The sequence below is a fragment of the Bacillus sp. SIMBA_074 genome, assembly GCF_046534555.1.
Lineage (GTDB): Bacteria > Bacillota > Bacilli > Bacillales > Bacillaceae_G > Bacillus_A > Bacillus_A mycoides.
The window spans coordinates 172,144-228,846 of the sequence record NZ_JAWRYM010000003.1; the positions used below are offsets into that span (position 1 = coordinate 172,144).

The following is a 56,703-nucleotide window of genomic DNA, read 5'->3' on the forward strand; positions in this document are numbered from 1 at the left end:
ACGAGCCTAAATATATAAAACAAAAAAAGAATCCAGATTCCCCTTATGTAAAATATTGAATTTCTGCATCGGGAAAATACTCATATATATAACCTCGTATTGTTTCTTCTAATACTTCCACATCATCCTTTTGATATACATATTTCCCAATACCGTATCGTCCCCATTTATATTTCCGCTTCTCTTCATCCATTTCAAGTTTCGTATTCGGATAACGTTCTTGAATGACTTTTTTGGCTGGTTTCGTAAAACGATGTTGAATTAATTCGAACGTTAAATTTGGTATCGTCATGTCTTTTAACGCATTGTACAATCGTTCAAACAATTCACGGTACCCTTCTTCCCACCCTTCATGCATATAGATTGGCGCAACAATAAAGCCAAGAGGATAATTAGCCCCCGCTACTTTACGAGCAGCCTCAATTCGCTCTTCAAATGGCGATGTCCCTGGTTCAAAGTTTTTAATAACATAACGTGAATTAATACTAAATCGAAAACGCGTTTTCCCATTATGCTTTGCATCTAATAAATGATCAACATGCGAATATTTGGTAACGAAGCGTAAACGTCCATGTTCACTTTCTCCGATAAACTCTATCGCCCGCTTTAATGCATGTGTCAAATGATCAATTCCAACGATGTCTGATGTACACGCCGCTTCAAATCTTGTTATTTCAGGGGCCCTTTCATCCATATATTGCTTTGCCTTCTCAAAGATTTCATCTAGATTCACATACACCCTTACGTAAGGTTTACTCCCAAGTGTCGTTTGCAAATAGCAATAATGACAATGTCCCATACACCCTGTTGCAAGCGGAATTGCATATTCAGCTGAAGGTTTTGATGTATCGAACTTTAACGTCTTCCTCACCCCAACGACAAGTGTCGCTTTTGCATTACGATACTTTTGCAATTCATTTTCGCCTGGCAAATTTCTAATTTGATTGTGTGATGTCGTTTCACGAATTTCTAAGCCCATCTTCGTAAACTTCTCATAAAGCTCTTTTCCAAGCGGATATTCGAGTGCCCTCGGTTCAAAGTAAACGAGTTTTGGCATAAATGGTTTCATGTGCTTCCCTCCTCTCATTAGTATGGGAAGCACATGAAAATTAACACAGATTAAAGTTTTCCACTTCAGTAACTTGCGTTGCAAGTTACTGACTGTTATAATTTGGATAACAGCTACCTTGCAAGGCAAGTTACCTGGATAAAAGGTGGTGAAATCATGCACAGCCAAATGTTAAAAGGTGTACTAGAAGGTTGCATTCTATATATCATTTCACAAGAAGAAGTGTACGGATATGAACTAAGTACAAAATTAAATAAACACGGCTTTACATTCGTAAGTGAAGGAAGCATCTATCCTTTATTGTTACGCATGCAAAAAGAGAAACTTATTGAAGGTACATTAAAGGCTTCCTCTCTTGGACCGAAGCGAAAATATTATCACGTAACTGATAAGGGATTAGAACAACTTGAAGAATTTAAAAAAAGTTGGGGAATGGTTTCAACGACGGTAAACAACTTATTACAAGGGGAGCGATAGGGATGAAAGCGAAAGACATGGTTGAATTGAACAATAAAAAACGCGAACTTCTAACACCTGAAAACGAAGCTGCTTACGGTGATATGCTAGTATATCTCCGATTATCTAACGTACCCGAACAAAAATTAGAAGAACTTTTATTAGAAATATTAGATCATCTCATCGAAGCACAAGCAGAAAATAAAAATGCTTATGATATTTTCGGAAATGATTTACGATCTTACTGCGATGAACTTATATCAGCTTTACCAACCCAAACAAAGCTAGAACAAACTTCTTTAATCGGTTTTGTTATTAGCTTACTTCTTGCTATACAGTTTGGAATAGATGCACTTGTTTCGACTTTCATTTTGATCTTCGGGAAGAATATCTAACAATTAAGCCCAGCTTTTAGCATCCCTGGAACCACTTTGTTCGTTTCACTTATTATACTAGGTATACTTTTCATTTTATATTTATTAAAGCGCTATTCCTTTAATCAAAAGATGAATTGGAAAAGAAGGATTCTATTTGGATTTGCACTTGCTACTCCATTTTGTTCAGCTGTATTTTTAAATGTCTATTTTAAAAAACAACCTTATCTCATTTATCATCTAACCTTTTGGCAAAACGCCTTAATCGCTATCCTATTTTTTATTTTATATAAATTACTATACAAAAAACCAAATTTTTAACAGCCCTTCAAACGGCTGTTTTTCTTCTGTATAATTTTACAAATTGAAAAATTTCATAAAGAAAATAAGAAAAATGCAAAATAATTAAAGTTAATTGTTGACGTGATGCTTTTATTATCGGTATCATAAATCTTCGTGAGCAATTATTTTTCGTTATACGATTTTTTTATTATTACTGAATTTTTGAGAGGAGAAATTTGATGTCAGTTAAGAAGAAAACGCAAGTACGCACCGGCAAAATGGTACGTGAACTAATGTTAGCAGACGAAGATGTAAATGCTTCGCTAATTATGGTATATAGTGAAAACGGTGTAAACGCAGAAATTAAAATCGAGGGCTTAACGCCGAAATGTAACGAAGAATTATTTTTGAGCGGAAACGTGGATTGGAACAAGAGTGTTATTTATAAAATTGTTGATTTCACTGGGAACGCTGAGGTTGGTAAAGTTACATTAACAGCGATGAACAAAAACAATGTTTCTCTAGAAGTTGAACGCGTTATGTGGAGCAAAGAAAATAAAGAAGCTGCTGAGCAAGAAGAAACAGTTGTAGAAGCTCCAAAAGCAGTTACACCTGCTCCAAAGCCTATTACGCGAGTAGAAACACCTGCTGCACCTAAACCTACTCCGGTACCAACGCCGAAGTCAGTAAGTGTTGAAGCAGCTATAGAACTATCTACTCCAGCACCTGTGAAAAAAGCAGTACCTACTCCAGTTACAAAGCAAGAGACAGCACCGGTTACTCCTATAAAACCGAAGCAACCTGCTTTGACTGAAACAAATACAAAACTACAAGAAAATTATGTTAAACTTGTGAAAAAGACAATTGAAGTTTGTCAAGATTACGAGCTTGGCATCGACATAGATGATTCTATTGAAGGATTAAAAAAAGAACTACAAAGCCAAGGTATTAGCGTTACATTCGACAAAGAAATTATGGACGTTGTAAATCGCCTTCGTTCTTTACAAGATAAAGGAATCAAAGTAGAAAAAGTACTTAATTTACTATAAAAATAAGGAGATGGCGGTCGCCATCTCCTTATTTTTTATAATTCCATTCATTACTTTCATACTTCTCTTTTGCTAAAGTTTGAACTTCATGAAGCTGTTCTTCTGTTAGTTCATACGGCACAAGCTCTATATCTAAACCTTTTTCAAATCCAGTTTCAAACGCTTTAATTAACTGTTCAATCGTAAATGTGCGGTCTGTTAATTCATTAATCGCTACCGCTTTAGAAGAAAACATGTTTTTCATACGCTCTTTTACTCGCTCATTTGGGAATAAAAATAGGTCGTATAACTCATCTAAATCTATTTCTAACGGAATAGAACCGTGTTGCAAGATAACACCTTTTTGACGTGTTTGGGCACTACCCGCGATTTTTCTTCCTTCAACTACAATCTCATACCAAGATGGTGCATCAAAACATACTCCTGAACGCGGATTTTTTAAATTCTCACGATCCGCTTCTGTTTTCGGAACTGCATAATACGCTTCTAATCCTAATGCCTTAAAACCGTCCAATAAGCCTTGCGAAATAATTCGGTATGCTTCTGTAACTGTTTTTGGCATATTCGGATGATCTTCAGACACAATAACACTGTACGTTAATTCTTTGTCATGTAGTACACCCCTGCCGCCTGTTTGACGACGAACGAATCCATATTTCTTTTCGTTAACTACATCCATATTTATATCTTTTTCAACACGCTGGAAATACCCGACTGTTAATGTTGGTACTTCCCATTCATAAAAACGAATTGTTGGTGACATTTTCTTTGCACTTTGCCAATTTAATAAACATTCATCTAACGCCATATTAAATGCTGGTGAACATTGACCAGAGTTAATATAACACCATTTTTCTTTTCCCATCCTGCACCTCATATAACCAATTATTTTTCACATTCTCTAGTCTACCAAATTCGACAAAATTTGTGAAAGAATACGAAATTTCTTCTTATATACAAATGAATCTGTTGCATAAATACATATGGGCATTATAATATTGAAAGTAGGATAAGAAAAAAGGGAGCGATAGAATCGTGTCAACAAACTTGATTATTATACTAGCCGCAATTGCAGCATTCATCGGCTACACTGTATGGATGTATTTCTATCAGAAAAAATTAATTAAAACACTTTCAGAAGATGAATTTCGCGCTGGCTACCGTAAAGCACAGCTTATCGATATTCGCGAAGCGGATGAATTTAACGCGGGACATATTTTAGGTGCGCGTAACATTCCATTATCACAAATTCGCCTTCGCCACAAAGAACTTCGCCAAGATCAACCGGTTTATTTATATTGCCAAAGCGGATTCCGTACAGGTCGTGCAGCTCAATACTTAAAAAAACAAGGCTACACAGATTTCTACCAATTAAAAGGTGGATTTAAATCTTGGTCAGGAAAAATTAAAAAGAAATAATATACAAAAAACTAGCTGCACGATACAGCTAGTTTTTTCATTCCATATTGTTCGCAATGTACAGCAGATTTTGTTTAATCACATCTTCAGCTTTCTCATCTACATTACGATATAATAGCTGATATTCAATCCCCTTCTCTTTCCATATAAGCGTAGCAAATTCGTCCCCTCTCTCGTAATCATCCTTATTTTTAAAATAAGCAGGTGCTCCATTATTCAATTTCATTTGTTCTTGAAATCGATTCTCTTCTACGAGGTATGGAAAACTGTAAGAAAAGTTGGCCACTGTTAATTCTATATAATCGTGCCTTCCTTTCTCTTGTTGCTTATATTTAATCGTTAAGACAGCATTCTTCTTTCCCATCGTTCTTACCTCCCCCTGCACATCACTCGTAATGTCATAAGGTAAAAACGTTGGAACTTTAAACTTTGCCGGAAAATATTTTGGAAGTTCCTTTAGCGGAATTGGATCAGTAACACGGTCCTTAGCCCCTCCTGTTGTTCCTACAAATGTTTTTTCTTCTTGCATCGTTTGCTGAAATGAACATGAGCTAAGTATTACACTAGAAAACACGAAACAAATGATTCCTTTTTTCAATTTGTTTCCGCCCTTTCATACCGCTCTCTTAACGAGTGAAGCGTTTATACTCTCTACTATTCGCTTCGTTATCAAACGCCTCCTCCGAAAACTTTCCACGTTATTCTCACACATTCTGACAAAAATTCTTTGCAGACATACAAAAAAGACCTCGCTATTCTTACGCCCAAATAAAAAGGTTACGCGAACAACAGAAGTCATGCTTATAACATAGATTGTGAAAAGCTTTTCAGGTCAAGATTTTTTTCATTCTTATTATTTTCCCCTTATAATTAAGTAAAGAGGTGATACATATGGCCAATATAAAACAAATTGCAAAAACTGCTGGTGTATCTATATCAACTGTTTCTCGTGTCCTTAATAATCATCCTTACGTAAAAGAGGAAAAACGTAAGCGTGTTTTAGATGCAGTTGAAGAATTGAACTATGCAAAAAATATAAATGCTATCCATTTAATAAAGGGTAAAACATATACAATTGGCGTTATGCTACCTTTTATTAATCTTCCGTACTTTAGCACGATCATTGAAGGAATCGGAAACGAAGCGTTAGCAGCTGGATATCATATTAATTTATGCCAAACGAATTACGATAGTATTGAAGAAATTCGCGTTCTTGAAATGATGAAAATGAAACAATTTGACGGGATGATTATTTGCTCTCGCACGAGTTCATGGGAACAAATTGAACCGTTCGCAAAATTTGCCCCTATTATTTCATGTGAAAAAATGAACCATCCCCTCATTTCATCTGTCTATGTAGATCATTACGAAGGGTTCCGCCTTGGTACTTCCTATTTACTCAGTAAAGGTCATGAAAAAATCGGCATTTGTTTAGCAAGAAAAACAAGTGTTAATTCAATCGAGCGTGAAAAAGCTTTCACCGATACTCTTCGTCACGAAGGAAAAACAGTATACCCTGATTGGATTTTCCATCAATGTTATACGATGCAGGACGGGGCAAAAATACTTCATCGTATTTTAAACATGAAAAATCGTCCAACCGCTATTTTCACAGCGAACGATCAAGTAGCTGCTGGTTTATTAACAGAGGCAAAAAAACATGGCATTCGCATACCTGAAGACCTCGCTATCCTGGGCTTTGATAACCATGAAATTTCAAAAGCATTAGAAATTACAACTATTGAGCATCCCGGGCTCACAATGGGATCACGTGCTTTTTCTTTATTTCATAAACAGATACAAAACGAACACATTATTGGAAACTCAGAAGAACTTTCATTCCATTTAATTGAGCGAAAAACAGTCTAGAAAAGAGTGCCCACCATAGCACTCTTTTTTCAGTTCTTCACCTATTGACTTTATATTTTTTATCTCATATAATGAACCTAACGAACGGTAGGTAGGGGATGAAAATGACAGCAAACCGCATTAAAGCTGTAGCACTTTCTCATTTCGCACGCTACGGCTACGAAGGAACTTCATTAGCAAATATTGCTCAAGAAGTTGGGATTAAAAAACCATCGATTTACGCACACTTTAAAGGAAAAGAAGAGCTATATTTTACATGCTTGGAATCCGCTCTTCAAAAAGATTTACAAAGCTTCACAGACGATATCGAAAATTTTTCAAAATCGTCTACTGAAGAATTGCTAATAAATCTGTTAAAAGGTTATGCAAAACGATTTGGTGAAAGTGAAGAATCAATGTTTTGGTTACGAACTTCTTATTTTCCGCCGGATGCATTTCGCGAACAAATTATTGATAAAGCGAATGTACACATTGAAAATGTCGGAAAACTTTTATTCCCTGTGTTTAAAAGAGCAAGCGAACAAGATGAACTGCATAACATTGAAGTAAAAGATGCTTTGGAGGCTTTTTTATGCTTACTTGACGGCCTTATGGTTGAACTACTATACGCAGGTTTAAATCGTTTTGAGACACGTTTAGAAGCTTCTTGGAAAGTATTTTGGCGCGGACTTTCAAACTGACGGATTGCTCCTTTGCAATGCGTCGTTTTTAAGCCCTTTACCTAACGACTGGTAGGAAGGAGAAATGACATATGGCATGGATTTATGTAATCATAGCTGGTATTATTGAAATCTTTTGGGTGATTGGACTAAAAAAAGCGGAGGCACCACTTGAGTGGGCTGGTGTTGCTCTATTAATTACAATTAGTTTCGTCTTATTATTTAGAGCTTATAAAGATTTACCTGTTGGTACTGTTTACGCAGTCTTCACTGGAATTGGAGCAGGTGGAATCGTTCTTACCGAGATTTTCATCTTCGGAGAACCTTTCTCTATCGTAAAAGTATTATTAATCGGTTTAATCTTCTTCGGAGTAATTGGTTTAAAACGAGTAACAGAAGAAAAAGAAGCGAAGGAGGCCGCATAAAATGGCTTGGGTATTTTTAATTCTAGCTGGTATTTGTGAAATTGTTGGTGTACTCTTTATGAAAGTAGCCACTGAAAAGAAAGGCTGGGCACCAAAAGTTATTTTAATCGCTAACTTCGGCGTAAGCTTCTTCTTCTTATCTCTTGCAATGAACACATTACCGATGGGAACTGCTTACGCAATTTGGACTGGAATCGGAACTGCCGGAAGTGCACTTCTCGGTATTCTTATTTTCCGCGAGTCAGCGGATTGGCGCCGTCTTGCCTTCTTAAGCTGCATTCTATGCGGTGCTGTTGGCTTAAAACTATTAGGCTAACGTGAGGTGAATGTCATGTGGAAAGAAAAAGGAAAACAAATCTTAACATGGATCACACTTGGGATTATCATTCTATTACAAATAAGTTTTCATATAATAGAATGGTTGTTTCATAAAGTAATATCCATTCTTACATTCCTTCCTAACATGGCACTTGAAATTGCATCTATGGTTTGGTCAATTATTGCCTCCATTACTATCGTAATTATATGGAGCATCGCCAAGCTTTGGAACAAGTTATTTAAAAAGGACAGTTCTTCTGAAAAGAAGTAACTGTCCTTTTTTATCCCGCATTAACGGGCAGTAAGACCCCCACCTCAAAATTCGGCGAATGCGAGGGAGTTAGGTGGGAGATCAACTGCCCGTAAACGCCCGATTGGTTCAACTAATAATCAGTGGGGATGGACAAAACCCCCACTGATTAAAGTTTCACTTTATATTCATTCAGATTTTCTATAGAAATTTGATGCGATAAGACAAAGAAGACCAGCTATGACAATACTTATACCAATCCCTTTATGCAAATTAGGAAATGGCGGTGGTATATCCGAGTAAAAATTTGCTAATATGAGACCGATTGAAAATAAAAGTACCCCAATTCTATATAACCACTTTCTTTTGTTCATCATTCTCCCTCCTAAAATTTTTCATATCCTTCTTTCTTTTGGACATACTACCTAAAAAAGGAGTGGGTTATATGCAAAATTCTATACATAAGCAGATCCTGTTTTTATTTTTCCTCTTTCTCATTCTCGTTATCGTTTTCAGCTTTATATTACATACTCCAAAAGATGTTGTACCAAACAGCCTCTCTGTTTATAAACTCTTACTTTCATATTGTCGTTATTGAATAAGGTGCCTTTTATGAGGCACCTTTTAAAATTCTCTTTTTTCATATACTTTTACTGAAACGAATGCAGATACTATGAACATGCAAATTGAACTAACGAATAACACGCTGTTGTATAGTTGAATTTGTTCCAGGTTGATTTCAAAGAACATAGTACCAATTGCTGTCGGTGCTATTAGTATGAAAAGCGTAATAAAAGAAGCTTTTTTATAGCCAAACCAAAACAATATCGGTAAAACAATGCTTAAATATATAAAAACAAAGCCAGAAATCGTAATTACTGTTGTCGTTATAAATTCAAAAGTTCCATCTTCAAATCGATTGATTACTACAGGACTAGACACTATCATACTTATAATAAAAATAATAAGTGCCATTATGTATTTAGCTAACACAATTTGCTTTCTCGCTAGCGGTAAACTACTTACTATTACTTCACTATTATATTTTTTATCGTCATTAAATGTTTTTAAAATTGCTATTACTGGAATTATAGCTGACATAATCATGTAAAAACTTTTAATATCTATTAATGTCATATACAAGAAAAGAGGATACATTAAGTGCCATATTAAATACTTCCACTGCATGATAAAGTCTTTTATTATAAGCTGCTTCACAATCGCTCCCTCCTTATAAATCACGCTCATTGTACAAATGCATTGAGAAAAACATAGACATAGCATATAAAAGAAGCAGCCCAGCTATAAAACAAACATTTACGACTAGACTCGTGCTCCAGGCATTCTCTATATCTAACCACACTTTACTTACAATCAGTCCACTTAAATACCCCAACGCAAGTCCGGCGAACGGAGCAATTTGTTTTGCACTGCTATATCCTACTGAGAATTCAATCGGAAGTACAATTATGCTACAAACAAGCCCACCTGTTATACCTCCGAGAATTTCTCCCCACAGCATAAATCCAGTTATATGTTCATTTTGTAACTGGATTAAACAAACTACAAGTGAGAAAATCCCACCTAAAGCAACTAAAATACTTACAAATATGTATTTGGCTATGACAATATCTTTACGCTCAAACGGTAAACTATTTACTATTATTTCACTTTTATTTTTTCCCTCATAACTCATTGACAGTACCATACCAAGAAAAGGTATAGATACACTAATCGTCATAAGGAAACTATCACTACGAAAATCAACAATAGCAAGGAAAAACAAACATATAAGATAAACAAACCCTAACTTTCTTTGCAACACTATATCTTTTAAGACTAATTGCTTGATCATGTTTTACCCTCCTAATATGAAAATGTCCCTTCTATAACTCTGCCTCCTGAAACATTTTCATTGAGAGAAACATTGATATGACTATACTTACTAACACTCCGATACCAAGAACACTCATTGCTAGTGTAGCCTCTTGAGAGTGGAGTACTTTTAACATAATTGTTTTATCACCAAAAATATTGCACATAAGACCAATCATACCCATTAAAGGAAATAGCATAATCACATTCAAGACAGTAATAGCTTTATATCCCCCAATGTAATTAGCAGGTATCGTTACTACACAATAAATTAAAGTTGCTACTATTGCTGAAAACACTGCATATCCAGGCATAACTATATCCCCGTCCAACAAAATATTTTTTAATATTACGACTATAAAAGTTGCACTCAAACCAACCATAATAAATACTGTGCTTGAAATATATTTAGCTATAACTATCTCTTGTCTTGTTATAGGCAAGCTCACTAATACTTTTTCTGCTTTACTTTTCTCGTCATAATAAAAAGAAATATATATAATCGTACTACATGTTATAAATAATCCTATTGCAATCCCCATCGGGTCGACGGAATTCTTAAAAACAGATAAAATGGGTATTAAAAAATAGAAAGGAAACATCTTCTTCTGTAAGAAAAACTCCTTCAAAATCAACTGTTGCATCTGAATTCTCCTCTCTATAAATCACGCGCTTCATAAATTTTGATCGTAAGAAACATAGAAGCTATATAAATACTAACTAATGTAATGAATCCAACTATAAATACACCAATATGCATAGGATTCATAATCCACTCAAGGAATGAAGGTGTTGTTTCATTCAGCCCATCACTGATAAATATCCAAAGTATACCCCCAACTATTATTGACGCTGCTGCTATTATACTTATTACCGCCTTCGATTTTGTAACATAATAAATAGGGAAAAAGGTGACCATCCAAAATACGGCGTAAACAATTCCATTTATTACTTCATACCATGAAATCTCAATATAAAGTTTAGGATAGTATGCACCGATATCACCAATAACAGCGATACCTCTTATAAGAAAAACAACTAGCATAGTGGAAACCATGCCCCCTACAATGAATATTGCACAGGAAATATATCTAGCAATTATGATATCCTTTCTGCTTAACGGTAAACTATTCATAATAATGTCACTTGTATTTCGTTCATCTATTACGACTAATATCATAACTGCGGAAAGAGTTATAAATAAACAACTCATAGGAAACAGCATTCCATCACCGGGTTCAAATAAAAAGAATATAAAGGGTATAGTAAGATACACTGGCCATATCCCCCGAAAAAAGAACAAATCTTTATAGATGAGCTGACGCATAGGCACCTCTCCCTTTCGCAGTGTAAACGATAATATCATCTAATGTAGGATTTTCTAATACAACCTCATTTCCAAACCAATCGATAATTGCTTGTTTATCCTCTGCTAAACCTTCGAAACCAAATTTATTTTTTCGTAATCCAACAAATAGTTCTTTTCCTTCTCGATCTAATAAGTCATTACTGCCCTTTACGATTACGTAGTTCTCCATTAATTCGTCTTTCTCACCAGTAAATATAATTTCTCCATCATTGATGAACGTAATATAATCTGCAATACGTTCTAAGTCTGTCGTAATGTGCGTTGAGAATAATACAGATACTTCATCTTCCATTACTATTTCTTGCAATATATCAAGCAATTCACTTCGAACAACTGGGTCCAATCCTGCTGTCGGTTCATCCATAATGATAAACTCCGCGTGATGTGAAAGTGCAATGGCAATCGCAAATTTCATTTTCATCCCTTTTGAGAGTTCTTTAATTTTTTTATACTTCGGAACTTGTAATCTGTGCATATACGATTTGTATTGCTCTTCGTCCCACTTTTTATATAATGGTGCAATAATACGCTTCATTTGTTCACACGTTAAATCTTCGTAATAATGATTTTCATCATATACAAAACCAATATTTTGTTTTATTTCCTTTTCGGCTTTCTTATTGTCCTTGCCAAAAACTTTTATATCGCCGCTATCTTTTCTAATTAAATTCATAATCATTTTGATTGTCGTACTTTTCCCGGCTCCATTTGGTCCAACAAATCCCATAATATATCCTCGTGGTAATGTAAAACTTACATTTTTCACTGCAAAATCTTGATAACTTTTACAAACGTTTTTTAGCTCTAACATCCCTTATTCCCCCTCATATAAACACGCAATCATCTGCTGTAAATCTTCAAGTGAAAGCTGCAACGCTTTACTTTCATTTACAACCTCTTCCACTTTACTTTCCAACAAACGAAGCCTTTGTTCTTTTAGTAGTTCATTATTTTTACGTGAAACATAAGTCCCTTTCCCAGCAACAGTTTCTATATATCCTTCTTTTTCAAGCTCCTCGTACGCACGCTTCGTTGTAATTACACTAATCTGTAATTCCTTCGCTAAGCTACGAATAGACGGTAATTGGTCTCCACCCTTTAAACCACCATTTAAAATAAGCTGGCTTAATTGTTTTCTTATTTGTACATAAATAGGGTCTTGGGAAGAATTCGAAATAATAATATTCATGTTTTCCTCCAGTGTGTATATACTGTACATACCTTATATACACAGTATATACACACCATCCTATTTTTGGCAAGAAAAAAAGACCAACATTTTCCTGTTGGTCTTTCGTATATGTATCACTTTTCAAAGCGATCTAACATTTCGTCTCTCATTCCGAAACTAACAACCGCAATTCCTACATACATAAAAAGAAGGAATGCTGGATGAACTGTATTGTACCAGCTGCTATCAACAATTAAATAAATCGTTAACGCCACAACAAGAACAAACGCTAAAATAAACATATAAAAGTGTCTTGTATTACCCATGATAAACTCCTCTCTTCTCTCTTCACCATTCAACAGTATATTGTATCGAATAATTCGATATGACTCAAGGTTAACTTTCTGTTATGTAATCAAGTTCTACCTTTACAATGTCCTCACACGCTATTGAAATGATTGTTCCTTGTTTATCAATCGCTGTCACTTCTCTATTATCCATTACACGGTGCGCTACTCTTTCTAACACTTTCCCTTGGTCTCGGTAACAAAATTCTTTTACATCTTTAATTGTTTCTCCATTTTCTAAATGGTATACCATTCTATAACATCGATATCCCACGCTTCCACCCCCGTCTTGCTCGTTTTTTCACATATACATAAAAATGAGTAATTTCTACCTCATCACATCTTCTTAATTTCAATAAAATTCTAACAAAAATAAATACTTTTATCAAACCGACTTTTTCAACAAAAACACCTATAAAACCGCATCTTTACAGCAATATAAAACAAAAAATATAAATTTTTAACATTTTTTTCATTCTATCCGCACCAATGTTGCAAAAAAAAAAGAACCCGCATGTAGCGAGTTCTTTTTTTTCCAATCACACTTGTACAGGTGCTAGCTTTTCATAACGTAAAACTGGTTTACGAGCAGCCAATGTTTCATCTAAACGTTTTATTACTGTTGTATGTGGTGCTTCTTGTACAACTTCTGGATTTTCTTCTACCTCTTTAGCAATTTGAATCATCTTATCAATGAAACCATCTAATGTTTCTTTTGATTCTGTTTCTGTTGGCTCAATCATAATACATTCTTCCACATTTAATGGGAAGTAAATTGTTGGTGGATGGTAACCGAAATCAAGCAGACGTTTTGCAATATCTAATGTACGTACACCAAGTTTCTTTTGACGACGACCTGATAATACAAATTCATGCTTGCAATGTCTATCGAACGGAAGATCATAGAATGGTGCTAATCTTCTCATCATATAGTTCGCATTTAATACAGCATACTCAGTTACTGCACGCAAGCCATCTGGGCCCATAGAACGAATATATGTGTATGCACGAACGTTAATTCCGAAGTTACCATAGAATGGTTTCACACGCCCAATTGCTTCTGGACGATCATAGTTAAAGTGATAGCCATTTTCCGTTTTCTCTAAAATCGGTTTTGGTAAGTACGGAATTAAATCAGCTTTCACACCTACTGGACCAGAACCTGGGCCACCGCCGCCATGCGGACCTGTAAATGTTTTATGAAGATTTAAATGCACAACGTCAAATCCCATATCTCCTGGGCGTGCTTGGTTTAATACCGCATTTAAGTTTGCACCATCATAGTATAATTTACCGCCTGCGTTATGGACGATTTCTGCCATTTCTAAAATATTTTCTTCGAATAGGCCTAATGTATTTGGATTTGTTAACATAAGTGCTGCTGTTTCTTCGTTTACAACACGTTTTAAATCATCTAAGTCAACAAGACCATGTTCATTTGATTTCACCGTAATTGTTTCAAAACCAGCTACTGTTGCAGACGCCGGGTTTGTTCCGTGAGCAGAGTCAGGAACAATTACTTTCGTACGGTTAAAGTCACCGTTCGCTTCATGATATGCACGAATCAACATTAATCCTGTCCATTCTCCGTGTGCACCAGCTGCTGGTTGTAACGTAACAGTATCCATACCTGTAATTTCAATTAAATGTTCTTGTAAGTCATACATTAATTCCATTGCACCTTGCACTGTTTTTTCATCTTGAAGTGGATGAATATTTGCAAAGCCTGCGAAACGAGCTACGTTTTCATTAATTTTCGGATTATATTTCATCGTACAAGACCCAAGTGGATAGAATCCAGAATCCACACCGTGGTTACGGTTTGAAAGCGCTGTGTAATGGCGCATAATATCAAGTTCAGATACTTCTGGAAGCTCTGCATCTTCTACTCGAATATAATCACTCTCAAACACATCTTCTAATTTTACTTCTTCTACATCTAATTTGGGTAAGCTATATCCTACGCGTCCTTCTTTAGTCACTTCAAAAATAAGTGCTTGGTCTTGGTTCTTCATTGGATAGCCCCCATTTCGTTTACAAGTGTGTCAATTTCCTCTTTTGTACGAAGCTCTGTTACCGCTACAAGCATATGGTCTTCATGCTCTTTATAATCACGGCCTAGGTCGTAACCACCGATAATATTCTTTTGTATTAATACATCATTTATTTCTTTAACTGGACGTTTACAATCTACAACAAATTCATTAAAGAATGGTCCAGCGAACGTTACTGTGAAACCTTTCGCTTCAAATTGGCGTTTTGCATATTGTGCTTTAGAAATGTTTTGACGTGCCATTTCTTTTACACCTTGTTTGCCAAGTGCCGTCATTGCAACAGAAGCTGCTAATGCATTTAACGCTTGGTTTGAACAAATGTTAGACGTCGCTTTATCACGACGAATATGCTGTTCACGTGCTTGTAACGTTAATACAAATCCACGTTTACCATCTGAATCTACAGTTTGTCCGACAAGACGTCCTGGAATTTTACGCATAAATGCTTTCGTTGTTGCAAAGTAACCACAGTGCGGTCCACCAAACTGCGTTGGGATACCGAATGGTTGTGCATCACCGATTACAACATCAGCACCGAATTTTCCTGGCGGTGTTAATGCGCCTAATGATAATGGATTTGAAGAAACGATAAATAATGATTTTTGTTGATGAACGATTTTTTCGATATCAGCTAACTTTTCCACTTGTCCGAAGAAGTTTGGATATTGAACGATTACACAAGCAACTGTATCATCTACTTCACTTTGTAATACTTCTAAATCTGTTACACCGTTTTTATGATCAATTTCAACAACTTCAAGATTTTGACCTTTTGCATATGTTTCAAGTACCGCTCTTGATTCTGGATGAACTGCCTTAGATACAAGAATTTTCTTTTTGCGAGTATGACCAGCTGCTAGCATTGCCGCTTCAGCTAAAGCTGTACCTCCGTCATACATAGAAGAGTTTGCTACATCCATTCCTGTTAATTCACAAATCATTGTTTGGAATTCAAAAATTGCTTGTAATTCCCCTTGTGAAATTTCTGGTTGGTATGGTGTGTATGCTGTATAAAACTCTGAACGAGAAATAACATGATCAACAATTACTGGAGCGTAATGATCGTATACACCTGCTCCTAAGAAAGAAGCATATTCTTTTAAGTTCGCATTTTTGCTAGCCATTTGAGATAGCTCTTTTAAAAGCTCTGGCTCTGATTTTGCTTCTTTAATTTTTAAATCCCCTTTAAAACGAACACTCTCTGGAATATCAGAGAATAACTCATCAATCGTTTGAACGCCGATTGTTTGTAACATTTCTTTTTTGTCTTCTTCTGTCATTGGAAGATAACGATGCAACATGAAATCTACCCCTCTCCCCGTTACTTTGAACGTTTATAAAATGGTGTTGGAACAACTACTGCTTTGACGCGTTTATTACGAATTTCAATTTCTACTTCTGTATCAACTGCTGCGTATTTTACATCAATTAGTGCTAAACCAATGCTTTTCTTTAACGTTGGAGATTGTGTACCACTCGTTACTTCCCCGATTTTTTCTTCTCCTATAAATACAGGGTAATGCGTACGAGGAATACCGCGTTCGATTACTTCGATGCCGACTAATTTACGAGATGCACCGTTTTCTTTTTGCTCTTTTAACGTTTCTTTTCCAAAGAAATCTGCTTCTTTATTTGGTTTTACCGCAAAGCCAATTCCCGCTTCAATCGGTGTAATATCTTTTGATAACTCTTGTCCGTATAACGGAAGTGTTGCTTCGAAGCGAAGTGTATCACGAGCACCTAAGCCACATGGTTTTAAGCCCTCTTCTGCTCCCACTTCAAGAAGTTTCTCCCAAAGTTTTGCTGCATCTTCACTCTTACAGTAAATTTCGAATCCATCTTCACCTGTGTAACCTGTACGAGATACAAGTGCAGGAATTCCATCTACAAGAATATTATTTTTAAATTTAAAGAACTTAATTTCTTTTAAATCTTCTGACACAACTTTTTGTAAAATGCCTTCTGCTTTTGGTCCTTGAATTGCAAGCTGCGCAACTTCACTAGAAACATTGACTACTTTCGCATCGCCAATTACATGGCTAGCTAACCATTCGTAATCTTTCTCGATATTTGATGCATTGATTACTAATAAATAGTCTTCTTCACCACGTTTGTAGATTAATAAGTCATCTACTGTGCCACCATTTTCATAGCACATAGCTGTATATTGTGCGCCCCCTACCTTTAAGGTAGATACGTCATTTGTAACAACACGTTGTAAAAATGCTAAACTATCTACACCTTTTACCTCTACTTCTCCCATATGAGATACATCGAACAAACCTGCTCCTGTACGTACAGCTTCATGTTCCTCTTTAATGCTTGAAAATTGAACTGGTAATTCCCAACCACCGAAGTCGACTGTTTTCCCACCATACTTCGCGTATACATCAAATAACGGTGTACGTTGTAATGTAATCATGCTCTTTCCCCCTTATGCTCTGACAAATCAATAAAAGTTGCTTCCCATATCTAAACATTTTCATTCTGAAAAGATAAGGTTATACGGAATCTCAGTATATTTTTTTATGAAAGCGTAAATAAAAAGTTACTTTCTTGGATAAAATACGAAAGATTCCACACATTTCACACCATTATCCTAACATTATTCGCTATATTTCATCAATATTCTAGCATAAAAAATAATTTAGAATTTTTCATTCTTAATCTTATTAAATACAAATTTTGAAATTTAGCCCTTTATCATTGCCTATTCTTTAACTTTTAGTAATTGTGATAGCGCCTTATTACGAGGCTTATAATAAAGATTTTTTAAATAATCACTTTAGTTTATAAAAGGTGGGAGAGTCTTAATGAATGTCGATATTTCCGTAGATCGAACGTGGCAAAACAATTTTTTAAAAAGAATTGATGAAGATGGTCCTTGGACAAATTGGGATTTATATCATTTAGCTTATAAAACAGAGAAATCGTTACTCGTCCCTACTTTTGATGGATTGCAAGCACCGAAACATTTATCACATTTCACGCCGCTTCCACATCAATTAGAGGTCGCTCAAAATGTCATTGAACAAATGAATGGTAAAGCGATTCTAGCAGATGAAGTTGGACTTGGAAAAACGATTGAAGCTGGACTTATTTTGAAAGAATATATGGTTCGAGGACTTGTAAAAAAGGTACTCATTCTCGTTCCAGCTTCTCTCGTATCTCAGTGGGCGTATGAACTAAACACAAAATTTTTTATTCCTGCGGTCGCTCAAAAGAAAAGTTATTCTTGGGAACAAGCTGATGTCATCGTTTCATCAATCGATACTGCGAAACGTTCACCGCATCGCGATATCGTTTTAAACCTAGAGTATGACCTTATTATTATCGATGAAGCACATAAACTAAAAAATAATAAAACAAAAAACTATGAATTTGCACAGCGATTAAAAAAGAAGTTTTGTTTATTACTAACTGCAACTCCTGTTCAAAATAAAATCGATGAAATCTTCAACCTCGTTTCTTTATTAAAACCAGGTCATTTAGGCAATCAATCTAATTTTGAAGAATATTACGCTTCCAAAAATCGTTCCACTGAATCCGATGAAGATTTAAAAGCTCTTATCAATAAAGTAATGGTTCGAAATAGACGCAATAACACTGGCATTGATTGGCCGAAGAGGCATGTACGAACAATCTTCGTTGAATTCAATGAAGAAGAACAAGCTTTGTATAATGAAATTGAAAATTGGCGTGGACAAGATGCCGTCACATCTGCTTTCTCATCCTTAACTTTAAAACGGGAAGCATGTAGTAGTCGTGAAGCTGTTTACTATTCATTAAAAAAACATGTAGAAAAAAGACAGAAAGAAAATGAGCACTACATAAAGGACCCACATATTGATGTGCTGATGGACAAAATTAATCATATTCCGTTCAACTCCAAAGCAAATAAAGCACTAGAGCTTATAAAAGAAGTTGACGATAAAGTCATTATCTTCACTGAATATAGAGCTTCACAAATGTATTTACAATGGTTCTTACAACAACATGGCATTTCCTCTGTTCCATTTCGCGGTGGATTTAAGCGCGGGAAGAAAGATTGGATGAAGGAGCTTTTCCAAAATCATGCCCAAGTATTAATTGCGACCGAAGCTGGTGGTGAAGGAATTAACTTACAATTTTGTAGCCATATGATTAATTACGACTTACCGTGGAATCCAATGCGACTCGAGCAAAGGATTGGACGTATTCACCGTCTTGGACAAAAAAATGATGTTCATATTTATAACTTAGCAACAAAGCACACTGTTGAAGAGCACATTTTAAAACTACTATATGAAAAAATTAATTTATTTGAACGTGTAATCGGTGAACTCGATGAAATTTTAACGAGAATCAACATGAAAAATATTGATGCGCATATTCAAGAAATTTTCGCGCAGTCAAAAAGCGAAGGTGAAATTCGAATCAAGATGGAAAATTTAACATCTATTATCGATTTTGCGAAGCGCAATGAAGCAGAGGTGCAGGACTATGCAGCAAAATGAAATTCATAATTACTTATATAACTTTTTTGAGGCGAATAACTGCGAAATTTTAGAACGTTCCCCTCACCTATTAGACGTGCAGTTAACAATTGAAATGGATAAATTATTAATGAACCGCCCTTTCTATTGGCACTATCTTGAAAAAACAGGAGGCGTTCCGAACCCGATGCGCCTTACTCTTATTACAAATCCAGAAAACGAAGAAAACGACGGTGAACTTATTCATTACGGTTCACCCCGTTTGCATCAAATATTTGAAACAACAAAAGAACTAGGTTCATACATACGTTTATATGAGGAAGTGAAACATAGCGGGGCAACTCATACCCCCCTTCATCCTTGGCTTGGTGTAAATATAAAAGTATCTTATCAATGCGACCGAAAAAAAGACATACTTCATTCCATCGGTATTCATCTTATTTCCGGGACAATGATTGCAAACTTTCACGACACTTTAGCAGAGATCAAACTCACACCGAAAATACCTGACTTTTGTTTTACCCTCTCACCTATCATTAAGCCACAAAGTGGCTTACAACGTATAGAGGATGCTTTAAAAAGTATAATCGCTGAAGATGACCACACGTGGGCAAAAGAAGCGAGAGTGCGTTGGAATCACGATTTAGACCTTTTAAATCGATTTTACGAAGATAGCGATGAACTTCCAGAAAGCTATGAAATTGAAAAGCAAGCATTACAAGAACAATACGAACCACGCATTACAATACAAATTATAAACGGTGGTCTCTTTTATGTTACCGCAAATCATTTTCTATCTTAAAGAAAGCTCCTTCAGATTGAAGGAGCTTCTTTTAAGATATGTTCCCAGCCTATTCTCTATCTTCATTACGCTCTTGCTGTTTTTTCTCTGTCATACGTTTCTGATATGCACGATCCTTTGCACTTACATGGTTTGCATCAGTTGGAAGATTCTCTTTTGAACGACCAATTCCATTACTCATCTTTTTCGCCTCCTTTTTGCATGTTTCAAAATGCATCTTTATTTTCAGCTAGAGGCACAATCCTTATACAAAAAAAGTAAGAGCAGCCAGTAGCTGCTCTTACTCATTCACGTATTTTTGAAACATATCATGGATGCCTTGATTTACGAGGTTCGAGATCTGTTCGTCAGATTTATTCGGATAACGATCACGTAATCTGATAGATGCCTTCACCATTAAATTTTCTAATACAGAACGGCCACCTTCTCCATAAATAATTTCAGCATACTTAACCAGTCTTCCATCCTCTAATGTTGCTGGATTATGATTGAAGAAAAATTTACTCATTGTCTCCACCTCTCTTTTGATAACGTTTACATTTATATAGATTATTTATGTTATTTATTTCACAATATTGTATGCATGTATATTTAATTAGTTTCATTATAAAGTAACATATCAATAGTAAATATGTGATTTTCCATCCATTTTGTGAACAAATCAAAAAATGAAAGCGTTTCCTTTATTATATACTAAAAAAACTTACTACGCTAGGGACAATTTTTTTAATCTACTAATCATCTACTTTTCTTTTTTTTATTAAACCTTATACAATTTTCAGAAATTATATTATAAAATATATGTATGACTTAAGGAGGATTTGTATGAATCAAAATAAAAAAGCTATATTAGATCTTGTCTTTTATCTCGTATTCCCATTCCTCATTTGGAAATTTGCAAAACCTTATATCGATCCTTATTACGCAATGTTAATTTCCTCTGTTCCGGGGATTATTTATACACTGTATACCTTTAAAAAAGAAAAACAGTTTAACGTTACAGGGTTCTTTATTTTAATTACACTCATTTCTAATACAACGGTAGACTTAATATCTGGATCAGCGGAACGAATGCTATGGAATGATGCATATTATCATATCGTACTTGGCTGCATCGTTATATGTACAATCTTTATAAAAAAACCACTTATGTTATATTTCGCAGCGGATATTTCAGCACTGCAAGGTCATGATCGTGATAAAAGTCGTGAGCTTTATCGTGATAGTCGTATATATCCAGCACTGCAATATTTAACACTATTTTTCGGCCTTCAATTTATATTAAAAAGCTTCTTGAAAATCTATTTCATCTCTGTTTTCGGTGTAGATGGATATGGTGAAATGAGAGCTATTATGACCGCTGTTGGCTGGGGTATTTCTATTTGCATCGGAATAGGGTTTGTATGGGTAAATAATAAGATACATGCGGTTACTGAAGAAAAAGAATCTGTGCAACAATAAATAAAGATCCCCTAGCAGCTTATTGCACTAAGGGATCTTTATTTTGCCAGACATATTACGAAAAAGTTAGCTTGATTTTTTTCTTTTATTTTTTACATTTCGATAAAACAAAGCAGCGCTCAGTGGCATAACACCAAACCATTTATTTAAGAATGGCTCTTTCTCCGCACGACGTTGTTGTTTCTGTTGTTTTCGATCCTCTTTTGGAGCATCCATATATGACACAAATTGCTGTGTCACAAAGCGTACATAATCATTAGTAGACATATTATCATCACCTCTACTTGATTAGTATGTCCACTTTTTTATTCATTAATCTTTTGCTTTAATTCATTCATAATTTGCTTTACCGACTTATTTGTCGTATCGATATGAATATCAGCCTCTTCATAATAAGCTCGGCGCGATTCAAATTTCGTTATAAATGCATCTATATCTTTCTTCTGAAATAGTGGACGTGTCGTATCTTCACGAAGCCTTTCTGCAATTACATGTGGATCGCAATATAAATACACAACAGTTCCATTTTCCTTCATCCACTTTCGATTTTCCGCTCGTTCAATAATCCCTCCACCCGTTGTAATAATTACATTCTGAACCGGTAGTGAACGTAACATTTCACTTTCATATTCCCGAAAAGCCATTTCGCCTTCTTCGGCAAAAATATCACGAATTGCCTTCTCTTGCTTCTCTTCAATTTTTTGGTCTGTATCTACAACATCCATATGAAGTTCTTTACTTAACACTTTTCCAATTGTTGTTTTCCCGGCTCCCATATAGCCAGTTATGTATATAGATTTCATTTTTGTTCCTCTCAATCATCCGTTATTATTTGTTATTATAACGAAAGATGTTACTTTATTTAATAAAAAAACGTTTTGTTCTTCTTATGCTATGAAGAACAAAACGTAACATACTCACTATTTTCTCGTAATCAAACAAGCTGGCTCACTTTTACTTATAAGTACCTCTTCTCACCCACTGCGTTGCAATCCATTTCTCGCCCTTCGTAACAGGTGCCCCTCCATGTAACGTAAGCTCATTTAGTGATTGATCTTGATAAAAGTACTCAAAGTATACTGCCATTCCCTTTCTAGGGTGTACAGAAAGATTTAATTTCGGAAAGAATGTTTCTCCGCCTTCTTCTACATCATTTAAGTACATCACAAGAGTACTTATACGATTATTAGCAGCTGATCTACTATGTTCCGCAAAATAATCATAGTGCGCTTTATATTCTTGATCTACTTCATAATTTAAAATGTGCAATCCTTCTCCATGCGCTACAGGAACATTCGTGATAGATGAAATTCGTTTTTCAATCTTCGAAGTTAGTTCATTCTCTTCCAAAAATGCACCACTACTCGTTCGAATATCATTTACATCACGTGATGAACCAACTTTAGAACGTTCCATCTTACTTTTAGACAATTCAATTAATTCATCGCACTCTTCATCACTTAATACATTTGCTAATACGACAATAAGAGGTTCTTCGAATTTTGAAATAATTTGTATTTCTCTATCCTCTGTCATAATCGTATTTCCTTTATGATCAAAAATAGTTTGTTCCTTATTTTCACCTATTTGATTGTTATTTGTCATTTCCTTATCTCCCTAGAAAAAAATGATTGGATAGCATGAATATATCATATTCTTTCTACCTTTCTCTTTTTTGAGAAAATTTAAACTTTTGACCATTATTCTTATCCCTTTCCTCAAAGAAATTGACTCCCTCCACAATAGAAACTCATGGTTCTTCTCCATATATTTTACATATTATCCTTCTACCCAATCAAATATTTTATTATCCTTTTCCCTATACCGAAAGCTTACTGTATAGAAAACTCTCTGTTTTGTAACACATTGCAACGAAATGATAATAACATCATTTTCAAAGACGTACTTTCCACTCACTTCTCCTCTTTCATACTGAAATAAAAAAACATCCTCTTTTTCTTTTTGCTGTAACTCTCTTTTTATATCTGAAATAGCGCGATCAACAAGTTCCTCCATGAAAAAACTTTGTTCTATTTCAGAATAAAATTTTTTATCCGAAAGTAACATATCCGTTTCGTACATCAAAAAAGAAATGAATAAAATAAGAAAAATAATTGTTCCTGGCATTGCAAATCCATCTTGTTTTCTCATGTTTCTATCTCAATTTCACTATAGCGCACAGCCACGCCTTCATATATTTCACCACTTATATCTTTCACATATATATATAACAAATGAGGTGTTAATTTATACGAAATCGCTTCAATCCTTTGTAATATAAATTCCCTTCCGCGCATATTTACTTTTCTTATTAAATTACTATTCAACTTTTCATACGTCACCTGATCACCATTACGAAGTTGGAGGCGTAAAATACTCCCACCGTTTTCTAGCTCTATCTTCCTCCCACTTGATACTTCACGAAACTCTAATTGCATTTGTCCTAAAAATACATCCCACTCCCAGTCATTTAATCCTTTTGAATGTGTATTTTCTATCCCCATAATATGAAGACGCGGTAAAAGTAAAAAGAACATTGATAAAATCAACAAACATGCAATCATTTCTATTAATGTAAATCCCGCTTCTTTTTTATTTTTCCTTTGCATAAAGGCATTGCTCCATCGCTTTTCCTCTCCTATCTTTCCACATCGTACAAACTTCATCTCCTCTCCAATATGTGTAATATACAATTCCTTTTACGACTTGCTCTTTTACTCGCTTTTCCTCATTCTCATACTTAAATAAGGCCGCTTCTTTTTTTAATAATATTAATGCTTTATAGCTCATTTTTATATTTTTTCTTTCTTGCATAATTAATAATGTTTGCGGGAGCAATAACGATGCCGCCATCATTATTAAACTTAACGCTACAACCATTTCAACCATTACTGATCCTTTTTGACACTTCACGATACGTAAATCTCCCTCTTCCAAGCTGAAATACAATCTCATATTTATACCCTCGATAGGAAAGTAAAATCGTACCACCCCTATTAATATTCCCGCTCGGATTATATGTCATTGGATTTGGAAAGGTATGCAAATCCATTTGGACATCTTTATCATATTCTCTCTTAACAATTAAAAGGTCTGTCTCCGATTCCGAAATATAATACATCTGTTTCCCTTTAAACCAGCGTAACGTATAATGTTGTTGACGCTTAATCGCCAACTGCTGCATATACAAAATATCATTTGAAAACTGTTTCAAAAACTGCTCAACTTTTTGTTTTTCATGTAATGAAGTAACGTTAAAATGCGTAACAACACTCAGTACAGAAATAGCAAATAAGACAAGTAACATTTCTAAAAGAGTAAAACCTTTTTGCTTCACGATTTCCCAGCTGATACCGTACCATCATCGGAAATATGGATTGGTTCACCTTTCGGGCAAGTTTTTGAAGTAATATACTTTCCTGTTTCAAGTTCCTCTATTGATGGAATCTTATTATGTTGCAAGTGATATGCTTGTATTTGTGCTTCTATAGATTTCACATAGGCTGCACATCCTTTTCCTTGGACGGATGAGCGCTGTGTAACTACATTTGGAATAATTAATAGTAATAATACAGTTATGACAACCATAACTAATAACATTTCTAAAAGAGTAAAGCCCTCCTCATTCTGCATGTAAATGCCCCCTATATAGAATTCATCATTTGAAACATCGGCATAATCATCGCTAAGTACATCACAATGACTATAACCCCAAGACATGTAAATAAAATGGGTTGAATCACAAATAACATACGTTTAATTTTTTGTTCTACCTTTTCAATAATGAGCTCACTGTAATCACCAAGCTCATTTGCTAAATTACCGTTTGCTTGTCCATGCGTAATGATATAAGAAAGTTCTTTCTCGTAATAACCGCTTTTATCAATAATAGATTGTAACGGTTCTCCTGCAATTAATTGCCGCTCAATTCGGTCTGCTTCATACTGAAAGAACGGATGATACTTTTGCTTCATCATTATTGTTAATGCTTCGTGTACCGACAATCCACCGTGTAATAAACCACTTAATTGAGTGGAAAAATAATGCGAATGATTTAAAATAAGAAATGTTTTCATAAGGGGAATACGGATCATAATCTTTACCTTTTGAGTAGGCGGAAGTTTTCGGAAATAAAATATATATAAACTAAATCCCATTATAACGATAAGAACAATCATATAAATGAAGTAGGGTAATAATTTAATTGCAACTAAAATTTGCTCCGTAAGTGGTGGTGCTGTAGAACGTAAAGAACTATACATCATTTCAAACTGAGGCAATAAAATGAGGTTAAAAACAGAAAGCATAATCATTAAAAAAAATGATAAAAACATAGGATATCGCATTACTTTCATCATATCTTTCCTATATTTATCTTTCTTGTAAAGAAGTACGCTCCCTTGTTGCAAAGCAAAAGAAATGTCACCATGTCGCTCTGCATAAAACAAATAACTTAACATCTCAGAGTGAAACATTAATTGGTGAAAAGAAGCGTGCAAACTTTGTCCATTTTTCAATCCCTCGATCATACGCTGTAACTGTAATTTCTTTCCTAATGGTAGTTGCAACTGCAAAAATTCTAACGCCTGCAAAAGTGAGTAACCTTTCTCTAATAAATCACTTAATCTTTTACATAATAATGCTTGATCACTTAAACTCCATTTTCTCTTAAACATATACATCTTCTTCTAAAAAGCCTAAAGCATACCCTTTTCTAACCGACGATTCCAACGTTTTATAGTGATACGTAACATGTTCTCCACTTGCTTCTTTAATCGCTTGTTTTAATTCATATCCATATAACAGTTCATAAATGCTTGCCTGTCTCACTTTCCTCATTGATTTACATAAAGTTGCACACTTCCCTCTGCAAAATGGACATTTTAATTCGACGAGCCGCTGAGCAGCTACTGCTAATAATGATTGTTCAATTTCTTGCCTTGTAATACCATAATCCATAAATCGTAGTATCGCTCCTTTCGCATCATTTGTATGCAAGGTTGTCATTACTAAATGTCCCGTCAAACTGGCCCTTACAGCTACTTTTGCTGTTTCTTCATCACGAATTTCGCCAACTAAAATAATATCTGGATCATGACGCAAAATAGCCTTTAATCCCGTTTTATATGTGATACCAGCTTTTTCATTTATTTGAATTTGTAATAAACCGTCTTTTCTTTGCTCAACTGGATCTTCCAGTGTAATGATGCGACGTGTTTGCCATTTTCTAGCTACTTCTAATAACGCATACATTGTTGTTGTTTTTCCAGAACCAGTTGGCCCAGTAAATACGAGTAACCCATGAGAATGCTTTAAAAAAGAGAGTAATTTTTCCGCTGAACTTGGAAATAACGAAAGATGAGACAGTGGCTGTACAGATGCTTGTAAATGGAGGCGAATAACGAGACTTTCTTGATATACTGTTGGAAGTGTTGAAAGGCGTAAATACACTTCTTTTCCATCAATTTGTAAGTACAACGAACCATTTTGAGGTTTTCTCCTCTCTCCTATATCCATTGATGCTAAAAATTTAAAGTGTGAAACAAGCTTTTCTCCAAATTCTTTCTCAATACACCGTTTCGTAATTAAATCTTTTCCAATACGTAATTGAATCGCCACATCCTTCTGCCTGGGCACAATATGTAAGTCCGATGCTTGCACCCTACAAGCTTCTTTCATAATCATATTTGCAAAAAGCTCGACACTATTCATCAAGTTTCCCTCCTCACTATGTATATATCATAAAAAAATGCACAAGAAAAATTAGAGATTTTGTATTTTCACTAAGAGAAAAAGGAAAAATATGTTTGTGAAATTATGAACAATTTCCGAATTATTGTCTGAAATTACCTATATAGAAGTTTATCTGTATTATAATGTTAATATCTTGGATAAAGTGATAAAGGTGGAGATCCTCATGGAACAAGCTTTAAAAATTACAGGTGTATTATCTGACCCTACTCGTTATTATATTTATAAATATATTTCGCAAAAACATAATTACGTAACTGTACAAGAAATTGCAGATGAGTTTAATATTCATCCAAACGTAGCGCGTTTACATTTATCTAAATTAGAAGATGTTAATATGCTCAAATCAGAAACAAAAAAAACTGGGAAAGGCGGCAGACCAAGCAGACTATACGTCTTGTCTCAAGATGTCATCCAGTTACAATTCCCATTTCGCGATTATCAATTATTAGCGCAGATAGCATTTAATTCACTGCTAAGCTTAGGTAGTGCTGGTGAAAAAGCGCTATATGAAACAGGGAAACAATTCGGCAAAGAATTAATGCAACAACATATGCATCGCTTAAATGTCAGTGCAGAAGCATTGACGATAGAACAAAAAATGCTAATCGCAAAAGAAGCATTCTCAACAGCTGGCTTATCCCCTGCTTTTGAATTAAGTACAGATGGCACAAAAATTTTCTATGATGTACACAATTGCCCATTTAAAGAAGTTGCTGCGCATCATCCGACTGAAATTTGTAATATGCACGGAGATATGATGAAGGGGATTTTTGAAATCCTATTCCCGAACGTGGAATTAACACGAAACGATAGTCTACTAGATGGCTGCAAATCTTGTAACTATAAAGTGAAACTTTAATCAGTGGGGGGGTTCTTCCCCCACTGATTATTAGCTTTCACCAATCGGGCTTTTACGGGAAGTTATCTCCCACCTAACTTCCTCGCATTTGCCGAATTTTGAGGTGGGAGTTTTACTGCCCCGCAAATAGCGGGATAAAGTTCAAATTTAGTTTTTCAACTAAGAAGAAGTCAATATTATAATTGGCTTCTTTTTTATATGAATGAATATTTACAATAGTTAGAAAAATAAACTATAATGAAAAGAGGTTTTACTTTTTTTAGAAAAGGAGGGAGATGGCATGGAGCGCATGTTTCGCGTTCTCGGCTTTTGGACTGGAATTTTCTCGGTTATGTTTTACGTAGGGGATATGCATTCGACCGCACTACTATTTTTAGGACAAACAGGATTCTTCGTACTTTTAAGTTATTTAAAATTAACAGAGCGTATGTATATATACGTATTCGGGGCATATTTAACCGTTTTCTTCATCGGATTTACATGGTACACAACATTTTTACTTGTCCCTGGAGCTGGGCATTAAGAGATGGCAAATTGCCATCTTTTTTTTAATTCCGCAATTCCCTAGTTGACTTATAGGTTTTATTACCTTATATTCTATATAACACATTGGAATTAGGGGGAATTAACATGAATACACTGCTTGTCGGGATTAACATCACAGTCATGCTCATTTTAGTTGGCGTATTGTATTATATGCAACGTAAGCATGTATCTTTTAATAAACGTGTATTTACTGCTTTAGGAGTCGGAATTATCTTTGGTCTTATATTACAATTTATTTATGAACCTACTTCTAAAGTAATTATCGAATCAAATACCTGGTTTAGTTTAATTGGTAACGGTTATGTGAAATTACTTCAAATGATCGTTATGCCACTTATTTTAGTATCTATTATTTCAGCATTTACAAAATTACAATTAACGAAAAACCTTGGTAAAATCAGTGGTCTTATTATCGGAATTTTAATTCTTACTACAGGAATTGCCGCAGCTGTCGGTATAGCTGCAAGCGCAGGATTTGATGTATCAGCAACAGGATTACAACAAGGTGATGCAGAATCTGCTCGTCTGAAATTAGTAGAAGAAAGATTTACTTCTATTGAAAAGACAACAATTCCAGACAAATTGTTAGAACTGTTGCCTACGAATCCTTTTCTTGATTTAACAGGTGCTCGTCCAACATCAACAATTTCTGTTGTAATATTTGCAGCCTTTATCGGGATTGCCTTTATAGGTGTAAAACGAAAATATCCAGAACAAGCAGAGCTATTTAAGAAAATGCTTGATGCTGTATATGCAATCGTAATGCGTATGGTAACATTAATTTTACGTCTTACTCCATACGGCGTATTAGCTCTTATGGCAAAGACAGTTGCTGGTAGCGATATTAACGCTATTTTAAAACTTGGTAACTTCGTTTTAGCATCTTACGTAGCTCTTATCGTAATGTTTATCATTCACTTATTATTAATCGCATTATCTGGTTTAAATCCAATTCAATATTTGAAAAAAGTGTTCCCTGTATTAACATTTGCATTCACATCTCGCTCTAGTGCTGGTGCAATGCCATTAAATATTGAAGCTCAAAAAGAAAAGCTTGGTATTTCTGAAGGAATCGCTAACTTCGCTGCATCCTTTGGGGTATCTATCGGTCAAAACGGTTGCGCAGGTATTTATCCAGCAATGCTTGCTATGATGGTCGCTCCAACTGTAGGAATTGATCCATTACAACCACAATTCATTTTAACTTTAATCGCTGTCGTTGCTATTAGCTCATTCGGTGTTGCCGGTGTTGGTGGCGGTGCAACATTCGCAGCGTTAATCGTACTATCTACAATGAACTTACCAATCGGCATTGTCGCTCTTGTTATCTCAGTTGAACCATTAATCGATATGGGTCGTACAGCTCTTAACGTAAGTGGTTCTATGACAGCTGGTCTTATTTCTAGTAAATGGCTTGGTGAATTAGATCAGGATACGTACAATCAAGATGATGTAAAAACTGGTGAGATTGCTTCATAATAAAAAAGGACGCTAACAATTTATACTGTTAGCGTCTTTTTTATTATGTTCCATCTCTATACATCTTCTCTTGAAAGTTATCACTCCAAGTATTCTTCTAGTTGCTCTTTTAACTCTTCCTCAATCTCATAACAAGATTCATCAACAAGTTCCCCTACTTTCTTACTCCCCCAAACTCTCGACTGAGTTGGCATCCCTAAAAAAGTATTTTCGCATCTCCAAATTGGAATAATGTAAAATTCAATCATCTCTCCTTCTTCATCTAATACCGCTATAGAAACTGATGAATAATATCCTATTTCAAAGGGATTCTCTTTTTCTCTTTCAAATCCCATATCTAATTTCATATTTTTCCCTATGTATAAATGCGAATACGCTTTAAAAAATCCAAGTGATATTCGCTCTATTTCCTTTTCCATACATTTAATGTTCTCTTTCAACTCCAATGTAAACTCTTGTTCTTTATAATTCATTTCCGTCTCCCCACACATAGAAAAAGAGAATATAATAACATATTCTCTTTTCTCAAATATATTTCATTATCTCACAGCCCGTCCCTTTCACAAATAACCATTTTGCTCGCACCATGTATGAAATTGTCCTACATCTACTCCAACTAACACGATATCCTTTAGCTCTACATCAATACTTTGTTCTCCAATTACAATAGCAAAATGGGATTCTAATTGTTTTTCATTTTTCTTTACAGTTCCAATTCGGTTCCGATGCGGCCCATCTTTTATATATGCTTTTTGTCCTACAATATCAAAGTTCAAGATTCTCACCTCTTTTACTGCGCTCAAATTGGAAATACAATCTCCACCTCGGAAAATTTCCTTTCATTGCACTATTTCTCTATATATATGACGAAACAATAAAAGAGTCCTTCCTTCTTTACAATTATTTTTTCTTTGTTTCATTTTTATGATTGAAACGTAAAGTTTATAATAAAATACACTTGGAAGCGCTTTCTACGCAATTTTTTATGTTATAATATAAAAGTAGAACTTCGTAAAGAGGGTTAAAAAATGAATATAAACATGATTAACAAAGTAATTGAAGCATTAAAAGTATATGGCTTTCAGGATGTATCATTCTGTGAAGAAACGAAGCAATTTTTATTTCATAACGAAACCGATATTATGAGCGGCTATGCAGAAATAACATATAGTAGTCAATTCGAAAAATTTAACGTACAAATTCATCCAATTGAAACGCATCACCAAGCAGAGTTACAAGAGGTTGAAAGACATATACAAGCTTGCATACGAAAAGTAGAGTATTTAAATGCACTTCTTACTGGACAAACAAAACTAGATGATAAAATTATTATTATGTAAAAAAAAAGAACGTGAAGCTATCACGTTCTTTTTCATTATACGTTCATTTTCTCCTTCAGCTGTAATCCTGTAACAGATTCTAATACATCCATCGCTTCTTCAAACGTCATATCAAAAATTGTCTTCTCTTCTATATAGGGAAACTGTCTAAAGCGCTTTTCTAACATTTTCACTGCATCCGATGTGAAGTTTGCGCTATCAATGCCAAATTCTGTTTCAAGAAGCACAATCCAATCTAACACATGAAAACCTAATCCATTTACGAATGAAATAAGTTTTTCTTCTGGCTGTGGAGATAAGAATACGTTTCGCTCCAGCTCACTGAAAAGTTCTTCTCCTAAAATTCCTGCTAACTCATCATCATGTTCGCGTTCAATAATCTCTTCATAACCGTAATCATCAACAAGCTCTTCTACTTCTTCACTATCCGCAAAAAGCAATTGACTAAGAATTGCATCTTTCTTAAATTCACTGTTTTGTACAACCTCTAAAAAACTTGTTTCCCATCCATTTTCTAATTTCATATTTATAACTCCTTTATATGCTTTACTTATAATAACTGTGCCCAAAATAGCCTAATGGTAACCTTCACTCTTTTTTTGCAAGAAATATTTCTCGCTGCATTCCCACGTCTAACATTCCACTTTATTCAATATATATGAGACAAGCCCCTCAATTTCTCCTTCGAAAATATCAACTTCTCGTAAATGGTAGAATGTTGTTTGCAACTCATTGCCCTTGTGATATATATAAATTTTCTTTTCCAAAGCAATTGCCATCCCTAATTCTGTATGACTTCCATTCCCACCCTCTAGTATGAGTAAGAAAACATCAGCTTCTCGTATCGCTTCTTGTTCTTCTTCACCAATCTTTTGCAATTGTTCTCTATTGGTTGCTCTTTCATTTTTCGTCCAATCATATGTATGCTGCCATCCCACTTCTTTCAACTGGCTTGATACGAAACGAACAAGATGTTTATTTTGAAATCCTGAAGCAATATAAAATTTCATTTATATTCACTCCTTAAATATGTATGGGGAAACTCCTTTTTTAGCGTTAATGGGATTTTTTCAAAAAAAATCCCCATCCTTAGAACTTATTTGCGTTTCAATGATGGGGTGCCTCATGATCTTCTTTTATTTTTTGTTTTTTATAACTTTCATCAGCTAACATTTCTAGTTCAGCTGTTATTTCTGATTTTTCAAGCTCTCGTTCTTGTGAAAATTTCCGTGAAATATAAACAATAACACTACCAACGTACAACACAAAGCATATAATAAGTGCAGTATTTTCATAGAGACTTAGCTCCAACACAGTCACTCCTAATCCATTCGTATTTTCACGCTTAATCAATTGGAATTTCCCTATTAACCATTTGTTATTGTAACATAAAAATATCAATTCTTGGAATCTTTCATCCTACTAAAAAAGACATGATTGTTTAATCATGCCTCTGAAATATGTTGAATGATAGTTTTAATCGCTTCTTTTCCATTATATTTTTTTAATGCTGTTTTATACGTCTCATTATTATGAGATAGCTCTTCTATATGCTTTATAAGCGCATTCACCGTTACATCCTCTTCATATAATACCGATGCATACCCTTGTCTTTTAAAGGATTCAGCATTTAAAATTTGATCTCCACGGCTTGCAAATTTCGATAACGGAATTAAAACCATAGGCTTTTGCATTGTTAAAAATTCAAAAATCGCGTTGGATCCCGCACGTGAAATAACAAAATCTGTTGCTGCTAATATATCCGGCAACTCTTCATGTACATATTCAAATTGTCTATATCCTTCTTTATTTTGTAAGGATTCATCAAGATTTCCTTTTCCGCAAAGATGCACAATTTGATAATTTTTCAGAAGATCTGGAAGTGCCGATCGAACCGTTTCATTAATTTTCTTTGCGCCTAAACTTCCTCCCATAACAGTAATAACTGATTTCTTCCGGGAAAACCCTAGAAACTTTAAACCTTTTTCAAGATTTCCTCTTAGTACGTCTTCACGTACAGGCGATCCTGTATATATTACTTTTTCTTTCGGTAAATGTTTCGCTGCTTCTTCAAATGTAACAAATATTTTCGAGGCAAAACGGAGCGCAATTTTATTTGCTAGTCCAGGTGTCATATCAGATTCATGTAATAAAACTGGCACCCTATTTAGCCACCCTCCTATTACGACTGGTACGGATACGAAACCACCTTTTGAAAAAATAACATCCGGTTTTAGTTTACGAATTGTTACGTACGCATCCATAACACCCTTCATCACGAGAAAAGGATCTTTTATATTTTTCAAATCAAAATAACGACGTAGCTTCCCGCTTGCAATACTATGGTATGGGATTCCTTCTTTTTCTATAATCGTTTTCTCAATCCCTTGATGCGAACCAATATAAGAGATATCCCAGTTCTGCTTTTGTAAATGTGGAATAATTGCTAAATTAGGTGTTACATGCCCGGCCGAACCGCCACCTGTAAAGACTATTTTTTTCATACGTCTCCCCCTTCTACACTATAGTACACTAAAATACCTTGCCTCAGGGTGAGAAAATACCATAGCCGTTACAGACGCTTCTGGCTCCATCATAAATCCTTCTGTTAATGAAATACCTATTTCTTCTGGATGAATTAAGCGAAATAATTTTTCTTGATCAGCAAGTTCTGGGCATGCTGGATAACCAAATGATACGCGTATTCCTCTATATTTTGTACGGAATCTCTCTTCCATCGTCAGTTCAGGTGAATCTGGAATTCCCCAACGATCACGAATGAGCATATGTGTTTTTTCAGCAAGTCCTTCTGCTAATTCAAGTGCTAACGACTGAATCGCATGACTGCGTAAATAATCTCCCTTCGCCTTCCATTCCTCTGCAATATCTCGAACCCCTTCTCCAACGGTAACAGATAAGAAAGCGACATAATCCATCTCATCTCCAATCGGGCGTATATAATCTCCTAAAGTACGGTATGGTGCTTTCCCTTGTCTCGGAAATTCAAATCGCTCTATAATACGTGTGTGATCTTCCGGATCGTATATAATTATATTTTGTCCATCACTTTGCGCCGGGAAAAATTGATACACCGCTTTTGGGCGTAACCAAGATTGTCCTTCTTGTAATAATTCATCAATTAAATCATTTAGCTCATGTGCTCTTTTATCCCCTTCTTGCAAGAGTTTTTTTACGTTTCCTTTTAACCCAAGATGGTGTCCAATTAACATTTGTCTATTTAAAAACGGTGCAAGATGGAGGGCAGGAATATCCCGTAATACAACTCGTTTCGTCGAATCTGGTATCATAACAGTTGCTTTTGGCAACGGCTCAATAACTGCGGGAATTTCTATTTTTTTCTCCTCTTGTTTCACAATATGAAGATGGCGTTCCTTTTTATCTCGCTTCATCTTTTCACGTTCTTCTTCTTTTTGTAATTTGTTAATAATATCAAGACCTGTCATTGCATCACTTGCATAACATACGAGCCCTTTATAAGATGGAGAAATACGATTATCTGTAAATTTCCTCGTTAGTGCTGCACCACCTACAACAATTGGAATATCAATATTCGCTGCTTTTAAATCTTCAGCAGTCGTTACCATTTGTTGTGCGGATTTTACTAACAAACCAGAAAGGCCAATAATATCAGGTTTCTTTTCTTGTACTTCTTGAACAATTCGATCCGAACGAACATTAATTCCTAAATTAATAATTTCATATCCGTTATTTGATAAAATAATTTCAACAAGGTTTTTCCCAATATCATGTACGTCTCCTTTAACAGTCGCTAATAATACTTTCCCTTTTTTTGCACTCTCACTAGATTCCATATGTGGCTCTAAATAACTTACGGCAGCTTTCATACTTTCAGCACTTTGCAATACTTCAGCAACGATAAGCTCATTACCATTAAATAATCGCCCCACCTCATCCATTCCTGTCATAAGCGGCCCGTTAATAATATCCAGAGGTTTTCGTCCTTCTGTAAGCGCGAGACTTAGATCTTCTTGTAGTCCTTGCTTCGTACCTTCTACAATATAATTTGCCAGTCGTTCATCAAGTGTTAGCGTTTCTTGTGTAGCGACTTCTTTCTTTTTGGCAACACGATAAAAGTTTGTAAATTTTTCTAACGTCTCTTTCGTCGTTTCAAATAATAATGCATCCGCAAGACGTTTTTCTTCCTCTGGAATTAACGCATAGCGTTCTAATTTTTCCGTATTAACAATCGCATAATCTAATCCTGCTTTCGTTGCATGATATAGAAAGACAGAGTTTAATACTTCACGTCCAGCTGGTGGTAAACCAAAAGATATATTACTCACACCTAGAATCGTTAAACATTCTGGTAACGCTTCTTTAATAAGACGAATTCCTTCTATAGTCGCTGCCGCTGAACCTATATATTCTTCATCACCTGTTCCTACAGGAAACACAAGCGCATCAAAAATAATATCAGATGGGCGTATACCATACTTTTTCGTTAGTAATTCATAGCTTCTTTTAGCAATCTCTATCTTTCTTTCTGCACTAACTGCCATACCATCTTCATCAATTGTCCCTACAACTATCGCAGCACCGTATTTCCGAAGAAGGGGTGTCACTTTTTCAAAACGTTCTTCTCCATCCTCTAAATTAATAGAATTGATAACACCTTTTCCTTGAATATAAGTAAGGGCTTTCGCCATAACATTTTCATCTGTTGAATCAATCATAATCGGTACTTTTAACACTTTCGTAACTTCTGCCAAGAATCTTTCCATATCTTCTATTTCATCACGATCAGGGTCTGCCATACAAATATCAATAATATGAGCATTTTTCTTCACTTGCGCTCTTGCCACTTCAGCAGCCTCTTCAAATTTCCCTTCTGCTACTAATCTTTTAAACTTACGCGATCCAATTACATTCGTCCTTTCTCCAACAAATAAAGGCCTCATAGAATCATCGTATTGCAACGCTTCTAGTCCACTAATTCCATGTCCAACCCTTTCATGATGCTCACGAGGATTAATCGAGGCAAGCGCCGATTGAATTACACGTATATGTTCTGGTGTTGTGCCACAACAACCACCAATAATATTAATCCATCCTTCTTCAGCAAAACGTTTTACTTTTTCAGCAAGTGACGCTGGAGATTCGTGATAATGCCCATCTTCATCAGGAAGACCAGCGTTTGGATAACACGAAATATAACACTCCGATAAATCAGATAGGGAACGTATATGTTCCCTCATAAATTCTGGACCAGTAGCACAGTTTAATCCAACCGATAATGGCTTCATATGCTCTACCGATAAATAAAAGGCTTCGATCGTTTGACCCGCTAAAGTCGTTCCCATCGGTTCAATTGTTCCAGAAATCATAATAGGTACTATTTTGTTTAGTTCTTCAAACGCCGATTGAATTCCAATGTACGCAGCTTTCACATTACGCATATCTTGACTCGTTTCAACGAGTAATACATCAACTTCTCCTCTTAATAGTCCTCTCGCTTGTCTTGTATAGGCTTCAATTAACTCTTCAAAAGTCACACCGCCTGTAACACTAATCGCTTTCGTCGTTGGTCCCATCGCTCCCGCAACATACACTTCTTTCCCACTTTCTTTAACCGCTTGCTTCGCCAAAAGCGCTGCCCTTTCGTTTAACTCTTCATCTAAATGAGACAATGCATAATCACTTAATACAATATTTGTTGCACCAAACGTATTCGTTTCAATAATATCTGCTCCAGCTTCAATGTAGACTTTATGAATATTTAAAATAACATCCGGTCTTGTTTTTACTAAATATTCATTACAACCTTCGTATTCTTCTCCTCCAAAATCTTCCGCTGTTAAGTCTTCTTGCTGGATCATCGTTCCCATTGCACCATCTAATATTAAAATTTCATGTTGTAATCTCTCTTCTATTCGTTTCATCAATTAATACCTTCTTTCACTTCTTGCTTTTCTCTCACATATTTCACGAGATGTTCTGTAATTTCATATTTTAAAAACGGTGTAATAAGATAAATACCGTTAAAGTATTTCATCGCCGCATCGATCAACTCTTGTGAAATACGAATCCCTTCCTCTATGGCTGCCTCTTTCGTTTCATGTCCATCCATTCTTTGTCTTATCTCTTCAGGGAGAGTAATACCCGGCACTTCAAAATGAAGAAAATCTGCGTTCCGCTTACTTACTAACGGCATAATTCCAATAAAGATAGGTTGTTCCAAATGCTTTGTCGCTTCATATACTTCTTCTATTAAAGCAACATCATATATCGGCTGCGTTAAGAAATATTCAGCACCAGCATCAATTTTTCGTTCCATTCGCTTGACCGCTGCTTTTAAATGCCTTACATGAGGATTGAATGCCCCTCCGACAGAAAATCTTGTTGCCGGACCAATTGATTTCCCTAAAATAGAGCGACCGTCGTTCATCTCTTTAATCATTTTAATGAGCTCTATCGATGACAAATCATATACAGAAGTTGCACCTGGGAAATCGCCAACGCGCGCTGGATCACCAGTTAAAGCTAGCACTTCCTCCATACCTAATGCTGATAATCCAAGCAAGTGAGACTGTAGTCCAATGACGTTATGGTCTCTACACGTTAAATGCGTTAATACTGGAATATCATGCTTCGTTAATAATGTACCCATAGCCATATTCGAAACGCGAGGAGATGCTAATGAATTATCTGCTAGAGTAATAGCATCCGCTCCAGCCCTTTTCAGTGCTCTTGCCCCTTCAAAAAAACGCTGCGTGTCTAACGTTTTCGGTGGATCTAATTCCACTACAACTGTCGTTTGTTCCTTTGCCTTTTCTGCGAGAGTAACATGAGCTCTCGAACGCTTCTCATGTGTATGGACCACTTTAGGCCTTTGAATCGTCTCCTTTGCTACTACAGGTGCAACATTTGCAATAGCACGTTTCATTCCTTCAATATGTTCCGGGGTAGTACCACAACAACCACCCAATAACCGAATACCTTGCTCAATAAATTTCGGTGTCATTTCTTCAAAATACGCTGGACTTCCCTCATATACGTAACGCCCTTCCACATAATTCGGGAGACCTGCATTCGGATATGCTGATAAATAGCCATTTTGAGGAATCGATATCATTTTGAAAGCTTCCGTCATGTGAAGCGGGCCTAGTTGACAGTTCAACCCAACAACATTGGCACCGTAATCTAAAAGCTGTTTTAATATTTCATTGACATCATTCCCATTTTGAGTCGTACCTGCCTCATGTAACGCTAACTGAGCAACAATCGGAATATTCGTTTGTTTACGCAATACTTTAACGGCATGCAATAATTCAAATTCATCATAAAAAGTTTCTAATAGTAATCCATCAACCTGTTCTTCTAGTAAAGCACCTGCCTGCTCAAGTAACATAAATTCTCGCTCTATATCAGTCGTTGTAACAGCACCAATATGTTTCATACCTCCAATTGTCCCTAAAATTGCATTCCGATCTGTTACTGATGCTTTCGCAATATTCACTGCCGCTTTATTAATTTGGACAACTTGATTTTCTAGACCATACATGCGGAGTTTCGCTTCATTCGCACCATACGTATTCGTTTGAATAACATCCGCTCCAGCAGCTACATATTGTTTATGGATCGATATAATTAAGTCCGGATCAGACAAATTCAATTCTTCAAAACTACTTTGTAAACCATGCGAATGTAATAACGTTCCAACCGCACCATCACCTATTACAATTCCTTTTGATAATAAATCTAGTAATTTCACGAATCTCCCTCATTTCTATCAATATAAAAACCCCCTCTTCACTTTGAAGAGGGGGACATAATTGTTCCTCCTCTTATTATGCAAAACACACGTTTTGCAGGTTTTAGCACCGTTTCAAACATTTAGTTTGAAGGTTGCCGGGTTTCACAGGGCCTTTCCCTCCACCGCTCTCAATAAGAGTTTGTCTTTATTATTTTATTTATGTAGCTAAAAGGAAATACGTTCCCCTTTTAACAATGTTTGTTAATTTTTTATAAATTTAGCACGCACTAAAATAAAAGTCAATGACACTTGCGGAAAAATAAAAATTATTTAAAATAAAGTTGCAATTCAATTATCTTTTGTTGTAAAGTTAAAACCATAATAAAATTTCATACGAACATTCTTATCTAGAGAGGTAGAGGGACTGGCCCTTTGACGCCTCAGCAACCATTAACATTCATTCGTTAATAAGGTGCTAATTCCAGCAAATTGTGAAAGATTTGACAGATGAGAAGAAGACTCTATTCAATCCGAAAGCCTTCTTCTTAGAAGGCTTTTTTTATTTTCACTTAGTCGTTCACTTTAAAAAGGGGGAATTTTCACATGTCAACAATCGAAACAAAACTAGCACAAATCGGGAACCGTAGCGAAACTACAACAGGAACGGTTAATCCACCTGTTTATTTCTCAACTGCTTATCGTCACGAAGGAATTGGTAAATCTACTGGATTTGACTATTCAAGAACTGGAAATCCGACTCGAGGCCTTTTAGAACAGGCAATTGCAGACTTAGAAAGCGGTGAGCAAGGGTATGCCTGTAGTTCAGGAATGGCGGCTGTTCTCCTTGTCCTTTCACTATTCCGTTCCGGAGATGAGCTTATCGTATCTGAAGACTTATACGGGGGAACATATCGTCTATTTTCCGAACATGAAGACAAGTGGAATATTCGATGTAGATACGTAGATACACAATCTATTAAACAAATTGAGCAAGCAATCACATCTCAAACGAAGGCTATTTTCATAGAAACACCGACTAATCCATTAATGCAAGTAACTGATATCGTAAGTGTAGCAAGTGTAGCGAAAAGGCACGGACTACTTCTTATTGTAGATAACACGTTCTATACACCTTATATACAGCAACCATTAATAGAAGGTGCAAACATCGTCCTTCATAGCGCAACTAAATATTTAGGCGGTCATAACGATGTACTAAGCGGACTTGTCGTTGCGAAAGGGAAATCTCTTTGCGAGGAGCTTGCTCATTATCATAATGCCTCTGGTGCTGTCTTAAGCCCGTTTGATTCATGGCTATTAATTCGAGGCATGAAGACTTTAGCACTTCGCATGAAACAGCATGAAGAAAACGCTCATGCAATTGTTGCTTATTTAAATGATGAAGATGGTGTGACAGATGTATTTTATCCAGGAAGAGGTGGTATGATTTCATTTCGCCTTCAAGATGAAACTTGGATTAATCCTTTCTTACAATCTTTATCCTTAATTACATTTGCTGAAAGTCTTGGCGGTGTCGAAAGTTTAATGACTTATCCAGCAACGCAAACTCATGCCGATATTCCAGAAGATGTTCGAACAGCACGTGGTGTGTGTAATCGTCTTCTCCGTTTTTCAGTCGGCATCGAAAATAGCAACGACTTAATTCGAGACTTAAAGCAAGCAATTAAACTTGTAAAAGAAGGTGTAAGAATATGAGTTATTCCATAGATACGCTTTTACTGCATAATCAATACAAGCATGACACACACACAGGAGCTGTTAACGTTCCCATCTATAACACATCAACATTCCATCAGTTTGATGTAGATGCTTTCGGAAAGTATGACTATAGTAGATCTGGAAATCCAACACGTGAAGCTCTTGAAGATATCATTGCTTTATTAGAAGGCGGGACAAAAGGATTTGCCTTTGCATCAGGCATTGCAGCCATTTCTACTGCATTTCTCCTTCTTTCACAAGGTGACCATGTTCTTATTTCAGAAGATGTATATGGAGGTACTTATCGAATTGTTACTGAAGTTCTCTCCCGTTATGGTGTTTCACATACATTTGTTGATATGACCAATGTGGAAGAAGTAAAAGAAAACATTAAACCAAATACGAAGCTCTTTTATGTAGAAACACCTTCTAACCCACTTTTAAAAGTGACAGATATTCGTGCTGTTTCTAATCTTGCAAAATCTATTGGTGCTCTTACTTTTGTTGATAATACATTTTTGACACCACTATTTCAAAAACCGCTTGATCTTGGCGCTGATGTCGTTCTTCATAGCGCTACAAAGTTTATTGCTGGTCATAGCGATGTCACCGCCGGATTAGCTGTCGTAAAAGATGAAGAACTCGCTCAAAAACTCGGCTTTCTACAAAACGCTTTTGGTGCTATTTTAGGACCGCAAGATTGTTCTCTCGTGCTTCGCGGCATTAAAACATTGCATGTACGTCTCGAACATTCAGCTGCAGGTGCCAACAAAATCGCACATTTTTTACAAGAGCACTCTAAAGTTCAAAATGTCTATTACCCTGGATTACAATCACATCTTGGCTATAGTATTCAACAAACTCAAGCAACATCAGCTGGGGCTGTTTTATCTTTCACCTTACAATCCGAAGATGCACTGCGCCAATTTTTATCAAAAGTTAAACTACCCGTTTTTGCGGTTAGTCTAGGAGCTGTTGAATCTATTCTTTCATATCCAGCAAAAATGTCACATGCAGCTTTATCACAGGAAGCACGTGATGAAAGAGGGATTTCCAATTCATTACTCCGTTTATCGGTTGGTCTTGAAAATGTTAACGATTTAATATCCGATTTTGAAAATGCTCTTTCTTATGTAGAAGAACCCGTAAATGCATAGAGAGAAAAGAAGATATGAAATTAAGTTTTCATATCTTCTTTTTATGCTGTCTAGCATATTCATTTAAATGTTTTTTCTTTTTGTATAGTTCATTAAAAAATAAAAGTATATCATCTATTTCCAAGTAATGGATTAATTGATATATTAAGAAATAAAAAAGGGGTAAAAATAATGGATACTTGTGCAGATATTTTAATCATTATCGATTTACAAAATGGGGTATGTTATAGCGGAGAGCATTTATTTGATTTACAAAACTTGCTTACAAAAGTAAATAAAAGAATTTCTTCATACAGAAAATCAAATAAACCAATCATTTTTGTTCAACATTGTGATGATGATTTAGTACCCGAAAAAGAACCTTGGGATATTCATACCAATCTAGATGTTCAGGAACAAGATTTCTTTGTAAGAAAAACACATGCAAATTCATTTTATAAAACAAACTTAAAAGAGATTTTAGACAAATTATCTGTACATCGCATTGAATTTTGCGGCGCCCAAACAGAATACTGTATGGATGCTACGATTAAATTTGCCCACGGACTGGGATACGAAAACTTCATGGTGCAGAAAGCAACCTCTACTTTGAATAATTCATTTATGTCTGCAAAAGAGACAATTGATTTTTATGAGAATATATGGAACCACAGATTTTTAAAGTTGATAAAAGATGAACTCTAGAATAAATGACTAATGACTTGATTATTCTAAGATTTATCAGTTACATCCAAACATTTCATTATCATCATAAAGAAGCTGATCATAATCAGCTTCTTTTCTTTTAACCTGTTATATATTCTATATATAACATTATAATTCCTTTGTCATATTATTTTAAAAATTTTGTATATTCATTTGAAAGAATAAGAAAATCATGATAAAATTGTGTTACGAATATATCTATATCTTTCAATTTTTGAAACGCATCAAAATTTTCACTCAAAAATGTCATTTTACAAAACTGTGCAAATTTATCTATTTTATTTACATCAGGGTCTCTTTTCTTACAATTTCTTTACTTTAGGACTTTTTTTCTGCAACAACTGTTTTCTTTTCTTTGATTTTTTGGTATGTATAGTATGGTATAACAGCTCACACGGAGGTGGAAAAGAACATGTTAGAAACCTTTCAAAAAGAAATAGAACTATATGAAAGCAATGCAGAATTATTGAAAGTGCTTGCTCATCCTGTTCGCTTATGTATTGTAAAGGGATTAATTGAACGTGGCCCAAGCAACGTTTCTACAATGTACACAGGCTTAAACATGCCACAATCTACAATTTCACAGCATTTAGCAAAGTTAAAAAGTGCTAAAATCGTTTCTAGTGAAAGGAAAGGATTGGAAATTTACTACAAAGTAGAAAACGAAACAATCATTCAACTCGTTCGCGTATTATTAGGTTAGGGACCTATAGACAGAGAAAAAGAGTGTATTCTATATTTTTCATCTCATATCTTTAATATAAATATATATCATGAGAGAAAATATATAATGCTACATAATTAAAAGTCGTATTAAAAAACAAGACACAGAAAATACTGTGTCTTGTTTTTTTTCATATTGTTAAATATTGATTCAAAAGTAAATTCTTCATATCTTTTGTGTGTATAACAACATCGAAAGCATTACCTAATCCTCCGTTCAAAATCATAGAGCGAATAGCTCTATTTAGTTTTTGAGTTTCAGAAAAAGGGTTGGTATCTTGATGGCTAGCAAGCTGATCTAATATTCCTGCTGCTAACAAAAACTCTGATTGCTTCCTATGCCATATCGTATTAATTCCTTGTAGCTCAAAATTCATCTTCAACTCATCCCAATGAACATGCGTAGTAAGGTCCATTTCTCCTGGATATGCAAGAGGATTACGAATTAGCTTGTGCTTATAATATCCTCTTAAACTTCCTTCACGATGTGCAGGATGCATCCATTCTTCTTTTGTATATCCATAATCAACTGTAATACATATACCTTTCTGAAACCATTTCGCAATCTCTTCTATATACTCTTCCATTGCAATAGGCACTTCAAAGCGCTGTCCCTCAGCAATATGAATGTTATATTTCAATAAGTAACGACCGACTCTTTTCTCTATCGGTCTAAATACTTCTGTAAGGTTTCCCTCATCTGTATACGTGATACGTACTTCATACAAAATTCCATTTCTTTTCTCAACTATCTCAACAGGAAACGCATCAAATAATTCATTCGAAAAAATAATTCCTTCGAAAGACTCTCCCATTTCAATATAAGATGTATAATACGACACATTATCAAATAAGCAAAGCCTCTCCTGTTGTAGCCTTCTATGAAAAGGGCTCACTTCAATAATTGAATAGTTTAAATTGATAAAGGTTTCCGGAGATAATTGTTTCCATTCTTGTAAAACATCATAGGCAAACTTTCCTGTTCCCCCACCAATCTCACAAATATTTGGAGAAACTTCTCCCTTTTCAACAAGCCGAATAAAAAACTTAGTAAAAGTCTTCGCAAATACAGAAGATACATTGCTACTCGTAAAAAAATCTCCCTGTCTTCCAATTTTTTCACGTTCTCTCATATAATACCCATGTTCCTCTGCATATAATACGAGGTTCATATACGTACTATATGAAATCGAATGATCCTTTTCTTTTCCCATCCATTCTCTTAAATTGAGCTCCATCCCCATAATGACTCCTTATTGTAAAAATGGATTATTTTCTTTTTCAAAACCAATGCTTGTTTCTGGACCGTGTCCACATAACACCGCTGTTTCATCTGGTAATACAAATAATTTCTCTTCAATACTTCCAATTAATTCAGCAAAACTTCCACCAGGTAAATCCGTTCTTCCAATACTCATTTGGAACAATACATCTCCAGAAAATACAGCATTCGCTTCTTTACTATAATAAGAAATACTTCCTGGAGAATGTCCTGGTGTCTCAAAAATTTCAAAACTAAAAGAACTGATCGTTAATGTACCCTCTTCGTCAATAATATGATCTGCTGGTTTTGCTGTAATACTGCGGTTCATCATAAAAATTTGCGAGCCATTCACAGTTGCATCGCCTAACCAATTCGCTTCTTCTTTATGTACGTATACCGGAATATGAAAAGCGTCTCTCACGGCATCAACAGCACCAATATGATCGAAATGAGCATGTGTTAATAAAACCGCAAGTGGCTTTAACTGCGCTTCCTGTAAATATGTAACAAGTTTCTCTCCTTCATGACCAGGATCAAAAATAATACACTCATTTTGATCATTCGTTAAAATATAAGCATTTGTTTGTAATGGGCCTAAAGGCATTTGTATCCATTTCATATGAAAATCTCCTCCAGTTATTTAATTTACTTTTAATGATACAACATTTCTTTCTCTTAGGAAAAGAAGGCGTGTTATCTCGACAATCATTTTTAAAACATGTACAATATAAAAGAGTAAATATTCTAAAAACTCATTCTAAGGAATGAGTAGACAGAGGAGGATATTGTATGGGCCTTGTTATTATTTTTACGCTAGTCACTCTGTTAGCTGTATTTGCTACGCTTAGAACACTTCGCGAAAAAAACTTATTCGCGGGCGGCTTCGCTATTGCAACCGTACTTGTTTTCGGATGGTTTACAATCATGACTGTTCTATATAATGGGTACCCACCAACAGCTTAATCTATTTACATTTTTATTCTCCAACAAGATCTTGCATAAAAAGAGGAAGGGGGCCCCTTCCTCTTTTCATTATTCACTACTTATATCATCTTCGCCTCGTATTTGTGCTTTTTTACAAGCCACGCTCCTCCAATTACACCTGCATCATTACCAAGTATTGCAATTGCTAACTTCGTACTCTTTACAGCACGAGAGAAAGCATATTGCTCGAAATAACGTTGAATTGGCTCTAATAGTGAATCTCCAGCTTTAGATACGCCACCACCAATTACGATTTTCTCTGGGTTCAACGTACTAGCAAGGTTCGCTACAGCTAATCCTAAATAAGAAGCTACTTTTTCCACTACTTCACCTGCTAGTTCATCACCTTGTCCAAGCGCTTCAAACACATCTTTTGATGTAATAAGCCCTTCTTCTGCTAACATAGAACGTAAAACACTTTCTTTATCTGTCTCTTGTATTTGTTGCATAGCAACACGTACAATACCTGTTGCAGAGGCTACCGTTTCTAAACAACCCGACTTCCCGCAATTACATGGAAAAGCGTTCTCTGTAACAACTGTAATATGTCCAATCTCACCAGCAGCACCGCTTATACCATGTACAATCTCACCATTGGCGATAACACCACCACCAACACCAGTGCCAAGTGTCATACAAATTAAATCTTTTGCTCCTTCACCGGCACCTTTCCACATTTCACCAAGCGCCGCTAAGTTTGCATCATTATCAATAACAACAGGTAATCCCGTTTCTACTTCTAGTAAATCTTTTAACGGATAGTTTTTCCATCCTAAATTAACCGCTTCATAAATCATTCCAGATGCCACATGTACAGGACCAGGAGCTCCCATACCAATACCAATTAGCTTACTTTTTAATTCACCTAATTCTTCTAACTTTTTATCAATAGCTTTCGCTACATCAAGTGTAATATGTTTTCCTTGTTCATTTGTATTCGTAGGGATTTCCCACTTATGTAAAATTTCACCGTACACATTAATAAATGCTAATTTAATCGTTGTCCCACCAAGGTCAACACCAACTAACCATTTCTCTTCCATGTTACGTACCTACCTTTATCTATTTCTTATTTATCCCGCATTAACGGGCAGTAAAACTCCCACCTCAAAATTCAGCTGGAGCACAGAAGTTAGGTGGGAGATCAACTGCCCGTAAACGCCCGATTGGTTCAACTAATAATCAGTGGGGGATGAACAAAACCCCCACTGATTAAAGTTTCACTTTATCTCTTTTTGAATTTCTTGCTTCAACAAAAATAAAGCTGTTTGATAGTCTTGTGGATCGATTAGCTGTGATTGATTTAATTCACGCAATTCATCTTGCATTAATTGTAAATCAGCGATTCGATCACCCGTATAAATAATCGTGCCAAATTTCTTTAGCAATTGCTGAATATCATAAATGGATATCATTTCATCACCCTCTATACTCACTTACTATAAAAAAATTATAATAAGAAAACGTTCACATATTTTATTATAATCAAGAAGAAAAAGTCTCGTCAATTTTTATTTGTCTATACAAGCCCATTTATAACCATTGTTCCTTTTTCTGTAATAATTTTTTCTATATTTTTATCAAATGGCTCTACCGGAATATGTTTTACAATTTGAAAATTATAAGCTAATGATAGCGTTTTCCCTTTATAGTGCACGAGATAACGATCATAGTAGCCACCGCCATATCCAATCCGTTCCCCTCGCTGTGTATAAGCTACTCCTGGCACGATAAGAAGATCAATTTCACACGCATTCACTTCTTCCGTAAGCGCTGGAATCGGTTCACGTAAATTCATATATACTGTTTCTAATTGATTAAAATTACTAATTTGTCGGAAAGACATCGTTCTTGCCCCTTTATTACACTTCGGAACAACAATTTTCTTTCCTTCTTCCCAAGCTTTTTCGATAATAGGATATGTATTCACTTCATGCTCCATCGAGAGAGTGATTCCAATTGTTTTAGCTTCAACCCACTCTTTTTGTCCATACACCGAAACTGCAATTTGTTCCGATAAAGTTGTATACTGTTCTTCAGATAAAGAATTCATGTGTTCTATTATTTGTTTGCGTAAACGTATTTTCTCTTCTTTCACACACTTTTCCCCCTTGCAGTGACACTTTACTCTACGAAGATAGTGTATCACTTTTACGTAGGAATCGCATAAAAAAAAGAAACAGTAGGAAAATATTCCTACTGCTTACTTTGTTTCACGGTGTAACGTAGACTTCTTGTCACGCTTGCAATACTTTTTAAGCTCGATACGCTCAGCGTTGTTACGTTTGTTTTTCTTTGAGATATAGTTACGATCTCCGCATTCTGTACATGCTAGAGTAATATTCACACGCATTCTTATTCCCTCCAGTACTAATAACTTAAATCAGACTATACTATAATACCACTTTTAAAATAAAAATTCTACACCTTTTGATATTGTCTAATTTTTTCTATAAGATTTTTCATGTTTTCCCTTGCTATTACTGGGTTTCTAGCATGCGAATACACTAAAAATTTCGGTTGTTTTGTGTCAGAAACGATATAAGACCACTCTTTTTCGGTATATTTGAACTGTATCCCTTCAAATATACCTTCTTCTTTTCTTTCCATATCGGCCAATAATTTCCTCATTACTTTCCCTTTTTCCTTCCATGAACATACAACTTCATCATAAAGTAGATACAGTGGCGGTGATTGCTCTGCTATGCTAAGTAATGTTTTTCCTTGCAACGCTATTAATTCGAATAATTTTCCAATTCGATATAAAATATCTCGTTTCCATCTTAATTGAAAAGAGTTTTTTTCGTTATGCATATAAAAGAGGAGATAACATTCCCCTAATTTCAAAGACATTGGGTAAACATTATCTGCTGATTCGAGTAATAAATCTGGAATATCTACTTCTTCAAAATCAGTTCCTTGGTAAATATTACTGTGAGTGTCATATAATTCGAAGCGATTTCCGTGTTCAGAAAACATAAGCGCCATATTTGCTTTACTCGATTTCATCAGAGCTTTCACATGATCTTTTTGTTCACTCGCGTAAATCCATGTAACTGTGCATCCAAGCCTTTGTAGAAAGATCATAAGTAAATGTTGTAACATATCATTTCTCTTATTAATAAGAAGATGAAACTTCTGTTTTTGTATCGTTTCAATATCAATACGCTCTAACACAGCTTCTACATAATTATTTACAGAAACGTGAACTAGCTTATTTCGCCCCATTTCTTTCTCAGAAGCGTAATAAAACGACTCAGACATATATACTTGTTCTATCGCTTTTTGCTGCTTATACGTTAAAAACGAGCCCTCCTTGCCATACAGTTGTATAACAATTCCTCTTTCGCTTTCCACTTGAACGAAAACTCCACCTGCACATTGCAAATTATGAATGGCATACTGAAAAAGCGATTCATTCATTTCTTTACATTCCATCGTATGAATCCCGCTGCCATGAATGGCATGGAGGAATAAATTTTTAAAGGAAGTTGTTTCTATATTTTCCTGACTTCCAATCAATATACTCTCTCCTTTAGCAAAAAGAGATCCATAAGCCATTGCAACTTTCACAATAAATTGAGGAGTAATTTCAACATTACCCCTTCCTACAATCCGGCTTTTTTGTAACCATCCTGCACTCTTTTCACTCTCTTTAACACCGGCAGAACCTACTATAGAATGACTATCTATCTCCTTATATGGCCATATTTTTCCTTTTTGCTTAATTACTGTACTTTTCCCTATATGACAATGATCCGCTACAATACTTTTTTGAAAAAGTGTAACATCATCTTCGACCATTGTATGATCTCCTATTGTTGTTTCTAACAACTCACAATTTTTCCCTATATGAGAGTTTGCAAAAATGATGCTTTTTTGAAGATGAGAATAACTTGAAACGATACTATTTTTCCCGATAATAGAGTACGGTTCAATTACAGCCCCTGCACCAATCATTGCTCCTTCCCCAATAAAAGAAGGACCATGAATTTTCGTCCCTTTTCCTATCGTTACACCTTCTCCCATCCACACCATTGGTAATACTTCTGTATATGGAATAGGCACCTTCAATTTTTTCGTCAACAAATCGAATTGAGCTTGCCGATATTGATCAAATGTACCAATATCTAGCCAATAGTCTTCTGATAAATATGCAAATAAAGCATTTTTATTTGCCAATAACGGAAACACATCATGACTGAAATCCGAAAATTCCATGGATGGTATGTAAGAAAAGATTTCTGGCTCCATTATATAAATACCTGTATTCACAATATTAGAAACTACCTCATTCCAGCTCGGCTTTTCTATATATCGTATAATTTCTTGTTCTTTATTCATTACAACTAACCCAAATGAAAGTGGGTTTTCTACTTCTTTCACAAACATCGTTACCATTCTCTTCTTCTGTTCATGAAATGCAATTCCTTCTGATAATTGAAAGTCAGTTAGTGCATCCCCACTAATAACAACAAATGTTTCATCTAAAAAACTTTCCGCTTGCTTAATACTCCCTGCTGTTCCAAGCGGAGGAGAATCTTCAAAATAATACAAGTTAACTCCCCACTTACTACCATCACCAAAGTATTGCTTAATGGCAGTACTCATATATTGAACTGTAATTGCAATTTCACGAACACCATGCTGACGTAATAATTCAATATTATATTCAAGAACTGGTTTTTCTAACAATGGTAACATCGGTTTTGGAGTATTACATGTTAATGGTCTAAGGCGTCTCCCTTTTCCTCCAGCTAAAATAACCCCCTTCATATACTTCAGCCTCCACTTATATAATGTTCAAGAACTCCGTATATCATTTACCCCACATTAACTGCAGTAAAAGTCCGGTTTGGTATGATCTAACAATCAGCGAGAGACAGCCCCACTAATTAAAGCCTCACTTTATAAATAAATGTACCTTTTAACTCCCATCAAAAAGAAAGCGCTTACGATTAACTTGGTAAAATAATTAATAAGACGTAACTAACATATATGTACTTATTTTCCCATTAATTATGATACATCTTATCATCATAGACTAAAGGAAACAACGAGCTTTTTTTGTCATGTTTTGACTAAAAAAAGCAGGTGATTTCTCATCACCTACTTTTCCCCCTACTCATTCAATAAATAATGCTTTCCTTTTACTACATAAAATACATTCTCGGCAATATTTGTAACATGGTCTGCTACACGCTCAATATATCTTGCAACAAAGGATAGTTGTGTAATTTGTGTAATCGCTTCTGGTTGTCCAGGGATAGATGAAATAAATTCACGAATCGCCTTCCCATAAATTTCATCAACTGAATCATCCATTTCAGCAATTTGTTTAGCAAAAGTTAAATTTTCTTGCTCATATGCTTCTAATGCTAAATTTAACATCTTATGAGCAATCTCAAACATTTCCTCAAGATTATGCAAACTAACAACCACTTCTTTTTCACCAAGACGAATTGTTGATTTCGCAATATTAACAGCATGGTCTGCAATACGTTCTAAATCTGTCGCTGTTTTAATTGAAATGAAAATTCTTCTTAAATCACTTGCTACAGGCTGCTGCTTTGTAATAAGCATAAGCGCAAGGTCATTTATTTCCTCTTCTAAATTATCCATGCGATAATCCCCATCAATGACTTCTAACGCTTTCTCTACATCCCTGTTGTGAAGACCTTCCATAGCAATCAATAAAGCTCCACTTGCTAACTCACCAAGCTCGATCACCTTTTGCTGTAACGTTTTTAAATCACATTGAAACTGTTCTCTTACCATCATTTCTTCCCCCTCAATATTATGTGCCATTTTATATAAAGTGAAACTTTAATCAGTGTGGGGGTTTTTCATCCCCCACTGATTATTAGCCTTCACCAATCGGGCGTTTATGGGCAGCCCGACTCCCAACTAACTTCTTTGTTCCAGCCGAGTTTTGAGTTGGGAGTTTTACTGCCCGGCAAATAGCGGGATAAATCCCCTACCCAGCCTCTTGTATGTTTATTAAGCCTTGAGAAAAGAGAAATATTACTCCCCTATTTAAAATGAGGTGAAAATGAGAAATGCCCTCTGTTAAGAGGGCATTTACTCTTAGCCTTGCTAGCGATATCAACCAAATCGTCCTGTAATGTAGTCTTCTGTACGCTTATCTGCAGGTGTTGTAAATAATTTGTTCGTATCTGTATATTCCACAACTTCTCCACTTAAGAAGAAAGCAGTTTTATCTGAAATTCGTGCTGCTTGTTGCATGTTGTGCGTTACGATAACAATACTAAAATCTTTCTTTAACTCCTGAATTAATTCTTCTACTTTTGATGTTGAAATTGGATCTAGCGCCGATGTTGGCTCATCCATTAAAATTACGTCTGGCTCAATCGCTAAGCAGCGTGCAATGCATAGACGTTGTTGCTGACCACCAGATAAACCGTATGCATTATCATGCAAACGATCTTTTAACTCATCCCAAATAGCTGCGCCGCGCAAGCTATTTTCAACAATTTCATCAAGTGTTTTTTTGTCACGAACACCATGGATTTTCGGACCATATGCTACATTTTCATAAATAGATTTTGGGAATGGATTTGGCTTTTGGAACACCATACCCACATGCGTACGTAATTCTTCAACCGGATATGATTTATCAAATATGTTTCGTTCTCTATATTCGATAACGCCCGTAGTTCGAACGATAGGCACTAACTCTACCATACGATTTAGCGTTTTTAAGTATGTTGATTTCCCACAACCACTTGGACCGATAATCGCTGTTACTTCATTCTCATGAATACTTAAGTTGATATCTTTTAAAGCATGGTCTTCTCCGTACCATAAATTTAAATTTTTCGTATCAAATACTATTTTTTTTGGTGCTGTCTCAATCTTTTTCTCATTTTTCACCTGTACATTTACTACTGTTGCTACCATTTGAATTCCCCTTTCATCCACTTCCAACTTATTTTCGATTTCGTAACCATAAGACAAATATATTTATAAAGAGCAACAATCCTAACAAAACAATCATCCCAGCTGCTGCTACATACTGAAATTCTTCTTGTGGTCTACTCATCCAATTAAAAATTTGAATTGGTAAAACCGTAAATCTATCAAACATACTGAACGGAACATAATTTGCAAAGGCAAGGGCCCCAATAACTAATAATGGTGCTGCCTCACCAATTGCTCTCGATACCGCTAACGTACATCCCGTTACAATCCCTGGCAAAGCGACTGGCAATACAATTTGATACATCGTTTGCCATTTCGTAGCACCTAATCCGTAAGAAGCCTCTAGTAATGAGCTCGGCACAGTTCTAATCGCTTCTTGACTAGCTACAACAACAGTTGGTAAGACGAGTAAACTCATCGTCAGTGCCGCTGCCATTATGCTCTCTCCCAAATGGAGAGCGTATACGAAAATAGTTAACCCGAGTAAACCAAACACAACGGAAGGTACCCCTGCTAATGTTTGATTATTTAATTCAATTAACTTTTTAAAAACGGACTCCTTCGCATAATGCTCTAAATAAAGAGCTGTTCCGACTCCAAATATAAAAGAGACTGGTATAACAATGCTCATAAATAGTATTGTTCCTGACAAAGCAGCGACAATCCCAGCTTCTCTCGGATTACGTGAGGCGAAGTTTGTAAAGAAATCTATTGAAAGATAACTTATACCTTTTTCAAAAATTTGAAAAAGCAATATAAAAAGTATTACTACTGAAAACAAAATTGCTATATAAAACAAACACTTGTAAATCCGATCCTTTAAAAAACGCGATGCCATATTTTCTTGTATGTTCTTATGGTTTAACATTCGCATATTATGTCAACCTCCTAAAACGGCGCATAATATATTGCGAAATGATATTCATAATAAAAGTAAACATAAATAACGTTGCACCTACAGCATACATGCTGTAATAAGTAATCGTTCCGTGCGGAGCATCACCTAAACTCACTTGTACAATATAGGCTGTTAATGTTTGAATAGAATGAGTCGGATCTATCGATACATTAGGTGTTGATCCAGCTGCAATAACAACAATCATCGTTTCACCAATTGCCCTGGAAGCTGCTAATATAATCGCTGCCATTATGCCCGTAAAAGCCGATGGAAACACCACTTGTTTTACCATCTCAAAACGAGTTGCTCCTAGCGCTAATGAGGCTTCTTTAATTCCTTTCGCTACAGCTCTCATCGCATCTTCAGAGAGAGACGCAATCGTCGGTATCATCATAAACCCTATAACAATACCTGGACTAATAGCATTAAAAAACTGCAAATCTGGTATAACGCGTTGTAAAAGTGGTGTGACAACTGTTAACGCGAAAAAACCATATACAATTGTCGGGATGCCTGCTAGTAGCTCTAACAACGGTTTTAATATTTTCCGAGCGCCATTCGAAGCGTATTCGCTTAAAAACACGGCACAACCTAAACCAATAGGAATTGCTACGAACATGGCAATTGCTGTTACAAGGATTGTTCCACATATAAGTGGTAATATACCGAATTTTGGATCTTCAAAAAAAGGTAACCATTCCTTCTCTGTCAAAAAAGAATACAATGATATCTTTTGAAAAAACATGATTGTTTCATTTGCCAACGTAATAATAATTCCAAGTGTCGTTACAATGGACACGCTAGCAATGGCTTTTAGTATTAACGGAACAATTCGATTGATTCGCTGCGTTTTTTTTCTTCTATTTGTATTTCTCTCAATCAAATGTTGTACAGAAAATGTAATTTGACTTTTGTCATTATGAGCCAAAGATGAAAACCCCTTTCCACCCTGACATTACCTTTTTATTTCTGTTAACATTCGCAGCTGTTCATTATATTTTTCTTTTGGTAATTTTACATATCCGACCTCTTCAGCAAGGCTTCCAACATGCTTAATCATAAACTCAACATAATTTGCTACATTAATTTTATTTCTGATAGATGCATGATTCACATACGTAAATAGCGGCCTAGATAATGGCTTATACGTACCCGACTGAATGGTCTCTTTCGTTGGAAATACACCATCCACCTGTATTGCTTTTACCTTATCTCGATTGGCCATATAATAAGCATATCCTACAAAAGCAATGGCATTTTTATCATTCATTACCCCTTGCATAATAACTTGATCGTCTTCAGACAAAGAAACCGTTTTTACAAGGCGATTATTTTGTAAGACAACATTTTGGAAATAATCATAAGTACCAGAGTCTACGCCTGGCGCATAAAATTTAACTTGTTCACGAGGCCATGATGAATGAATTTGTGACCATCGTTTCAATCTTCCATTTTCACTCCATAATAGACGTAACTCGTCTATCGTCATATTGTTTACCCACGTATTTTGACGATTCACAACAATCGTTAGACCGTCATAAGCAACCTCAAATGGTGTAAATTGAATGGATTTTTTCTGCATTGCATTTTCTTCTACCGGTTTCATCAATCTCGAAGCATTGTTTATATCTACTTCTCCTTTACTGAAACGATTAAATCCTCCCCCTGTCCCAGAAATACTAATAGAAATTTTCACGTTTGGATGGGCCTTTGTATATTCCTCTGCTACTGCCTCTATAATGGGAAAAACCGTTGAGGATCCATCAACTCTCACTTCTCCCATTTCATTTGTAGCGAATGCAGTAGACATATTAAAACAAAGGAAACATGTCGATAATGTCAAAACTTTAATCGATGCGCTCATCCATTTCACGTGTTCTTCCTCCTAGAAGTAACCGGAAATAACAGGATTACAGATATAAGAATACTGCTAAACTATTAATTCGGTTTTAATTATTTGTAAAAGTTTTGTAAAGTCCCACAAAACAACTGTATACACAAACTTTATTTTCACTTTTGTACTTTAGATGCAGGAAATTTTCTAATCATCCATAAAGTGAAACTTTAATCAGTGGGGGTTTTGTTCATCCTCCACTGATTATTAACCCTCACCAATCGGACGTTTACAGGCAGCAGAGCTCTTCTTTGCTCCAGCTGAATTTTGAGGTGGGAGTTTTACCGCCCTCAAACGCAGGATAAAACTGCTATCGCCTATCACACACAACAAACTTAGAGCGTATGCACTAATCTTGTTGTGTTCATCGTTTTTGAAACTACATGTTTTTTCAATATTTTATGCTTGTCCACATTTACTAAACCATATGCGTAAGGCATAAAAAAAAGCACACTATCTTTTCAGATAGTGTGCTTTTTTTACAACTTTTTTATTCATCATCTTGATTTTTATTTTTTTTCGCTTTTTCATCTTGCGGAGCTTCACCAGTTAATGCTTGTTTTTTCAAATCATAGTAAGCGTCCATAATTTCACGACTGATATATCCATTAATTCCTGTTTTATCATCATGTACCCATGGGACAACAACAGAAAATGCTACTTCTGGATCTTCAAGTGGCGCATAACCTACTAATGTTAAGTTATATGTTTCAACACGCTCACCTTTTGCATTTCTACCAATCTCTTTATCTCCGCCATATACAGTTTGAGCTGTACCTGTCTTCCCAGCGGCTTTATACGGTGCACCTGCAAAGTATTTTGTAGCTGTACCACCTGTATCGTTAAACACTTGTCTAAAGCCTTCTTGAACACGTTTAATTTGTGATTCAGGCATATCAACACGATTTAATACTTTCGGTTCCATCGATTGAACAACTTTTCCAACTTCCTCTGGCTTCGCCGATGGCTCGCGGATTTCC

68 protein-coding genes, 2 pseudogenes and 2 riboswitches (1 of these 72 only partly in view) are annotated in these 56,703 nt (G+C 35.5%); of the genes and pseudogenes, 22 read left to right on the forward strand and 48 right to left on the reverse strand.

Annotation, left to right across the window (positions count from 1 at the left end; translation table 11 throughout):
- Positions 1–43 precede the first annotated feature (43 nt).
- Positions 44–1,069, reverse strand: a complete 1,026-nt coding sequence (splB, locus tag SB773_RS05495) for a spore photoproduct lyase (protein WP_410588921.1) — start codon at positions 1,067–1,069, stop codon at positions 44–46.
- A gap of 156 nt (positions 1,070–1,225) precedes the next feature.
- Here splB and SB773_RS05500 point away from each other — a divergent pair, with 156 nt between their 5' ends.
- From SB773_RS05500 to SB773_RS05510, 3 genes and pseudogenes are all read left to right on the forward strand, one after another.
- On the forward strand, positions 1,226–1,546 hold the full coding sequence (locus SB773_RS05500) for a PadR family transcriptional regulator (protein ID WP_002192505.1): 321 nt from the start codon (positions 1,226–1,228) through the stop codon (positions 1,544–1,546).
- Positions 1,547–1,548: 2 nt separating this feature from the next.
- A pseudogene (locus SB773_RS05505) lies at positions 1,549–2,220 on the forward strand (DUF1129 family protein).
- A gap of 200 nt (positions 2,221–2,420) precedes the next feature.
- Positions 2,421–3,230, forward strand: a complete 810-nt coding sequence (locus SB773_RS05510) for a hypothetical protein (protein WP_002192502.1) — start codon at positions 2,421–2,423, stop codon at positions 3,228–3,230.
- A gap of 28 nt (positions 3,231–3,258) precedes the next feature.
- Here SB773_RS05510 and SB773_RS05515 read toward each other — a convergent pair whose 3' ends face one another.
- A complete protein-coding gene (locus SB773_RS05515) occupies positions 3,259–4,095 on the reverse strand; it encodes a lipoate--protein ligase family protein (RefSeq protein WP_002015039.1) in 837 nt (278 codons plus the stop codon).
- 170 nt (positions 4,096–4,265) lie between these two features.
- Here SB773_RS05515 and SB773_RS05520 point away from each other — a divergent pair, with 170 nt between their 5' ends.
- The gene (locus SB773_RS05520; protein ID WP_002015038.1) at positions 4,266–4,649 is read left to right on the forward strand and encodes a rhodanese-like domain-containing protein; all 384 of its coding nucleotides are present in this window, start codon (positions 4,266–4,268) and stop codon (positions 4,647–4,649) included.
- Positions 4,650–4,686: 37 nt separating this feature from the next.
- Here the strand turns inward: SB773_RS05520 and SB773_RS05525 are convergent, their stop codons facing one another.
- A complete protein-coding gene (locus SB773_RS05525; protein WP_002165082.1) occupies positions 4,687–5,223 on the reverse strand; it encodes a hypothetical protein in 537 nt (178 codons plus the stop codon).
- A 317-nt stretch (positions 5,224–5,540) separates the two neighbouring features.
- Between SB773_RS05525 and SB773_RS05530 the strand changes: the two genes are divergently transcribed.
- The 5 genes from SB773_RS05530 (at position 5,541) to SB773_RS05550 (ending at position 8,191) form a co-directional block, all read left to right on the forward strand.
- Positions 5,541–6,518, forward strand: coding sequence for a LacI family DNA-binding transcriptional regulator (locus SB773_RS05530; protein ID WP_060749619.1), 978 nt, complete (start codon positions 5,541–5,543; stop codon positions 6,516–6,518).
- Between the two features lie 98 nt (positions 6,519–6,616).
- Positions 6,617–7,198 carry a TetR/AcrR family transcriptional regulator gene (locus tag SB773_RS05535; protein ID WP_002192499.1) on the forward strand — a complete coding sequence of 194 codons (582 nt, stop codon included), beginning with the start codon at positions 6,617–6,619 and terminating at the stop codon, positions 7,196–7,198.
- Between the two features lie 71 nt (positions 7,199–7,269).
- Positions 7,270–7,602, forward strand: a complete 333-nt coding sequence (locus tag SB773_RS05540; protein WP_000312339.1) for a DMT family transporter — start codon at positions 7,270–7,272, stop codon at positions 7,600–7,602.
- Position 7,603: 1 nt separating this feature from the next.
- Positions 7,604–7,918, forward strand: a complete 315-nt coding sequence (locus SB773_RS05545; protein ID WP_002015033.1) for a DMT family transporter — start codon at positions 7,604–7,606, stop codon at positions 7,916–7,918.
- A gap of 15 nt (positions 7,919–7,933) precedes the next feature.
- Entirely contained in the window at positions 7,934–8,191 is a 258-nt protein-coding gene (locus tag SB773_RS05550) for a DUF3975 family protein (protein WP_410588927.1), read from the forward strand.
- A gap of 167 nt (positions 8,192–8,358) precedes the next feature.
- On the opposite strand, the gene SB773_RS05555 is transcribed toward SB773_RS05550, so the two are convergent.
- The 12 genes from SB773_RS05555 to gcvT all read right to left on the reverse strand — a co-directional run bounded on the left by SB773_RS05555 (position 8,359) and on the right by gcvT (position 17,408).
- A complete protein-coding gene (locus SB773_RS05555) occupies positions 8,359–8,544 on the reverse strand; it encodes a hypothetical protein (protein ID WP_002145769.1) in 186 nt (61 codons plus the stop codon).
- A gap of 250 nt (positions 8,545–8,794) precedes the next feature.
- Positions 8,795–9,388, reverse strand: coding sequence for an ABC-2 transporter permease (locus SB773_RS05560; RefSeq protein ID WP_410588929.1), 594 nt, complete (start codon positions 9,386–9,388; stop codon positions 8,795–8,797).
- Between the two features lie 13 nt (positions 9,389–9,401).
- Entirely contained in the window at positions 9,402–10,025 is a 624-nt protein-coding gene (locus SB773_RS05565; RefSeq protein WP_410588931.1) for an ABC-2 transporter permease, read from the reverse strand.
- 31 nt (positions 10,026–10,056) lie between these two features.
- Positions 10,057–10,689: an ABC-2 transporter permease gene (locus SB773_RS05570; protein WP_410588933.1), complete on the reverse strand. Its 633-nt coding sequence runs from the start codon at positions 10,687–10,689 to the stop codon at positions 10,057–10,059.
- Between the two features lie 14 nt (positions 10,690–10,703).
- Complete coding sequence (locus SB773_RS05575; protein WP_410588935.1) at positions 10,704–11,372, reverse strand: ABC-2 transporter permease; 669 nt, start codon at positions 11,370–11,372, stop codon at positions 10,704–10,706.
- On the reverse strand, positions 11,353–12,225 hold the full coding sequence (locus tag SB773_RS05580) for an ABC transporter ATP-binding protein (RefSeq protein WP_131246346.1): 873 nt from the start codon (positions 12,223–12,225) through the stop codon (positions 11,353–11,355). The genes SB773_RS05575 and SB773_RS05580 overlap by 20 nt, the downstream gene beginning before the upstream one ends.
- A 3-nt stretch (positions 12,226–12,228) precedes the next feature.
- Entirely contained in the window at positions 12,229–12,603 is a 375-nt protein-coding gene (locus SB773_RS05585; protein WP_002015024.1) for a GntR family transcriptional regulator, read from the reverse strand.
- A gap of 116 nt (positions 12,604–12,719) precedes the next feature.
- Positions 12,720–12,911 carry a hypothetical protein gene (locus SB773_RS05590; RefSeq protein ID WP_002088608.1) on the reverse strand — a complete coding sequence of 64 codons (192 nt, stop codon included), beginning with the start codon at positions 12,909–12,911 and terminating at the stop codon, positions 12,720–12,722.
- Between the two features lie 70 nt (positions 12,912–12,981).
- Complete coding sequence (locus tag SB773_RS05595) at positions 12,982–13,185, reverse strand: DUF3929 family protein (RefSeq protein ID WP_000262495.1); 204 nt, start codon at positions 13,183–13,185, stop codon at positions 12,982–12,984.
- Positions 13,186–13,471: 286 nt separating this feature from the next.
- The gene (gene gcvPB, locus SB773_RS05600; RefSeq protein ID WP_410588938.1) at positions 13,472–14,947 is read right to left on the reverse strand and encodes an aminomethyl-transferring glycine dehydrogenase subunit 2; all 1,476 of its coding nucleotides are present in this window, start codon (positions 14,945–14,947) and stop codon (positions 13,472–13,474) included.
- The gene (gene gcvPA / locus SB773_RS05605; RefSeq protein ID WP_002034012.1) at positions 14,944–16,287 is read right to left on the reverse strand and encodes an aminomethyl-transferring glycine dehydrogenase subunit 1; all 1,344 of its coding nucleotides are present in this window, start codon (positions 16,285–16,287) and stop codon (positions 14,944–14,946) included. Before gcvPA ends, gcvPB begins: the two co-directional genes overlap by 4 nt.
- Before the next feature lie 20 nt (positions 16,288–16,307).
- Positions 16,308–17,408 carry a glycine cleavage system aminomethyltransferase GcvT gene (gene gcvT, locus SB773_RS05610; protein ID WP_002034013.1) on the reverse strand — a complete coding sequence of 367 codons (1,101 nt, stop codon included), beginning with the start codon at positions 17,406–17,408 and terminating at the stop codon, positions 16,308–16,310.
- A gap of 391 nt (positions 17,409–17,799) precedes the next feature.
- Here gcvT and SB773_RS05615 point away from each other — a divergent pair, with 391 nt between their 5' ends.
- Together SB773_RS05615 and SB773_RS05620 are read left to right on the forward strand one after the other, a co-directional pair.
- Positions 17,800–19,482: a DEAD/DEAH box helicase gene (locus SB773_RS05615; protein WP_002015016.1), complete on the forward strand. Its 1,683-nt coding sequence runs from the start codon at positions 17,800–17,802 to the stop codon at positions 19,480–19,482.
- Positions 19,469–20,263: a YqhG family protein gene (locus SB773_RS05620; RefSeq protein WP_002088611.1), complete on the forward strand. Its 795-nt coding sequence runs from the start codon at positions 19,469–19,471 to the stop codon at positions 20,261–20,263. The genes SB773_RS05615 and SB773_RS05620 overlap by 14 nt, the downstream gene beginning before the upstream one ends.
- 49 nt (positions 20,264–20,312) lie before the next feature.
- Here the strand turns inward: SB773_RS05620 and SB773_RS05625 are convergent, their stop codons facing one another.
- Together SB773_RS05625 and SB773_RS05630 are read right to left on the reverse strand one after the other, a co-directional pair.
- The gene (locus SB773_RS05625) at positions 20,313–20,444 is read right to left on the reverse strand and encodes a hypothetical protein (RefSeq protein WP_002088613.1); all 132 of its coding nucleotides are present in this window, start codon (positions 20,442–20,444) and stop codon (positions 20,313–20,315) included.
- Positions 20,445–20,543: 99 nt separating this feature from the next.
- Positions 20,544–20,771: a hypothetical protein gene (locus SB773_RS05630; protein ID WP_000032698.1), complete on the reverse strand. Its 228-nt coding sequence runs from the start codon at positions 20,769–20,771 to the stop codon at positions 20,544–20,546.
- A 71-nt stretch (positions 20,772–20,842) separates the two neighbouring features.
- On the opposite strand from SB773_RS05630, the pseudogene SB773_RS05635 reads away from it, so the two are divergent.
- Together SB773_RS05635 and SB773_RS05640 are read left to right on the forward strand one after the other, a co-directional pair.
- Positions 20,843–20,960, forward strand: a pseudogene (locus SB773_RS05635) (GTP pyrophosphokinase).
- A gap of 128 nt (positions 20,961–21,088) precedes the next feature.
- On the forward strand, positions 21,089–21,724 hold the full coding sequence (locus SB773_RS05640; RefSeq protein ID WP_002015010.1) for a VC0807 family protein: 636 nt from the start codon (positions 21,089–21,091) through the stop codon (positions 21,722–21,724).
- Positions 21,725–21,790: 66 nt separating this feature from the next.
- Here the strand turns inward: SB773_RS05640 and SB773_RS05645 are convergent, their stop codons facing one another.
- From SB773_RS05645 to comGA, 10 genes are all read right to left on the reverse strand, one after another.
- A complete protein-coding gene (locus tag SB773_RS05645) occupies positions 21,791–21,991 on the reverse strand; it encodes a YqzE family protein (protein WP_002015009.1) in 201 nt (66 codons plus the stop codon).
- 38 nt (positions 21,992–22,029) lie between these two features.
- Positions 22,030–22,527, reverse strand: coding sequence for a shikimate kinase (locus SB773_RS05650; protein WP_002129082.1), 498 nt, complete (start codon positions 22,525–22,527; stop codon positions 22,030–22,032).
- 151 nt (positions 22,528–22,678) lie between these two features.
- Complete coding sequence (locus SB773_RS05655; protein WP_002131210.1) at positions 22,679–23,329, reverse strand: 2OG-Fe(II) oxygenase; 651 nt, start codon at positions 23,327–23,329, stop codon at positions 22,679–22,681.
- 174 nt (positions 23,330–23,503) lie between these two features.
- On the reverse strand, positions 23,504–23,875 hold the full coding sequence (comGG, locus tag SB773_RS05660; RefSeq protein WP_410588943.1) for a competence type IV pilus minor pilin ComGG: 372 nt from the start codon (positions 23,873–23,875) through the stop codon (positions 23,504–23,506).
- Entirely contained in the window at positions 23,872–24,333 is a 462-nt protein-coding gene (gene comGF / locus SB773_RS05665; RefSeq protein ID WP_044442604.1) for a competence type IV pilus minor pilin ComGF, read from the reverse strand. Before comGF ends, comGG begins: the two co-directional genes overlap by 4 nt.
- Positions 24,317–24,613 carry a type II secretion system protein gene (locus SB773_RS05670; protein WP_410589090.1) on the reverse strand — a complete coding sequence of 99 codons (297 nt, stop codon included), beginning with the start codon at positions 24,611–24,613 and terminating at the stop codon, positions 24,317–24,319. Before SB773_RS05670 ends, comGF begins: the two co-directional genes overlap by 17 nt.
- Positions 24,606–25,061 carry a competence type IV pilus minor pilin ComGD gene (gene comGD, locus SB773_RS05675; protein WP_002129089.1) on the reverse strand — a complete coding sequence of 152 codons (456 nt, stop codon included), beginning with the start codon at positions 25,059–25,061 and terminating at the stop codon, positions 24,606–24,608. The genes SB773_RS05670 and comGD overlap by 8 nt, the downstream gene beginning before the upstream one ends.
- Entirely contained in the window at positions 25,058–25,357 is a 300-nt protein-coding gene (gene comGC, locus SB773_RS05680) for a competence type IV pilus major pilin ComGC (RefSeq protein ID WP_002088623.1), read from the reverse strand. Before comGC ends, comGD begins: the two co-directional genes overlap by 4 nt.
- A gap of 11 nt (positions 25,358–25,368) precedes the next feature.
- The gene (gene comGB / locus SB773_RS05685) at positions 25,369–26,406 is read right to left on the reverse strand and encodes a competence type IV pilus assembly protein ComGB (protein ID WP_410588947.1); all 1,038 of its coding nucleotides are present in this window, start codon (positions 26,404–26,406) and stop codon (positions 25,369–25,371) included.
- On the reverse strand, positions 26,393–27,436 hold the full coding sequence (gene comGA, locus SB773_RS05690) for a competence type IV pilus ATPase ComGA (protein ID WP_113734225.1): 1,044 nt from the start codon (positions 27,434–27,436) through the stop codon (positions 26,393–26,395). Before comGA ends, comGB begins: the two co-directional genes overlap by 14 nt.
- A gap of 205 nt (positions 27,437–27,641) precedes the next feature.
- Between comGA and SB773_RS05695 the strand changes: the two genes are divergently transcribed.
- The 3 genes from SB773_RS05695 to SB773_RS05705 all read left to right on the forward strand — a co-directional run bounded on the left by SB773_RS05695 (position 27,642) and on the right by SB773_RS05705 (position 30,362).
- Complete coding sequence (locus SB773_RS05695; RefSeq protein ID WP_002014995.1) at positions 27,642–28,337, forward strand: helix-turn-helix transcriptional regulator; 696 nt, start codon at positions 27,642–27,644, stop codon at positions 28,335–28,337.
- A gap of 280 nt (positions 28,338–28,617) precedes the next feature.
- The gene (locus SB773_RS05700) at positions 28,618–28,860 is read left to right on the forward strand and encodes a DUF2626 domain-containing protein (protein WP_002015110.1); all 243 of its coding nucleotides are present in this window, start codon (positions 28,618–28,620) and stop codon (positions 28,858–28,860) included.
- 107 nt (positions 28,861–28,967) lie between these two features.
- A complete protein-coding gene (locus tag SB773_RS05705) occupies positions 28,968–30,362 on the forward strand; it encodes an L-cystine transporter (RefSeq protein ID WP_002138338.1) in 1,395 nt (464 codons plus the stop codon).
- Between the two features lie 80 nt (positions 30,363–30,442).
- Here SB773_RS05705 and SB773_RS05710 read toward each other — a convergent pair whose 3' ends face one another.
- Both SB773_RS05710 and SB773_RS05715 read right to left on the reverse strand, forming a co-directional pair.
- Positions 30,443–30,835, reverse strand: coding sequence for a hypothetical protein (locus SB773_RS05710; protein ID WP_060749607.1), 393 nt, complete (start codon positions 30,833–30,835; stop codon positions 30,443–30,445).
- A gap of 87 nt (positions 30,836–30,922) precedes the next feature.
- Complete coding sequence (locus tag SB773_RS05715) at positions 30,923–31,138, reverse strand: DUF3912 family protein (protein ID WP_002015115.1); 216 nt, start codon at positions 31,136–31,138, stop codon at positions 30,923–30,925.
- Positions 31,139–31,390: 252 nt separating this feature from the next.
- On the opposite strand from SB773_RS05715, the gene SB773_RS05720 reads away from it, so the two are divergent.
- Positions 31,391–31,702 (forward strand): hypothetical protein, encoded by a 312-nt coding sequence (locus SB773_RS05720; protein WP_002165070.1) that lies wholly within the window; start codon positions 31,391–31,393, stop codon positions 31,700–31,702.
- Positions 31,703–31,737: 35 nt separating this feature from the next.
- On the opposite strand, the gene SB773_RS05725 is transcribed toward SB773_RS05720, so the two are convergent.
- From SB773_RS05725 to SB773_RS05750, 6 genes are all read right to left on the reverse strand, one after another.
- Positions 31,738–32,226 carry a hypothetical protein gene (locus SB773_RS05725; protein ID WP_060749606.1) on the reverse strand — a complete coding sequence of 163 codons (489 nt, stop codon included), beginning with the start codon at positions 32,224–32,226 and terminating at the stop codon, positions 31,738–31,740.
- A 108-nt stretch (positions 32,227–32,334) separates the two neighbouring features.
- Entirely contained in the window at positions 32,335–32,712 is a 378-nt protein-coding gene (locus SB773_RS05730; protein ID WP_002034029.1) for a nucleoside 2-deoxyribosyltransferase, read from the reverse strand.
- Between the two features lie 97 nt (positions 32,713–32,809).
- Positions 32,810–33,052 carry a DUF3966 domain-containing protein gene (locus SB773_RS05735; protein ID WP_085960924.1) on the reverse strand — a complete coding sequence of 81 codons (243 nt, stop codon included), beginning with the start codon at positions 33,050–33,052 and terminating at the stop codon, positions 32,810–32,812.
- 95 nt (positions 33,053–33,147) lie between these two features.
- Positions 33,148–34,206 carry an undecaprenyldiphospho-muramoylpentapeptide beta-N-acetylglucosaminyltransferase gene (locus SB773_RS05740; protein ID WP_131246341.1) on the reverse strand — a complete coding sequence of 353 codons (1,059 nt, stop codon included), beginning with the start codon at positions 34,204–34,206 and terminating at the stop codon, positions 33,148–33,150.
- 18 nt (positions 34,207–34,224) lie between these two features.
- Positions 34,225–37,623, reverse strand: a complete 3,399-nt coding sequence (gene metH / locus SB773_RS05745; RefSeq protein WP_410588952.1) for a methionine synthase — start codon at positions 37,621–37,623, stop codon at positions 34,225–34,227.
- The gene (locus tag SB773_RS05750; RefSeq protein ID WP_410588954.1) at positions 37,623–39,455 is read right to left on the reverse strand and encodes a bifunctional homocysteine S-methyltransferase/methylenetetrahydrofolate reductase; all 1,833 of its coding nucleotides are present in this window, start codon (positions 39,453–39,455) and stop codon (positions 37,623–37,625) included. Before SB773_RS05750 ends, metH begins: the two co-directional genes overlap by 1 nt.
- Before the next feature lie 70 nt (positions 39,456–39,525).
- Positions 39,526–39,635: riboswitch (SAM riboswitch) on the reverse strand.
- Between the two features lie 202 nt (positions 39,636–39,837).
- Positions 39,838–39,951: riboswitch (SAM riboswitch) on the forward strand.
- A gap of 89 nt (positions 39,952–40,040) precedes the next feature.
- On the opposite strand from SB773_RS05750, the gene SB773_RS05755 reads away from it, so the two are divergent.
- From SB773_RS05755 to SB773_RS05770, 4 genes are all read left to right on the forward strand, one after another.
- Positions 40,041–41,153 carry a methionine biosynthesis PLP-dependent protein gene (locus tag SB773_RS05755; RefSeq protein WP_410588956.1) on the forward strand — a complete coding sequence of 371 codons (1,113 nt, stop codon included), beginning with the start codon at positions 40,041–40,043 and terminating at the stop codon, positions 41,151–41,153.
- A complete protein-coding gene (metC, locus tag SB773_RS05760) occupies positions 41,150–42,313 on the forward strand; it encodes a cystathionine beta-lyase (protein ID WP_131246337.1) in 1,164 nt (387 codons plus the stop codon). The genes SB773_RS05755 and metC overlap by 4 nt, the downstream gene beginning before the upstream one ends.
- A 171-nt stretch (positions 42,314–42,484) precedes the next feature.
- Positions 42,485–42,997: a cysteine hydrolase family protein gene (locus SB773_RS05765; RefSeq protein ID WP_131246336.1), complete on the forward strand. Its 513-nt coding sequence runs from the start codon at positions 42,485–42,487 to the stop codon at positions 42,995–42,997.
- A 433-nt stretch (positions 42,998–43,430) separates the two neighbouring features.
- Positions 43,431–43,721, forward strand: coding sequence for an ArsR/SmtB family transcription factor (locus tag SB773_RS05770; protein WP_000894375.1), 291 nt, complete (start codon positions 43,431–43,433; stop codon positions 43,719–43,721).
- 151 nt (positions 43,722–43,872) lie between these two features.
- On the opposite strand, the gene SB773_RS05775 is transcribed toward SB773_RS05770, so the two are convergent.
- Positions 43,873–44,985 (reverse strand): class I SAM-dependent methyltransferase, encoded by a 1,113-nt coding sequence (locus tag SB773_RS05775; RefSeq protein WP_131246335.1) that lies wholly within the window; start codon positions 44,983–44,985, stop codon positions 43,873–43,875.
- Between the two features lie 9 nt (positions 44,986–44,994).
- A complete protein-coding gene (locus SB773_RS05780) occupies positions 44,995–45,624 on the reverse strand; it encodes an MBL fold metallo-hydrolase (RefSeq protein ID WP_002034035.1) in 630 nt (209 codons plus the stop codon).
- Between the two features lie 170 nt (positions 45,625–45,794).
- Here SB773_RS05780 and SB773_RS05785 point away from each other — a divergent pair, with 170 nt between their 5' ends.
- Positions 45,795–45,968: a DUF2759 domain-containing protein gene (locus SB773_RS05785; RefSeq protein WP_002015138.1), complete on the forward strand. Its 174-nt coding sequence runs from the start codon at positions 45,795–45,797 to the stop codon at positions 45,966–45,968.
- A gap of 80 nt (positions 45,969–46,048) precedes the next feature.
- Here the strand turns inward: SB773_RS05785 and glcK are convergent, their stop codons facing one another.
- The 11 genes from glcK to SB773_RS05840 all read right to left on the reverse strand — a co-directional run.
- Complete coding sequence (gene glcK / locus SB773_RS05790) at positions 46,049–47,032, reverse strand: glucokinase (RefSeq protein WP_002088641.1); 984 nt, start codon at positions 47,030–47,032, stop codon at positions 46,049–46,051.
- A gap of 177 nt (positions 47,033–47,209) precedes the next feature.
- Positions 47,210–47,404, reverse strand: coding sequence for a YqgQ family protein (locus SB773_RS05795; protein ID WP_002122542.1), 195 nt, complete (start codon positions 47,402–47,404; stop codon positions 47,210–47,212).
- Between the two features lie 104 nt (positions 47,405–47,508).
- Positions 47,509–48,087, reverse strand: coding sequence for a 5-formyltetrahydrofolate cyclo-ligase (locus tag SB773_RS05800; RefSeq protein WP_410588960.1), 579 nt, complete (start codon positions 48,085–48,087; stop codon positions 47,509–47,511).
- A gap of 105 nt (positions 48,088–48,192) precedes the next feature.
- Positions 48,193–48,342 (reverse strand): 50S ribosomal protein L33, encoded by a 150-nt coding sequence (gene rpmG / locus SB773_RS05805; protein WP_001265616.1) that lies wholly within the window; start codon positions 48,340–48,342, stop codon positions 48,193–48,195.
- A gap of 68 nt (positions 48,343–48,410) precedes the next feature.
- A complete protein-coding gene (locus SB773_RS05810) occupies positions 48,411–50,765 on the reverse strand; it encodes a sugar phosphate nucleotidyltransferase (protein WP_283749519.1) in 2,355 nt (784 codons plus the stop codon).
- A 345-nt stretch (positions 50,766–51,110) separates the two neighbouring features.
- Positions 51,111–51,767, reverse strand: coding sequence for a phosphate signaling complex protein PhoU (phoU, locus tag SB773_RS05815; protein WP_002015145.1), 657 nt, complete (start codon positions 51,765–51,767; stop codon positions 51,111–51,113).
- A 327-nt stretch (positions 51,768–52,094) separates the two neighbouring features.
- Positions 52,095–52,910 (reverse strand): phosphate ABC transporter ATP-binding protein, encoded by an 816-nt coding sequence (gene pstB, locus SB773_RS05820; protein ID WP_002088644.1) that lies wholly within the window; start codon positions 52,908–52,910, stop codon positions 52,095–52,097.
- A gap of 28 nt (positions 52,911–52,938) precedes the next feature.
- Positions 52,939–53,805 (reverse strand): phosphate ABC transporter permease PstA, encoded by an 867-nt coding sequence (gene pstA / locus SB773_RS05825; protein WP_002088645.1) that lies wholly within the window; start codon positions 53,803–53,805, stop codon positions 52,939–52,941.
- Between the two features lies 1 nt (position 53,806).
- On the reverse strand, positions 53,807–54,757 hold the full coding sequence (pstC, locus tag SB773_RS05830) for a phosphate ABC transporter permease subunit PstC (protein ID WP_002088646.1): 951 nt from the start codon (positions 54,755–54,757) through the stop codon (positions 53,807–53,809).
- 27 nt (positions 54,758–54,784) lie between these two features.
- Positions 54,785–55,702 carry a PstS family phosphate ABC transporter substrate-binding protein gene (locus SB773_RS05835; RefSeq protein WP_002138359.1) on the reverse strand — a complete coding sequence of 306 codons (918 nt, stop codon included), beginning with the start codon at positions 55,700–55,702 and terminating at the stop codon, positions 54,785–54,787.
- A gap of 511 nt (positions 55,703–56,213) precedes the next feature.
- Positions 56,214–56,703: the 3' end of a peptidoglycan D,D-transpeptidase FtsI family protein gene (locus SB773_RS05840; RefSeq protein ID WP_410588965.1), read on the reverse strand. The gene runs 1,646 nt beyond the window's last position; 490 of the gene's 2,136 nt are visible here — the last part of the coding sequence; the start codon falls outside the window, past its right edge; the stop codon is at positions 56,214–56,216.

Bases quoted from the DNA above. Each gene is read 5' to 3' on its own strand.
- splB (WP_410588921.1), bottom strand. From the start codon at position 1,069: ATGAAACCATTTATGCCAAAACTCGTTTACTTTGAACCGAGGGCACTC.
- SB773_RS05500 (WP_002192505.1), top strand. From the start codon at position 1,226: ATGCACAGCCAAATGTTAAAAGGTGTACTAGAAGGTTGCATTCTATAT.
- SB773_RS05510 (WP_002192502.1), top strand. From the start codon at position 2,421: ATGTCAGTTAAGAAGAAAACGCAAGTACGCACCGGCAAAATGGTACGT.
- SB773_RS05515 (WP_002015039.1), bottom strand. From the start codon at position 4,095: ATGGGAAAAGAAAAATGGTGTTATATTAACTCTGGTCAATGTTCACCA.
- SB773_RS05530 (WP_060749619.1), top strand. From the start codon at position 5,541: ATGGCCAATATAAAACAAATTGCAAAAACTGCTGGTGTATCTATATCA.
- SB773_RS05535 (WP_002192499.1), top strand. From the start codon at position 6,617: ATGAAAATGACAGCAAACCGCATTAAAGCTGTAGCACTTTCTCATTTC.
- SB773_RS05540 (WP_000312339.1), top strand. From the start codon at position 7,270: ATGGCATGGATTTATGTAATCATAGCTGGTATTATTGAAATCTTTTGG.
- SB773_RS05545 (WP_002015033.1), top strand. From the start codon at position 7,604: ATGGCTTGGGTATTTTTAATTCTAGCTGGTATTTGTGAAATTGTTGGT.
- SB773_RS05550 (WP_410588927.1), top strand. From the start codon at position 7,934: ATGTGGAAAGAAAAAGGAAAACAAATCTTAACATGGATCACACTTGGG.
- SB773_RS05555 (WP_002145769.1), bottom strand. From the start codon at position 8,544: ATGAACAAAAGAAAGTGGTTATATAGAATTGGGGTACTTTTATTTTCA.
- SB773_RS05565 (WP_410588931.1), bottom strand. From the start codon at position 10,025: ATGATCAAGCAATTAGTCTTAAAAGATATAGTGTTGCAAAGAAAGTTA.
- SB773_RS05570 (WP_410588933.1), bottom strand. From the start codon at position 10,689: ATGCAACAGTTGATTTTGAAGGAGTTTTTCTTACAGAAGAAGATGTTT.
- SB773_RS05575 (WP_410588935.1), bottom strand. From the start codon at position 11,372: ATGCGTCAGCTCATCTATAAAGATTTGTTCTTTTTTCGGGGGATATGG.
- SB773_RS05580 (WP_131246346.1), bottom strand. From the start codon at position 12,225: ATGTTAGAGCTAAAAAACGTTTGTAAAAGTTATCAAGATTTTGCAGTG.
- SB773_RS05585 (WP_002015024.1), bottom strand. From the start codon at position 12,603: ATGAATATTATTATTTCGAATTCTTCCCAAGACCCTATTTATGTACAA.
- SB773_RS05590 (WP_002088608.1), bottom strand. From the start codon at position 12,911: ATGGGTAATACAAGACACTTTTATATGTTTATTTTAGCGTTTGTTCTT.
- SB773_RS05595 (WP_000262495.1), bottom strand. From the start codon at position 13,185: ATGGTATACCATTTAGAAAATGGAGAAACAATTAAAGATGTAAAAGAA.
- gcvPB (WP_410588938.1), bottom strand. From the start codon at position 14,947: ATGAAGAACCAAGACCAAGCACTTATTTTTGAAGTGACTAAAGAAGGA.
- gcvPA (WP_002034012.1), bottom strand. From the start codon at position 16,287: ATGTTGCATCGTTATCTTCCAATGACAGAAGAAGACAAAAAAGAAATG.
- gcvT (WP_002034013.1), bottom strand. From the start codon at position 17,408: ATGATTACATTACAACGTACACCGTTATTTGATGTATACGCGAAGTAT.
- SB773_RS05615 (WP_002015016.1), top strand. From the start codon at position 17,800: ATGAATGTCGATATTTCCGTAGATCGAACGTGGCAAAACAATTTTTTA.
- SB773_RS05620 (WP_002088611.1), top strand. From the start codon at position 19,469: ATGCAGCAAAATGAAATTCATAATTACTTATATAACTTTTTTGAGGCG.
- SB773_RS05625 (WP_002088613.1), bottom strand. From the start codon at position 20,444: ATGAGTAATGGAATTGGTCGTTCAAAAGAGAATCTTCCAACTGATGCA.
- SB773_RS05630 (WP_000032698.1), bottom strand. From the start codon at position 20,771: ATGAGTAAATTTTTCTTCAATCATAATCCAGCAACATTAGAGGATGGA.
- SB773_RS05640 (WP_002015010.1), top strand. From the start codon at position 21,089: ATGAATCAAAATAAAAAAGCTATATTAGATCTTGTCTTTTATCTCGTA.
- SB773_RS05645 (WP_002015009.1), bottom strand. From the start codon at position 21,991: ATGTCTACTAATGATTATGTACGCTTTGTGACACAGCAATTTGTGTCA.
- SB773_RS05650 (WP_002129082.1), bottom strand. From the start codon at position 22,527: ATGAAATCTATATACATAACTGGCTATATGGGAGCCGGGAAAACAACA.
- SB773_RS05655 (WP_002131210.1), bottom strand. From the start codon at position 23,329: ATGACAAATAACAATCAAATAGGTGAAAATAAGGAACAAACTATTTTT.
- comGG (WP_410588943.1), bottom strand. From the start codon at position 23,875: ATGAGAAAACAAGATGGATTTGCAATGCCAGGAACAATTATTTTTCTT.
- comGF (WP_044442604.1), bottom strand. From the start codon at position 24,333: ATGCAAAGGAAAAATAAAAAAGAAGCGGGATTTACATTAATAGAAATG.
- SB773_RS05670 (WP_410589090.1), bottom strand. From the start codon at position 24,613: ATGGTTGAAATGGTTGTAGCGTTAAGTTTAATAATGATGGCGGCATCG.
- comGC (WP_002088623.1), bottom strand. From the start codon at position 25,357: ATGCAGAATGAGGAGGGCTTTACTCTTTTAGAAATGTTATTAGTTATG.
- comGB (WP_410588947.1), bottom strand. From the start codon at position 26,406: ATGTATATGTTTAAGAGAAAATGGAGTTTAAGTGATCAAGCATTATTA.
- comGA (WP_113734225.1), bottom strand. From the start codon at position 27,436: ATGAATAGTGTCGAGCTTTTTGCAAATATGATTATGAAAGAAGCTTGT.
- SB773_RS05695 (WP_002014995.1), top strand. From the start codon at position 27,642: ATGGAACAAGCTTTAAAAATTACAGGTGTATTATCTGACCCTACTCGT.
- SB773_RS05700 (WP_002015110.1), top strand. From the start codon at position 28,618: ATGGAGCGCATGTTTCGCGTTCTCGGCTTTTGGACTGGAATTTTCTCG.
- SB773_RS05705 (WP_002138338.1), top strand. From the start codon at position 28,968: ATGAATACACTGCTTGTCGGGATTAACATCACAGTCATGCTCATTTTA.
- SB773_RS05710 (WP_060749607.1), bottom strand. From the start codon at position 30,835: ATGAATTATAAAGAACAAGAGTTTACATTGGAGTTGAAAGAGAACATT.
- SB773_RS05720 (WP_002165070.1), top strand. From the start codon at position 31,391: ATGAATATAAACATGATTAACAAAGTAATTGAAGCATTAAAAGTATAT.
- SB773_RS05725 (WP_060749606.1), bottom strand. From the start codon at position 32,226: ATGAAATTAGAAAATGGATGGGAAACAAGTTTTTTAGAGGTTGTACAA.
- SB773_RS05730 (WP_002034029.1), bottom strand. From the start codon at position 32,712: ATGAAATTTTATATTGCTTCAGGATTTCAAAATAAACATCTTGTTCGT.
- SB773_RS05740 (WP_131246341.1), bottom strand. From the start codon at position 34,206: ATGAAAAAAATAGTCTTTACAGGTGGCGGTTCGGCCGGGCATGTAACA.
- metH (WP_410588952.1), bottom strand. From the start codon at position 37,623: ATGAAACGAATAGAAGAGAGATTACAACATGAAATTTTAATATTAGAT.
- SB773_RS05755 (WP_410588956.1), top strand. From the start codon at position 40,041: ATGTCAACAATCGAAACAAAACTAGCACAAATCGGGAACCGTAGCGAA.
- metC (WP_131246337.1), top strand. From the start codon at position 41,150: ATGAGTTATTCCATAGATACGCTTTTACTGCATAATCAATACAAGCAT.
- SB773_RS05765 (WP_131246336.1), top strand. From the start codon at position 42,485: ATGGATACTTGTGCAGATATTTTAATCATTATCGATTTACAAAATGGG.
- SB773_RS05770 (WP_000894375.1), top strand. From the start codon at position 43,431: ATGTTAGAAACCTTTCAAAAAGAAATAGAACTATATGAAAGCAATGCA.
- SB773_RS05775 (WP_131246335.1), bottom strand. From the start codon at position 44,985: ATGGGGATGGAGCTCAATTTAAGAGAATGGATGGGAAAAGAAAAGGAT.
- SB773_RS05780 (WP_002034035.1), bottom strand. From the start codon at position 45,624: ATGAAATGGATACAAATGCCTTTAGGCCCATTACAAACAAATGCTTAT.
- SB773_RS05785 (WP_002015138.1), top strand. From the start codon at position 45,795: ATGGGCCTTGTTATTATTTTTACGCTAGTCACTCTGTTAGCTGTATTT.
- glcK (WP_002088641.1), bottom strand. From the start codon at position 47,032: ATGGAAGAGAAATGGTTAGTTGGTGTTGACCTTGGTGGGACAACGATT.
- SB773_RS05795 (WP_002122542.1), bottom strand. From the start codon at position 47,404: ATGATATCCATTTATGATATTCAGCAATTGCTAAAGAAATTTGGCACG.
- rpmG (WP_001265616.1), bottom strand. From the start codon at position 48,342: ATGCGTGTGAATATTACTCTAGCATGTACAGAATGCGGAGATCGTAAC.
- SB773_RS05810 (WP_283749519.1), bottom strand. From the start codon at position 50,765: ATGAAGGGGGTTATTTTAGCTGGAGGAAAAGGGAGACGCCTTAGACCA.
- phoU (WP_002015145.1), bottom strand. From the start codon at position 51,767: ATGGTAAGAGAACAGTTTCAATGTGATTTAAAAACGTTACAGCAAAAG.
- pstB (WP_002088644.1), bottom strand. From the start codon at position 52,910: ATGGTAGCAACAGTAGTAAATGTACAGGTGAAAAATGAGAAAAAGATT.
- pstA (WP_002088645.1), bottom strand. From the start codon at position 53,805: ATGCGAATGTTAAACCATAAGAACATACAAGAAAATATGGCATCGCGT.